Raw genomic sequence first — 47,607 nt, 5'->3', positions numbered from 1 at the left:
TCGCCCTTCCTTTGGCATCAGCAGGGATAAATGTGCCGCGTGATCGTCATGGGGGCATGCCCCCATGACGATCACGCACAGTTCTCAAACTGGGGAATTTTCAACCAGCACATTTGGGGAGATTACAACCAGCACTCACAGATGCATGTCATCCGCCTTCACGCCACGCATCCGGCATGTGTGCTTGTGCGTTGCCCCCGGTGGGGAGTAAATCCGTGTGGCCTGCCCCGTTGCCCGGCGGCCCCAGAACAGGAAACGAAATGACCGCGAACATGACAGCCACCACCATGCCCGAAGCCCTTGGGGTTGATGTCTGCATCGTGGGGGCGGGTCCGGTTGGCGCCACGCTGGCCTGCCGCCTGGCCACCGCAGGCATGCAGGTCGCGATCATTGATCGCGCGGCCCTGCCGCCCATGGAGCACCCCGCCTTTGATGGCCGCGCCTATGCCATTGCCGCAGGCTCGCGCCGCCTGCTTGAGGAGGCGGGCGTGTGGGCCCGCCTGCCCATGGAGTCGTGCGACATCAACGAGATCCGCGTGACCGATGGCAGGCCCGGCCAGCCGCCTTCGCCCCTGTTCCTTGAATTTGGCAGGGCCGATGCCGACCAGCCCTTCGGCGCCATGATCGAGGCCCGCGCCCTGCGCGTGGCGCTCAATGCAGCCCTTCACGCCACGCCGGGCCTGCATGTTTTCGCCCCCGATGAAGGCCGCGTGACCCGCACGGCTGATGGTGCCGTGATCCACACCACCAGCGGCCGCACCATCAACGCCCGCCTCGTGGTGGCGGCCGAGGGGCGGCGCAGCCCGCTGCGCGACCAGGCCCGCATCACGGTCACCCGCATGCCCTACAACCAGTGCGGCATCGTGTGCGCGGTTGCCCACGAATTCCCGCATGAAGGCCGTGCGCTGGAGCATTTCCTGCCCGCAGGCCCCTTTGCCCAGCTGCCCATGGCGGGCAACGCGCAGCACCCGAACCTTTCCGCGCTGGTGTGGACCGAGAGCGAGAAGGTGGCCCACCGCCTGGCCGACCTGCCGCATGACGCCTTTACCCACGAGATCCGCCGCCGCATGGGCGATGAATGGCTGGGTGCCGTGACCCCCGTGGGGCGGCGCTGGGTCTATCCGCTTTCCGCGCAGTATGCGCAGCGTTACATTGATACCCGTCTGGCGCTGGTGGGTGATGCCGCCCACGGCATCCACCCCATTGCGGGCCAGGGGCTCAACCTTGGCTTCCGTGACGTGATCGCCATGGCCGACATCCTGGCGCAGGTACATGCGGCGGGCGGCGATGTGGGGGCGCCTGACGTGCTGCGCCGCTACCAGGCGCGCTGCAGGCCTGCCAACATGCTCATGCTGGCAGCCACCGATGCGCTCGAGCGCCTGTTTGGCAACGACAACCCCGTGCTGCGCCTGGCGCGTGACGTGGGGCTGGCCACCGTCAACCGCATAACCCCCCTGCGCCGCAGCTTTGCCCGGCACGCCATGGGGCTGTAAACGCCTGCCTGCCAGACATATGAACACCGCCCACCGGACGGAACGGACCGATCATGCCTGAAACCCCGCCTGCCGCCCTTTCGCTGAAGGACCGCGCCAGCCCCGTGCTGCCCCCCACGCTGGGGCCGGTCGACCCCGCCATGCTGTGGCGCGAGATCGTAAGTGGCGCGTGTGGCTGCAATGACCCGCTGGTCAAGGGCTTGCTGGCCACGGGCATCCGCAATCATGGTTCCTTTCGCGGCGCGCTCGCCGCCCTGCTCGGGCGCAAGCTGGGCGACCGCTCGGTGGCCGATGACGCGCTGGCCGAACTGGTGACCGAAGTGTTCGAGGCTGACCCCGATATCGTCAACGCCGCGGCGGCCGACCTCGTGGCCATCCGCGAGCGCGACCCGGCCACGGCGGAATACGTAACGCCCTTCCTGTTCTTCAAGGGCTACCACGCCGTGCAGAGCCACCGCGTGGCGCACTGGCTGTGGCATAACGGGCGCAGCTATCTGGCGCTGCACCTGCAGAGCCGCTGCTCGGAACTGTTTGGCGTCGATATCCACCCCGCCGCCCGGCTGGGGCGGCGGGTGCTGTTCGACCACGGCACGGGCATCGTCATTGGCGAGACCTCGGTGCTGGAGGATGACGTGTCGCTGCTGCAGGGCGTGACGCTTGGCGGCACCGGCAAGAACGTGGGCGACCGCCACCCCAAGGTGCGCCGGGGGGTGCTGATTGGCGCGGGCGCCACCATCCTGGGCAATATCGAGATTGGCGAGGGGGCCAAGGTGGGGGCGGGGTCCATCGTGCTGGAATCCGTCTCGCCCTACACCACGGTGGTGGGCAACCCGGCCCGGGTTGTGGGCACGCGCCATTCCAGCCTGCCCGCCTTCACCATGGACCAGATGCTTCCGCCGATTGATTACATCATCTGATGACCGAATTCGTTTTCAGGCCGCATGTGGCCGTTATTGGCGGAGGGCCCGCGGGCCTTGCCGCAGCCGAGATCCTGTCCGAGCGGGGCTGCGCGGTGAGCGTGGTCGAGCAGATGCCCACCATGGGCCGCAAGCTGCTCATGGCCGGGCGCGGCGGGCTGAACCTGACCCATTCCGAGGATCCGGCAGCCTTTGGCGCCCGCTATGGGGCGGCCATGCCGATGATGCGGGCGGCCCTGTCCGCCTTCGGCCCGGCCGATATGGTGAAATGGGCCGAAGGGCTGGGCCAGCCCTGTTTTACCGGCAGCAGCGGGCGGGTGTTCCCGCGCGCCATGAAGGCGTCCCCCCTGCTGCGCGCGTGGCTTGCGCGACTGGCCGCGCGTGGGGTGCGCCTGCTCACCCGCCACCGCTGGCTGGGCTGGGATGAAGCAGGCCGCCTGCGCGTGTCCGGCCCCGGCGGGGTGGCGGGCTGGCGGGTGGATGCCACCGTGCTGGCCATGGGGGGTGCAAGCTGGGCACGGCTGGGGTCTGACGGCGCATGGCGCGCGCACCTGGGGGAACTCGGCGTGGATGTCACGCCGTTCGCGCCTGCCAATTGCGGGTTCGTGACCGGATGGAGCCCGGCCTTTCGCGCGCGGTTTGCGGGCACACCGCTGCGCGGTATCGGCCTTGCGCTGGAAAATGGACCGAGCGTGCGCGGCGAGGCGGTGGTGACCGATACGGGCATCGAGGGGGGTGCGGTCTATGCGCTCTCGGCCGCCATTCGCGAGCGGATTGCCAAAGCAGGCCACGCCCGCCTGCTCATTGACCTGCGCCCGGCCCTTGACGTGGCCGAGATCACGACGCGCATCGCCCGCGTGCGTGCGCGTGAGAGCCTGTCCAACACGCTACGCAAGGCGCTGAAGCTTTCCCCCGTTGCGGTGGCGCTGATGCGTGAAGGCGGCGACGGACCGCCCCCGCGCGCGCCACAGGCCCTTGCCTCACGGGTCAAGGCCGTGCCGGTTGAAGTCAACGCCCCTGCCGCGCTGGACCGGGCCATATCGGTGGCCGGTGGCATTGCGTGGCCCGCACTCGATGCGCATTTCATGATCCGCGCGCTGCCCGGCGTGTTTGCTGCAGGTGAAATGCTGGACTGGGAGGCCCCCACCGGCGGCTACCTGCTGCAGGGCTGCATGGCCACGGGCCGCATGGCGGGCGAGGGCGCATGGGCGTGGTTGCAGGACTCGCGCCGTGAGCGGTATCCGTCAGCGCCATGAGTGTTGCAATCACGATTGGCGAGCGGCGCGGGGCTGTTGCGGGCGATGGCCCCGTGACCATGGACCTGGCCGAACTGCTGTCCACCCGCCTGCTGGTGCAGGGCAATTCCGGCTCGGGCAAGTCGCACCTGCTGCGCCGCCTGCTCGAGCAGTCGGCGCGCATGGTGCAGCAGGCCATCATCGACCCCGAGGGCGACTTCGTCAGCCTGGCCGAGCGCTTCGGCCATCTGGTCATTGATGCCGCCGAGCATACCGAGGCCGCCCTGCAGGCGGCGGGCGAGCGCATGCGCATGCACCGCGCCTCGGTCATCCTGAACCTTGAGGGCGTGGATGCGGATGTGCAGATGCGCCGCGCCGCTGCTTTCCTTGGCGGCATGTTCGAGGTGCCGCGCGATTACTGGTACCCTGTGCTGGTGGTGGTGGATGAAGCCCAGCTTTTTGCGCCAGCAGCCGCGGGCGAGGTATCGGATGAGGCACGCCGCGCCTCGCTGGGAGCCATGACCAACCTTATGTGCCGTGGGCGCAAGCGCGGGCTGGCGGGCGTGATCGCCACCCAGCGCCTGGCGAAGCTTGCCAAGAATGTCGCGGCCGAGGCCTCAAACTTCCTTATGGGCCGCACTTTCCTCGATATCGACATGATGCGTGCCGCCGACCTGCTGGGCATGGAAAGGCGGCAGGCCGAGAGCTTCCGTGACCTTGAGCGCGGTTATTTCGTGGCCCTCGGCCCCGCCGTGTGCCGCAGGCCGCTTGCGGTTAAAATCGGCCCGGTCGAGACTGAAAGCCGCTCGGCTGGCCCCACGCTGATGCCCTTCGAGCCAGTGCCCGCGGGCGACGAAATACGCGAACTGATCCTGACCCCGGTGCCCGAGCGCGAACTGCCCGCACGCGCGCCGCGCCATGTCAGCCCGCCGCCCGATATCCTCTCGCAGCTTGCCGCCCATGCCGAGACCGCGATGCTGGAGGCCGAAACGGCTGCGCCCGAAGCCCCGCCGGTGGATGCGGCGGCCCTCAGGCTGCGCTTTATCGAGATCCTGACCGACATACTGCGTGATGAGGATGCGGGCTTCCGCCCGGTGCATGTGCTGTATCAGGATTTTCTGGTGCGCTGCCGGATCGAGGGCATGGGCCGTGACGCGCTCGACATGCCGCGCTTCCGCCGCCTGCTGGCGGTTGCCCGCGCGGGCGTGGATGCCACGACGGTGGAAAGCGAGGACTGGCGGCAGGCCGAGCAGATGGCCGCCGTGCTGCCAGATGACATGCAGGGCATCTTCCTGCTCATTGCGCGGGCGGCGCTGCATGGGGAGCCGTGCCCGTCCGACAGCGTGATTGCGCGGACCTATGGCACCCACTCGCTGGGCCGCGCCCGGCGGCAGCTTGCCTACCTTGAGGAGCAGAACATGATCGTGCTGCGCCATGACGGGCTGGGCCGCCGCAGCGCCGCCATTATCGGCCCCGGCTGGGAAACCGCGCCCGCATTGCCTGAAGGTGATTGATCATAAAGAAGTTTTTGGTGAAGCTTTTTTCAAAAAGCTTCGAAGAACACCGCTTTTTTGAAAAAAGGCGGCACCCAAGAATGTTTACTCCCGCGCGTGCCTGTCAGTAAAACTCGCACGCCCAGCGCCACGCCCCATCGGGCGTGCGGAAGAAATAGGCGATCCCGGCATCAACCCAGATCAGGTGGACCTTTTCTTCCGAGCCGATCTGGAACACGAAATCCTCCACCCCTACGTCAGACTGCACCTCGGTCGGGTAGCCGCCCACCTTGGTCTGGTCATAGCGCTGGAAGTCATCGTAGAACGCCTTTTCTGCCGCTTCATCGTCATCAAGGGCGCCCATGTCGATCGGCAGGGCACAGGCCCCTTCCCGGTAGGGGGCGTCATCCTCAACGCGCGTCCAGCGAATGGGGAATGGCTTGAAGTCGTGGGTAGCCTCGGGCAGCGGCACCAGGCCATCGGTTGACGTATATTCACGGATCACCCAGCCTTCGCCATGTGGCTTGTCGAAGGGCAGATCCTCCATGTCGAAAAACACGACAATAAGGGCCAGATGGGCCAGTTGCTCCGGCACGTAAGGCAGTTCATCAATCCGGATCTGCAGGATGGGGATCATGGGCCTGCCGTTCCATTGAGGCAGGTTTTCCCCCGGCTGGCCCACGCCCCGGCAGAACCATGACGTGACCGGGTCGGATGGCGGGCGAAAGCCGCCTGCGGTCGCAATCGAAGCCGGGCGGAGCAGGGTGCGAAGCTGGTCAAGGCATTTGCGAGCGGCTGGGGTCATGGTTGTACCAGTCCTTTAACTTGTACAATTTCTGCATGAACATGGTTATGCATATTAATAGAGAAATAATAAAATTTTTTAGGCCTACTTTTTTAAACACAGCAGCTTTCAAAGCTTTTTGAAAAAATCTTTACCAAAAACTTTTGATTGAAATAGAAAAACAGGATTTACCCGCGCAAGAAAAAACCTGCCTTCTTGCGAAGGCAGGTTTTTTACTTGGTCAGTCAGCTACGCTGCACTCAGCGCTTCCACCAGCCCGTGCGGCGGCGGGGCGTCGCTTCCGCTTCGGTCGATGCGGCAGGTTCAGCCGCGTCATCCGTTGCCGGTTCCGCTGCATCCTCCGCCTTCTTGCGGCGGCGCGTGCGGGTGGCCGTTGCCGCCGTTGTAGTGGCGGCCTTGCGGGTGGTGGCACGCTTGCGCGGCGCGGGCTTTGCCGGTGCGGCTTCCGCCGTCTCGGCTACGGCTTCCGCCGGGGCTTGCGTGGCCTCGGTGGCGGCAGGCTCGGCCTTCTTGCGGCGTGCCGGGGCACGGCGGCGCTTGGGGGCCTCTTCTGCTGCCGGGGCTTCGGCTTCCGCCTTCACGGGTGCTTCAGCCGCAGCCTCGGTGGCCTCATCCGCCTTGGCAGCCGTCTTGCGGGTGGTGCGGCGGCGCGTGGTGGCCGCCGTCGTGCCCGTGCTCCGGCTGGTCGCCCGCTTGCGTGCGGGTTTGGCGGGTGCGGCTTCCTCGGCAGGGGCCACTTCCTCGGCAGCCTCGGGCGTTGCCTCGGCCGGGGTTTCTTCCGGCGTCTTGGCGGCGGCCCTGCTGCGGCGGCTGCGCGTGGTGGTGGCCGTGCTGCTGGCGCGGCGGCGGCGCGGCTTGGGCGCTTCCTCCACGGGTTCGGCTGCGGCTTCCACAACCACCGGCTCGGCAGGAACCGCTTCGGCTTCCACCACCGGTGCTTCGGCCTCTGGTGCGCTCACTTCGGCTTCCGCCCCGGCCTGCGGGGCCTCGGTGGTGGCTTCCGTTTCCACCGGGGTGCGGCGGCGCGTGCGGCGGCGGCGGCGCGGCTTGGGCGCTTCCTCTTCTGTAGCTACCGCGACCACTGCGGGTTCGGCTTCCACAACCTCTTTCACAATCTCGGCCGGTGCCGTGGTCTGCTCGATCACATCAAAGATGTCGATGATCGGGTCGCCATACGGGTCAGCCGGGGTGGGGCCGCGATAGGTTTCACGCGGCGCGGGAGCGGGCACGGGGGCCGGTTCCTCGGCTGCGGGAGCCTGCGGCGTCTCGGCCGTCTGCTCGGGCGTGGTGGCAGCGGAACCACGGCGACGGCGGCGGCGACGGCGGCGGCGATGGTCGGTGCCCGATGCGATATCCTCGTCCTCTTCCGTGCTGGCCGGGGCTTCCGGGGCGGCGTCCGCTACCGGCGGCTCGGCCTGGATCTGGATCTCGCGCACGGTGCTGTTTTCAGCCGGGGCATGCGTGATGGCGGCAGGGGCCTCGAAGCGGGCCGTCTGCTGGCGCACGCGCTCGATCTTGCACTCGGGCGGCTGCAGCGTGGCATCGGGTGCAAACACGACCTGCATCTTGTGCCGTGTCTCGATTTCCGAAAGCCAGGCGCGCTTGTTGTTGAGGATGTAGAAGGCAACCTCGGGCGCCACCTGCACGGTGATTTCCGCAGCCTTGCGCTGCATGCCCTCGTCCTCGATCGCGCGCAGCACGTGCAGCGAGGAGCTTTCGATCCCGCGCACGATACCGGTGCCCTGGCAGTGCGGGCAGGGCATGAAGGCGGATTCGGCAATGGAGGGGCGCAGGCGCTGGCGCGACATTTCCAGCAGGCCGAAATGCGAGATCTGGCCCACCTGGATGCGCGCGCGGTCGGTGCGCAGGGCATCCTTGAGCTTGCGCTCGACCATGCCGTTATGCTTGCGGCTTTCCATGTCGATGAAGTCGATCACGATCAGCCCGGCAAGGTCGCGCAGGCGCAGCTGGCGGGCGACTTCCTCGGCGGCCTCGAGGTTGGTGCGCAGCGCCGTTTCCTCGATGTTGCGCTCACGCGTGGCGCGGCCCGAGTTCACGTCGATCGCAACCAGCGCCTCGGTCTGGTTGATGACCAGGTAGCCACCCGACTTGAGCTGCACGGAAGGCGAGAGCATGGAATCAAGCAGCCCCTCCACCTTGTAGTGCGAGAACAGGGTCTGCTCGTGGTCCTGCCACAGGCGCACCTTCTGGGCGTTCTGGGGCATGAGCATGCGCATGAACTCGCGCGCCGACTTCCAGCCCGGCTCGCCATCGATCAGGATCTCGCTCACCTCGCGCGTGTAGATATCGCGGATGGCGCGCTTGATCAGGCTCGCTTCCTCATAGATCAGGGCGGGGGCGACCGATTCCAGCGTGTGCTGGCGGATGTCATCCCACAGGCGCAGCAGGTATTCGCAATCGCGCATGATCTCGGCGCGCGGGCGCTGGGCGCCGGCGGTGCGCACGATCATGGCCATGCCGCGCGGAATCGACAGCTCGGTAATGATGTCGCGCAGGCGGCGGCGATCGGCCACCGAGGTGATCTTGCGCGAAACCCCGCCACCACGCAGCGAGTTGGGCATGAGCACGCAGTAGCGGCCCGCCAGCGAGACATAGGTGGTCAGCGCAGCACCCTTGTTGCCGCGCTCTTCCTTGACCACCTGCACGAGCAGGATCTGGCGGCGGCGGATGACTTCCTGAATCTTGTAGTTGCGCAGGAAGCGGGCGATGCGGCGCTGGGCCTGGGCCTCGTCGCCGGTATCGTTCTCGCCACCTACGGTTTCGGGCTCGTCGCCTTCGTCGTCCGCGGGGGTTTCGGTTTCGTCCTCGGCGCGGGGGGCGTCGTCTTCCTCGTCATCACGCGCGCGGCGTTCTTCCTCCGCGCGGCGTTCCTCCTCCTGCAGCGCGAGCAGCTTTTCGCGGTCCGCTACGGGGATCTGGTAATAATCGGGGTGGATTTCGCTGAAGGCGAGAAAGCCATGGCGGTTGCCGCCATAATCCACGAACGCAGCCTGGAGGCTGGGTTCTACACGGATAACCTTGGCAAGGTAGATGTTGCCCTTGAGCTGCTTCTTGGAAGCAGCCTCGACATCATAATCCTCAAGGTGGTTACCATCCATCACGACCACGCGGGTTTCTTCCGCGTGGGTCGTGTCGATCAGCATGCGTTTGCTCATAAATAGGCGCACTCCGGTGTGTCACGCTCCGGCATCCGGGCTGCGCGCGAGTCGTGGCGGCAGGAGGGGCGGGGGAGCGGACAAAAGCATGATTGAAAAAGCCGTGACCGGACCCGGACGGGAGACCACCGCGCCCTGCGCGGGCGGACAGGCCATGCGCCACGACCGGATGCGGCATGATCGTGCCGCCCGTATTCGCGCATGGTGTCATCGCATATGCGGAAAAGGTCCGCGTGGTGTCCAATCCATCCTCGGTCTTGGCTGGGGGAGGCGCGGCCCGGCCTGATTGCCGGGGCGGAACCTTCCGTATCGACTGGTATGCCATCCGGTCTCCTGTCGATGGGGAACACCGGTGCGGCTGCCTCAGGTCGTGCGTGGCATGTGCCCCCACGCCGTGGCGTGGCCGGTAAGCATACCGGTAAGCGCATGTCGCGCATGCATGATGCATGCCGGATGGAGTTTTTAAGTCATGCCTGCTGGCATTTCGCCCTACCAGGCATGCCAGCGCGGCAGCCAGACCGGGCGCGGTCCATCACGGCTGGGCAGCATGGCGCAATGTGGCCCTTCCTGCAAGGGGCTTGCGTTTATCCCGCTGACGGGGGGCGTGGATGGTGATAAGGAAAAAAGACACATGAACTCGCAACTGCCCTGACCGGAAACCGATGCATGACCACTGGCTGGCCTGATGGAAACAAGGCGGGCCTGACAGCACGCAGGCCCGACCCCGTGCTGCCCCGCCGCGCTGTTGTGGCGGGGCTGGGCGTGCTGCTGCCCGGCAGCGCGCTGGCGTGGGTGGCGCCCCATGTGCCGGCCCATGTGCATGCGGCCGCCGCGGCCCATCACGCCGCCCACCCGCTGCACGCGCCCGCCATCGTGGGCCGGGCGGCTGCGCCAAAGCCGCTGGTCATGCTCGACCCCGGCCATGGCGGCAAGGACCCCGGTGCCATCGGCATTTCCGGCACGTATGAAAAGCATGTGGCGGAAGCGGCGGCCAGCGAGCTGCAGCGCCAGCTTGAGGCCAGTGGCCGCTACCGCGTGGCCATGACGCGCGCCGATGACCGCTTCATCCCGCTCGAGGGCAGGGTGGATATCGCGCACAGCCACAAGGCCTCGCTGTTCATTTCCATGCATGCCGATGCGCTGACCAACCGCGCCGTGCGCGGGGCCAGCGTCTATACGCTCTCATCAAAGGCATCGGACCGGCAGACGGCCATGCTGGCGCGCACCGAGAACAGCGCCGACCGCTATGGCGGCCCGCACGTGCATGCGGATTCGCCCGAGGTGCAGGAAATCCTCGCCAGCCTCGTGACCGAGGAAACCCGGCACGGCGCGGCCCACATGGCCAGCAGCATCGTCACCGCCTTCCGCCCGCGCATCGGGCTGTTGCAGCATCCCTCGCGCCATGCCTCCTTCGTGGTGCTGAAATCGGCCGATATTCCTTCCGTGCTGGTCGAGATGGGCTTCATGTCCAACCACATGGATGAGGCCGCCCTGCGGCAGGCCGCTCACCGCATGGTGGTGGCGGGGGCCATGGTGCAGGCCATCGACCGTTATTTCGCCACCGACAGCATGGTCACCCATGCCACGGGCTAGGGCGCTTTTCGGGTTGCAATCACGTTGCGGGGCTGTATTGTGCCCGGCATGGTAACGACAGCGCACATCGTGGGGATCGGATCGGGCGCACATGCGCGCCTTTCCGCGCGCGCATGTGCCGCGACGGGACTCCTTCGTCTTCGACTTATCCGCCCCTGAGCGATCAGGGCCGGCCTGCGTGCCGGCGCGCCCAGGGGATTGATCGGAGCGGCCATGCAGCCGCGCGAACACGAACAGACAGGCCGCATGCGCGTGCCGTCGCCCGTCCCATGTCAGGACCAAGTCCGAGGTTATTACCATGAGCATCGACCATCCTTCCTTTGGCCGCATCGACCCCAACCGCGTCATCATCTTTGACACGACGCTGCGTGATGGCGAGCAGTCGCCCGGCTTTTCCATGAACCTCGCCGAGAAGCTGCGCATGGCCGAAGCGCTGGAGGAACTGGGCGTGGACGTGATGGAGGCGGGCTTTCCCGTGGCCTCCAAGGGCGATTTCGACAGCGTTCACCAGATTGCCCAGAAGATGAAGAGCACCGTGGTGTGCGCGCTCGCCCGTAGCGGCGGCAAGAACGACATCGCCAGCGCGGGCGAGGCGATCAAACCCGCGAAGCGCGGGCGCATCCACAACTTCATCTCCACCTCGCCGCTGCACATGAAGTACAAGCTGCGCATGGAGCCCGAGACGGTGCTCGAAGTGATCGAGGCCGGCAACCGCGCCGCCCGCCAGTTCACCGATGACGTGGAATGGTCCGCCGAGGATGGCTCGCGCACCGAGCCCGACTTCCTGTGCCGCTGTGTCGAGACCGCCATCCGCGCGGGGGCGACCACCATCAACATTCCCGACACGGTGGGCTATTCCACGCCCGAGGACATGGCCCGTATCTTCGCTGACCTGCGCGCCCGCGTGCCGGGGGCCGATGGCGTCATCTTCTCCACCCACAACCATAATGACCTGGGCCTGGGGGTTGCCAACACCATCGCGGCGCTGAAGGCGGGCGCGCGCCAGGTGGAATGCACCATCAACGGCATTGGCGAGCGCGCGGGTAACGCGGCGCTGGAGGAAATCATCATGGTGCTGCGCACGCGCCATGACGTGCTGCCCTTTACGACCGGCATCCATACCGAGCGCCTGCTGCGCACCTCGCGCATGCTGGCCACCATCACCGGCTTTGACGTGCAGCCCAACAAGGCCATCGTGGGCCGCAACGCCTTCGCGCATGAAAGTGGCATCCATCAGGATGGCATCCTGAAAAACGCCGCCACCTACGAGATCATGACGCCCGAAAGCGTGGGCTGGACCCGCTCCTCCCTGGTGCTGGGCAAGCATTCGGGGCGCGCGGCCTTCCGCGACAAGCTCAAGGCCATGGGCTACGACAAGCTGGAGGAAGAGCAGTTCAACGAGGCGTTCGCCCGCTTCAAGGACCTGGCCGACCGCAAGAAGGTCATCTACGACGATGACCTGGTGGCGCTGGTTGACGATGAAGTGCGCGACCATGCCCGCATCCGCTTCATCTCGCTGGATGTAACCGCAGGCTCGCGCCGCCCCGCCACCGCCGATCTGGTGCTGGAAGTCGATGGCGCGCGGCGTGAAGGCCATGCGGAAGGGCAGGGGCCGGTCGATGCCGCGTTCAACGCCATCCGCGCCATCGTGCCGCATGATGCGACGCTGCAGCTCTATTCCGTCGGTGCCGTGACCGAGGGCAGCGACGCGCAGGCCCGCACCTCCGTGCGGCTGGGGGAAGATGGCAAGCTGGTCGATGGGCAGGGCGCTGATGCCGATACACTGGTCTCGGCCGTGCGCGCCTATGTGCATGCGCTCAACAAGCTGCTGGTCAAGCGCGACCGGGCCGAGCCTGCCGCACTCGAAGCCTGAGTGGCAGAACGCTTCGTAAAACGCTGCCTTCGTTAAATAAAGGCAGCGTGCCAGATGTCGTCACACCGCCCCGCCGTGTCCTGTCACGGCGGGGCGGTGTCGTACCCGGGGTTCAGTAGCCGCCTTCGCCTTCATAGCCCTGCTGGTAGCCGCTTTCCTGCCCGTAGCCATAGGGCTGGGCATAGCCACCCTGCTGCTGGCCGTAATAGCCGCTCTGGTCATAGCCGCCCTGGTTGTATCCGCCCTGACCATATTCACTCTGGCCATACGCCCCTTGGCCATACCCGCCCTGCTGGGGGTAGCTGGGGGTGGCGTAGCCGCGCTGGTTTGCGTAGCCCGCGCGCTGGCCCGCGGCCTCGGGGCAGCTCTGCGGCCCGTAGCCCGGCGGCAGGACCCGCCCGCCCGCGCACACGGTGGAAGGGGCCTCGCCACGGGGGCGGTTGCGCGGCGTGGTGGCGGCACCGATGGCAGCGCCCCCCGCCGCCCCGGCCAGCGCGCCAATGGCGGCGCCCTGGCCGCCGCCCGCCAGCCCCCCGATCAGCGCGCCGCCGCCTGCGCCAAGCAGCCCGCCGCCAATGGCGCGCTGGCCGGGGTCGCGCGTGTCCTCGCATGCGCCAAGGCCAAGGCACAGTGTCGCCGCAAGCAGCAGGGCCGGGCGAATGGTCATGCGGGGCGATGAAGTCTTCATGTAGTTTTTTTCCGCTTTTATGGCGGGCGATGCCACGATGGACCGCTTTCCGCCTGGTACAGGATCATAGATGGAGCGGTGATGGTGGTTTGGCCATGACCAAAGAGGGGCAATTTGTAACAATCCCCCCGGCTGTGAAGATTTTAATAAATTAAAACCCTATCGCCTCTTGCCCCTGCCTGCGCGCGCCGGTAATCCCTCGACCTTACCCAGACGGTTTTCGACGTGACGCAGGTATGCCATGAGGGCATGCGGTGCCGCCGGTCGGGAGATGGAACAGTCCTGTCTGGTGGTTGTTGTCGGGAGTTCTGGATGTTTGCTCGTGTACTGGGTCTGCTTTCCGCTGACATGGCGATCGACCTCGGCACGGCGAATACGCTGGTTTACGTGAAGGGGCGCGGCATCGTCCTGAACGAACCTTCGGTCGTCGCGCTGGCAGAGGTACGGGGCAAGAAACAGGTGCTCGCGGTTGGCGAGGAAGCCAAGCAGATGGTTGGCCGCACGCCCGGCAACATCACGGCCATCCGCCCGCTGCGCGATGGCGTGATTGCGGATTTCGAGGTGGCGGAGGAAATGATCAAGCATTTCATCCGCAAGGTCCATAACCGGCGCATGTTCGCAAGCCCGCTGATTATCGTGTGCGTACCCTCGGGCTCCACTGCCGTCGAGCGCCGCGCCATCCAGGAAAGTGCCGAGAGCGCCGGCGCCCGCAAGGTGTTCCTGATCGAGGAACCCATGGCAGCCGCCATTGGCGCGGGCCTGCCGGTGACCGAGCCTTCGGGTAGCATGATCGTCGATATCGGCGGTGGCACGACGGAAGTGGCGGTCATCTCGCTCGGTGGCATCGTGTACGCGCGCTCCGTGCGGGTGGGTGGCGACAAGATGGATGAGGCGATCATCTCCTACATCCGCCGCAACCATAATCTCCTGATTGGTGAAAGCTCGGCCGAGCAGATCAAGATCCATCTCGGCTCGGCCATGCCGCCTGATGACCCGCAGGATCCCGGCCCGTGGCGCGAGGTCAAGGGGCGCGACCTGATCAATGGCGTGCCGCGCGAGGTTGTCGTCTCGCAGGCGCAGATTGCCGAGAGCCTTGCCGAGCCCGTCAGCCAGATTCTTGACGCGGTGACCACGGCGCTCGAAAATACCCCGCCCGAGCTTGCCGCCGATATCGTGGACAAGGGCATTGTCCTGACCGGTGGCGGCGCGCTGCTGTACCGGCTGGATGAAGTGCTGCGGCGTGAAACCGGCCTGCCGGTGACGGTGGGCGAGGATGCGCTGTCCTGCGTGGCCATGGGCACGGGCCGTGCGCTTGAGGAAATGAAGCGCCTGCGCAATGTACTGACAAGCATGTACTAACGACGGCCGCCGCCCACGGCGCAAGGCAGGGCGGCGTGCCGAGGGGGGAGACGCAGGACGATGCAGGTCCGGCGACCAGGCAGGAATGAACGATCCGACCGGCATGGCGCGGGCGCCGCGCGTGGGGAGCGTGCGTGATGCCTGTCTCCATCCAGTTCCGCCAGGCATTGGGCAAGCTCGTGCTGCCCGCCCTCATTCTCGTGGCCTGTGGCGTGATCCTGCTTGGCAAGGCCGATCGCGGGCTTATCGAGAAACTGCGCATGAATACGGCCGACCTGCTCGCCCCTGCCTACGGGCTGGTGGCCTGGCCGCAGGAGAAGCTGCGCTGGGTATCGGGCAACCTGCAGGATATCCGCAACCTCGAGGCCGAGAACATCCGCCTGCGCGCCGAGAACGTGTCGCTGCGCCACTGGTATGACGTGGCGGCTGCGCTGGCCGATGAAAACGCGACGCTGAAGGCCAACCTGCACTGGATTCCCGATAACGCGCCCACCTTCGTCAGCGGGCGGGTGGTGCGCGACACCAGCGGGCTGTACGCCCGCGCGGTGCTGCTGGCGCTGAACCCCGATACGGCGGTGCGCAAGGGCGGCATCGCCCTTGATGGCGCGGGGCTTGTGGGGCGCGTGACCGAGGTGGGGCGGCGCTCGGCGCGGGTGCTGCTGATTACCGATTCGTCAAGCCGCCTGCCGGTTACGCTGGAATCGAGCCATGCGGCGGCCATCATGGCGGGCGACAATTCGGCCCTGCCGCGCATCATCTTCTACCCGCAGGACAATGTGCCGATCGAGGGCGAGCGTGTCGTGACCAACGGCGAGATCGAGAGCCTGCCCGCCGGCCTGCCGGTGGGGCATGTGCATTACCTGCGCCCCGGCCAGCCGGTGGTGGTGCCCGCTGCCGACCTCGATCATGTCGATATGCTGCGCGTGTTCGATTATGAAGATAGCGTGGTGCCACCCGATGCGCCGGGTCGCGTGCCCCTGCCCGCAGGTGGCGGCGCCATGCCCCTGCCCGCGCACCCCGATCAGGGCCTGCACGGATGAAAACCTTCACGCCCCCCCCGATCCGCCCCGGCATCCACCCCCGTTCGGGGCTGGGCTACCGTATCGACCATGGCGTGCGCAGCAGCGTGCCGTTCCTGTTCGTGTTCTTTGTCACGCTGGTGCTCTCGGCACCGCTCAACCTGCCCGGCCAGGTCGAGCTCATGCCCGCCATCATCATGGCCACCATTTTCCTGTGGTCGGTGTTCGTGCCGGCGCTCATGCCCTCGCTGGCGGTGTTCGTGCTGGGCATATGGGCCGATATCCTGAGTTTTGGCCCGGCGGGGGTGATGCTGCTCATGATGCTGATCGTGCATGGCGTGGCCCTGTCCGGGCGTTATACACTGGCACGGGTTAATTTTTTTATTCTGTGGCTTGTGTTTGGCGTGGTGATGGTGGGCGTTACGGCGCTACAATGGGTGCTGTGCTGCGCGCTGGCGCTGCATATCGTGGAGTTCCTGCCCTTTGTGTTCGAGACAGTCCTGGCCTTTGGCAGTTTTCCTGTTCTCTATACGGGATTTGTCTGGACCTACCGTTTTGTCGTCAATAACGCGGACCGCGCCTGAAGCCGGTGCCACGGCCTGCGTGCCGGATGAGTGAATGAAGTTACGCAAGAAGAAATCCGGCAACCGGCTCATGTCGCGCCCGGAGGAGGGCAAGAATCCCTCCCGTGGCGTCTTTACCCGTCGCGCCCTGCTGCTCATGGCAGCCCAGGGCGCGGTGCTCGGGGCATTGGGTGAACGTCTGTACGGGCTTCAGGTTCTCAACGGCAGTCATTATGCGAAGCTTGCGGAAAACAACCGCCTGAGCAAACGCTTCTTCGCCCCGCCGCGCGGGCGCATTACCGACCGGTTCGGCATCTCGGTCGCGGCCAACCGCATCAACTGGCGCGCCCTGCTGCTGGCCGAGGAAACCAGCGACATCAACGGCACGCTCGAGCGTTTTGCCCAGCTCGTGCCGCTCGAGCCGCGCGACAGCGTGCGCATCGAGCATGAACTGCGCCACAAGCGGCGGTTCATCCCCATCATGCTGCGTGATTTCCTGTCATGGGATGACATGGCGCGGCTGGAACTCAACATGCCCTCGCTGCCGGGCGTGCTGATCGATGTGGGCACAACGCGCGTCTATCCCTTCGGCCCGCTCATGGCGCATGTGGTGGGCTATGTGGCACCCCCGGCGGAAAAGGACGTGGTGCACAATGCCGAACTCGCCCTGCCGGGCATGCGCGTGGGGCGCTCGGGCATCGAGCAGACACAGGATTTGAGCCTGCGCGGGCAGGTGGGCTCGGTGGAGATGGAGGTCAACGCGGTGGGCCGCGTCATGGCCGAGCTGGACCGCGACCCCGGCCTTGCGGGCGACGAGATCGCGCTCACCATCGACAGTGGCCTCCAGCAGCAGGTGCTTGGCCGCATTGGCGACCAGTCGGCCAGCGCGGTGGTGATGGACTGCCGCAATGGCGAGGTGCTGGCCATGGTCAGCAACCCCTCTTTCGACCCCTCGCTGTTCGATAGCGGCGTGAGCCAGACGCAGTGGATCGAGTGGACCAACAACAGCCAGACCCCGCTCATCAACAAGGCGGTGTCGGGGCTGTACCCGCCCGGTTCCACCTTCAAGCCCGCCGTGGCCATGGCAGCACTCCGCGCAGGCACGCTTTCCCCCTCCGACCGGATTACCTGCCCTGGCTATATCGATGTGGGCGGCACGCGCTTCCATTGCTGGTCGCGCTACGGCCATGGCACGATCAACCTGCGCCAAGGGCTGAAATATTCGTGCGACGTATTCTTCTATGAAGTCGCGCGCCGCACCGGCATGGACCCGATTGCCGCCACATCCGAACTGTTTGGCCTTGGCGCCAAACTCCCCGAGATCGAACTGCCGCATGTGCGCCAGGGGCTGATCCCCACGCCCACGTGGCGGCGCGCGCATGGGCATCACTGGAATGGTGGCGACACCATTGTCAGCGGCATCGGGCAGGGTTTCGTGCAGGTGACGCCGCTGCAGCTTGCCACCTATGTCTCGCGCATCGCCACGGGGCGCAACGTGCAGCCGCACCTGATCCGCTCGGTGGCGGGGCGCATGGCGGACCTGACCGATCTTGGCCGCGCACCGGGCATGGATATGCCCGAGCACTTCTTTGAAGACATACGGGCCGGCATGTTCGCCGTGGTGAATGAGGAGGGCGGCACCGCCCCCAAGGCGCGGCTGGACATTCCGGGCGTGCAGATGGCGGGCAAGACCGGCTCGGCGCAGGTGCGGCGTGTTTCGCGCGCCATGCGCGAGAGCGGGCACTTCAACTCCGCCAACCTGCCGTGGGAATACCGCCCCCACGCGCTGTTCATCTGTTTCGCGCCCTATGACGCGCCGCGTTACGCCACGGCCGTGGTGATCGAGCACGGCAATGCGGGTGCCGATGTCGCGGCCCCCCTTGCGCGTGATATCATGACCGATACCCTGCGCCGCGACCCGGTCAACCACCGCGAACCGCCGGGCCAGGAAGTGGCGCAGGCCGAGGTGGACTGATACGGGCCAGATGCCCCCGCCATGCCCGCGCCTGTTGTGGAGAATGGAATGAAATTCCAGAAGCGCCTGCTGCGCGCCGAACCCAATTTCCAGATCCTGACCAAGCTGTGGCAGGTCAACTGGCTGTATGTGCTGCTGATCTGCGCGCTGGCAGTGATTGGCTACGGGGCGTTGTATTCGGCCGGCGGGGGCACGTCGCGGCCGTTTGCCGGGCCGCAATCCATCCGCTTCTGCTTTGGCCTGGTCATGATGCTGGGCATAGCGCTGATGAGCCCGGCCATTCTGGTGCGCATGGCGTGGCCGCTTTACATCTTCTCGCTCATCCTGCTCGTTGCGGTGCTGCGCATGGGGCATGTGGGCAAGGGGGCGGAGCGGTGGCTGATGCTGGGCGGCATGCAGGTCCAGCCCTCGGAACTGGCCAAGATCGCGCTGGTGCTCATGCTGGCCTCGTGGTTTCACAAGATCAGTTACCGCAGCATGGGCAACCCGCTCATGCTGGTGCCGCCCGCGCTCATGGTGCTGCTGCCGGTCGCCCTTGTGCTCAAGGAGCCGAACCTGGGCACCGCCGTCATTATCGGCACTGTGGGGGCGAGCATGTTCTTTGGCGCGGGCATGCGGCTGTGGCAGATCGCGCTGCTGGTGCTGCCCATGCCCTTCCTGGCCAAGATCGCCTACAGCCACCTGCATGACTACCAGAAGGCGCGGGTGACCACCTTCCTGCACCCTGAAAGTGATCCGCTGGGTGCGGGCTACAACATCATCCAGTCCAAGATCGCGCTGGGGTCGGGCGGCATGTGGGGGCAGGGCTACCTGCGGGGCACGCAGGGGCAGCTCAACTTCCTGCCCGAAAAGCAGACCGACTTCATCTTCACCATGATCGCGGAGGAATGGGGGTATGTGGGCGGCATTACCGTCATCGGCATGCTGCTGCTGCTGGTCTTTGGCGGCATGCTGATCGCCATGCGCAGCCGCAACCAGTTCGGGCGGCTGCTCGGGCTTGGCATTTCCATGAACTTCTTCCTTTACTGCGCGGTCAACCTGTCCATGGTGATGGGGGCGATCCCGGTGGGTGGCGTGCCGCTGCCGCTCATCTCCTATGGTGGGTCAGCCATGCTCATGGTCATGTTCGGCTTCGGGCTGCTCATGTCGGCATGGGTGCATCGCAACTCCACCTTTGGCGAGACCACGCCGGGGGAAAAGGACTGATGGCGGGCATCGTGCCGCCCACGCCCGCCATTCATCGCTCCTACCGGCTCAGCACCTATCATGTGGCTGGCCTGCCGGTCATTCGCATTGGCCACAGGCCGCGCTGGCTAGGGCGTGCGCCCGCGGGCGATATCGTGCTGCTCAGCGCGTGCAACCCCGGTGGCCGGTTGCGGCCCGATGGCTGGAACCGGCGCATGATGGCGCATCTGGCCTGCGCCCTGTCCGGGCTGCCCCATGCCTTGGGGAAGGGGCGGCTGGGCAGGTGGTCCGAGCCACTTTATGGCGTGCGGGTGCCACTGGCGCGTGGGTTGGGGCTGGCGCGGCGGTTCCGGCAGAATGCCGTGGTGGTGGTGCACGGCAACCGGCCCACGCGGCTGGTGTACCTGGCCTGAACCCGGAAGCAGACAGAAGTTTTTGGTGAAGCTTTTTTCAAAAAGCTAAAAAAAATGCCGCCTTTCTGAAAAAAGGCGGCACCCAAAAACGTCTGTTTTTTTAAGTCTTCCTAGCCTTCGATCTGGCTGAAATCGGCAATCAGCACCGTCATGCGGCATAGCTCCGACAGCAGGCGCAGGCGGTTGGCGCGGATGGCGGGGTCGTTGTCATTGACCGTCACCTTGTCAAAGAACTGGTCCAGCGCCGGGCGCAGGGCCGCGACATCACGCATGGCATCGGCGTAGCGTTCCTGAGCGGTCGCCTGCTCGACGGCAGGGATGGTGCTGCCAAGCTGGTCGGCCAGCGCCTTTTCCTCTGGCTGGGCATACAGTGCGGGGTTGGGCGTGCCTTCATGCGGGCCGTCCTTGCGGTCCTCGATGCGCAGGATGTTGGCGGCACGCTTGGTGGCGGCGAGCATGTTGCGCCCGTCATCAGTCTCCAGCATGTCGGCAATGGCCCGGGCGCGGGCCAGCAGGCGCACGATGTCGGTATCGGTATTGCCCACCGATACGGCGGCCAGAATGTCATGCCGCGCGCCTTCGCCACGCAGCTGCACGCGTAGGCGGTCGGCCACGAATTCGGGCAGCACGTCCAGATCGGGCGCAAGGCGCAGGGCCTCGGGCAGGCCCTGTGCTGCCTCCCAGAACACTTTTGCCAGATCCAGCCGCAGCCCGTTTTCACGGATGATGCGGATCACGCCAAGGGCCGCCCGGCGCAGGGCATACGGGTCGCCCGAGCCGCCCGGTTTTTCACCCACCGCGAAGAAGGCCACCAGCATGTCGATCTTGTCGGCCAGCGCCACCGCCACCGAGACCGGGGCGGCGGGCACTGCGTCCAGCGGCCCGCGTGGCATGTAATGCGCGCCAATGGCATCGGCCACCGCAGCGGGTTCGCCATCGTGGCGGGCGTAATAGGCCCCCATGATGCCCTGAAGCTCGGGGAACTCGCCGACCATGCCGGTGGTGAGGTCCGCCTTGCACAAAAGGGCCGCGCGTTCGGCCTGTGCCTGATCGGCCCCGGTCATGCCCGCAAGGATGCCCGCCAGCCGCACGATGCGCTGCACGCGCTCGCCCTGGCTGCCAAGGCTTGCATGGAACACGATGCGGTCGAGTGCGGGCACGCGGCTTGCCAGCGTGGTGGCGCGGTCGAGATCCCAGAAATGGCGGGCATCGGCAAAGCGGGCGCGCAGCACGCGCTCGTTGCCTGCAATGGTCAGCGCCCCGCCATCGCCGGGCAGCAGGTTGGCCACGAAGGCGAAGCGCGGCGCAGCCGACCCATCGGAATTGCGCAGCGCGAAGTAGCGCTGGTTCACCCGCATGGAAACCTGCATCACCTCGGGCGGCAGGGTCATGAATTCATCATCGATCTGGCCAAGGAAGGGCACCGGCCATTCGGTCAGCCCCGCCACTTCATCGATCAGGCCGGGATCGGCCACCACGTTCAGTCCTTCCTCGCCTGCAAGGCGGGCAACCCCTTCGGCAATGGTGGTGCGGCGGCGGGCGGCATCAGGCTCGACCTGACGGGCGCGCAGGCCGTCGAGCCAGTCCTTGGTGCTGCTGACGGCAAACGCACCGGGGGCGGTAAAGCGGTGGCCCTCGGTCAGGTTGCCAGATTTCAGGCCGTGGCCGTTATCCTCGCCTTCCGCCAGGGTAAAATCGACCACCCTGCCATCAAGCAGGCACACGATGCGGCGCAGCGGGCGCACCCATGTAAAGGCGCTGCCCACGCCCCAGCGCATGGATTTGGGCCACGGGAAGCGGCGCAGCAGGCCGGGCAGCACATCGGCAATGCGGGTTGCGGCATCAACGGGCGCAATCTCGCGGTGCAGCACCCAGAAGCCGTTCTCGGCCACCAGCGCATCCTGTGTCACGCCATGCTTGCGCGTAAAGCCTGCCAGCGCCTTTTCGGGCGCGCCTTCACGCGGGCCACGCTCATTGACCGTGCTGCCGGGCACGGTGGCGTCGACAGTGAGCGACAGCGCAATGCGGCGCGGGCTGGCATAGGCCACAGCCGCGCGTGGCTTGAGGGGGCTCAGCGCCTCGGTCATGAGGCGTTCGAGGTCGGCAGCCGCGCGTGCCTGCATGCGGGCCGGGATTTCCTCGGAAAAAAGTTCGATAAGCAGTTCGGGCATGATCTCTTATTCCTCGCCCGCCAGCCACGTTTCACAGCAGCGCCTGGCCAGGTTGCGCACGCGGCCGATATAGGCGGCGCGCTCGCTTACGCTGATCACGCCGCGCGCGTCGAGCAGGTTGAACAGATGGCTGGCCTTGAGGCACTGGTCATAGGCGGGCTGGGCCAGCCCGGCCTCGGCAAGGGCGGTGGATTCGCGCTCGGCATCAATGAAGTGCCGGTGCAGCATCTCCACATCCGCCACCTCGAAGTTGTGGCGCGAATAATCCTGCTCGGCGCGCAGGAACACATCGCCATATTTCAGGCCCTGGCCGTTGAAATCGAGGTCATAGACATTCTCGATTCCCTGCACGTACATCGCGAGCCGTTCCAGCCCGTAGGTCAGCTCGGTGGAGGGCATGACGGTGGCAATGCCGCCAACCTGCTGGAAATAGGTGAACTGCGTCACCTCCATGCCATCGCACCACACTTCCCACCCCAGGCCCCAGGCGCCGATGGTGGGGTTCTCCCAGTCATCTTCCACAAAGCGGATGTCGTGCTCGAGCGGGTCGATGCCGATGGCGCGGTAGCTGTCGAGCAGCAGCTTCTGGCTCTCCTCCGGCGTTGGCTTGAGCAGCACCTGGTACTGGTAATAGTGCTGGAGGCGATTCGGGTTCTCGCCATAGCGGCCATCCGACGGGCGGCGGCATGGCTGCACGTAGGCGGCCTTCCATGGCTTGGGGCCAAGGGCGCGCAGCGTGGTGTGCGGCGAGAGCGTGCCTGCGCCCACCTCCGTGTCATAGGGCTGGAGGATGGCGCAGCCCTGATCGGACCAGAACTGGTGCAGCTTCAGGATAAGCCCCTGAAAGGACAGCGGGCGCGGTGAGGTGGGTGATCGGGGCACGGGGGCCGGGTCCATGAACGAGATGCTCCGGTAAACGGGGAGAGGTTTGCACCATCTGGCGCAAAATCGCCGGACAGCATACCGTTATGCGGCCCCGACCGGAAGGTCGGGCGTGCCATACGCCAAAAGCGGCCCCGCATGGCGGCTTGGGGCCTTGCTTATTGCGCCCGCACGGACCACATCGGCAGGGATACGGTATTCCCAGCCCAAGGCAGGACAGACAGGATGAATGACCAGGAACGCGAACTGATCACACAGTTTTTTGCCCGCGTGGGGGGCAATGCCCCCGGCAGCGTGCCGCAGACGACAACCGCCCTCCCGCCGATCGACCCGCAGGCCGATCAGTATATCGGGCAGATGTTCCAGAAATATCCTGAAGCCCGTTACCGCATCACCCAGACCGCCGTGGTGCAGGAAGCGGCCCTGGCCGAGGCGCAGAACCGGATTCGCCAGTTGCAGTGGCAGCTCCAGCAGGCGCAGCAGCAGATCCAGCAGATGCAGCAGCAGGTGCCCCCGCAGCCATCATCGGGTGGCAGCGGGGGCGGGGGGTTCCTCAGCGGTATCTTTGGTGGCGGCCAGCGCGCGCAGCAGGCAGCGCCCCCGCCGGGCTGGGGTGGGGCTGCGCCTTCATCACCGCCGCCGCAGCCGGTTTACCCGCAGGGTATGCAGCCGGGTATGTTCCGCTCGGGCGGCTCGGGCTTTCTGGGCTCGGCGCTGACCACGGCGGCCGGTGTGGCCGGTGGCATGATGATGGGCAACGCGCTGACCGGCCTGTTCAGCGGGCACCATGATGATGGCGGCTTTGCCAGCGGCATGCCCCAGGGCGGCACGGGCGAGACCATCATCAACAACAACTACGGTGACAGCACGGCCGGTACCGGCGGCGCCGACCCGTTTGCTGGTGGTGGCACCACGGCGGATTCCGGTTTTGATGCCGGTGGTGGTGATGACGGCGGTGGCTTCGACGGTGGCGGCTTTGACGCGGGCGATGACAACAGCTTCTGATTAAGTGCTGTCTTGTTAAGGGAAGGGGCATCCGGTGCGGGTGCCCCTTTTTTTTATGCGGATGCCTGCAAAAGGAGGCTGCGGGCCAGGTCGGGAGACGGCCTTTGCCACTTCATGCCGTTCTTGAAGTAACAGTCCATGGGGTCCGTTTTCTCAGGCGCAGGCAGTGTCATCACGTCCTTGCTGAAATCCGGTTCTCCCCACAGGTGGCGGACTTCTGCGCGAGTCATGCCGATATTGATGCCAGACGACAGGTCGCTCCGATAGGTCTGGTAATCATACCGATCTGTTTTGCCATAACAGGAAATGACGCTGATAAAATTTGCTTCCGGTTCCTTGCGTATGGAAAATGTAATCAATTATGCCTTCTATGTCCTGAATTTCATCGCATCCATTTTCCAAAATATCTTTTATGCCGTCAGTATTTTTTCTAAAAAATTAAATGCATCTTTCATTTATATTTTTGTTAATATTAATCAATGCCTGCAATTATGTATAATATTGAATATTCATCAAAATTATAAATTATATTAAATGTAATAGTATTTCTGACGTATTTATCCTTGGGTGGCACTGTGCCAAGAACTGGCAGTGTTACTGTGCCCCGACTGGAATCAGGCTTTCCACACAATTGATGGACTTCTGCGCGGCTCATGTCAAAGTGGAGGCCGAAAGGCAGTTCACCATGATAAGATTGGTAGCCATCCCCATAATTTTTGCTATAGAAAAAGATATTATCAATGATCTTTTTTCCGGATTCCTTGCATAGGCAAAATCCATCATTGAAGAATTCATAATCGACACGATCATCGATTTCTTCAATATTATCATATCGCTTTTCAGAGATTATTTTTATTTTGTCAGGTGCAATTCCCAACAGACCAATTATATCTTTCATTCCAGATGCCTATGGAAGATTTCATGCAGTTCCCAAGAAAACAATCCTGCCCGGTTGAGGCGGGGAGGGGGAGCATTTTTGTCATGATGGTATGTGGGCAACCGGAATGATGATGGCACGATGCGGCTTTTGAGGTGCGTGCCCATATCTTTTCTGCAGGGTGGCTGAAGGTCTGATCCAGCATCCAAATGCCCTTTGTTAAAGAAGGCAGTACATGATAGCGCTTTAAAATCAAAAGAAGTTTTTGGTGAAGCTTCTTTCAGAAAGCTTTGAAGAGCGCTGCCTTTCTGAAACAGGACGCCACCCGGAAACTTTTATCATTTTTCCTCAATGAGTTGTTTTCAAACAGTCTTTTAACGCTCCGTAGCACGGAACAAGGGGGAAAAGACCGGGTATGGCGCAGCAGGAATTCATGCTCGACCCACCGCCAGCCTCCGCACCGAAGCACGAAGTGCTCGATGCCGGGGCCATGGTGTTGCGCGGCCATGCCGCGCCACAGGCACGCGAGATGCTGGCGGGCATAAAGCAGATTGCCCGCCTCTCGCCCTTCCGGCGCATGACAGTGGCGGGCGGCGGCACCATGTCGGTCGCCATGACCTGCTGCGGGGCGGCAGGCTGGTGCAGCGATGGGCAGGGCCACCGTTATGAGACCCGCGACCCCATGACCGGCGAGCCCTGGCCTGCGCTGCCCCTTGCGTGGCGGGACTGGGCCATTGAGGCCGCGCGGCTTGCGGGGCATGAGGGTTTTGCGCCCGATACGTGCCTGATCAACGGCTACCGCCCGGGCGCGCGCATGGGGCTGCATCAGGATGATGATGAGCGGGCGGATGCGCCGGTTGTGTCCGTCTCCTTCGGCCTGCCTGCCATCTTTCAATGGGGCGGGTTGCAGCGTGCCGACCCGGTCCGGCGTATTGCGTTGCTGCATGGTGACGTGGTGGTGTGGGGTGGCCCGTCGCGGCATGTCTTTCACGGCATCGCCCCCTTGCGGACAGGCCAGCACCCGGTTACGGGGCCGTGCCGCTACAACCTGACCTTCCGGCGGGTGTGGTAGGGCAGGGGCTGCGTCAGGCCGGGCGGAACTGCCAGCTGCCCAGAAAATGGTCGAACACCATCTGCACTTCTTCGCGCCGTGCCACGAACAGGTCGATATCCATGTTGGCGATCCTGTACAGATCATCGGGGTTGCAATGGCTGAGCAAGGCAACGGACATCAGGTAGCTGAAGATATCAAAGGCCTGCGCGCGTATTGTGGCATCCTGGCATTTATGATGGGTCAGGCAGGTGATGGCCTGCTTCAACCGCGTGAATTCGCCTTCATCCCAGACCCATTCCTCATGCAGCCTGCCAAGGAAGGAATCATCGCGGAAATGGGAACTGAAGGGTGCATTATGCGCAACAATCTCTTCCGCCCTGGTCTGATCCATAACGGGTCTGCTCCCTTGTGTAACAGTCATGACCCTATGACGTCATGGCCCGAAAGGCGAGGATAGAAGTGAATTGTTGGCGGTTATTTAAGTTACGGACAGTTCTGGTAAATATTTTCTCAAAAAACTTCCAAAAAGAATGCCGCCTTTTTTGAAAAAAGGCGGCACCTGAGAAGTTTTATTTTGATCGGCGCGGTATGAGGCGATCAGACCTTGAGGGCCGCCGCCTGCCTTGCGCGCGCGGTAATGGCCGCCACATCCGGCGCACCTGCGGGCACCAGCCACGAGCCGCCCACGCACAGCACGGAGGGCAGGCCCAGCCAGTCTGCCGCGGTCTCGGCCTTGATGCCACCGGTGGGGCAGAACCGCGCCTGCCCGAACGGAGCCGAAAGCGCCTTGAGCGCCGGGATGCCGCCCGCCGCCACGGCGGGGAAGAACTTGAAGTGCGAAAGCCCAAGGTCCAGCCCGCGCATGATGTCGCTGGCATTGGCCGTGCCGGGCAGCAGCGGCACGTCGCTCGTCCGTGCCGCCTGCGCCACATCCGTGGTCAGGCCAGGGCTGACGATGAAGCGCGCCCCCGCATCGACCGAGCGCTTGAGGTCATCACCATTGAGCACGGTGCCAGCGCCCACGACGGCGCCTTCCACCTTCGCCATCTCGGCAATCACGTCCAGCGCGCAGTCGGTGCGCAGGGTTACTTCCAGCGCGCGCAGGCCACCGGCCACAAGGGCCTCGGCCACCGGGCGGGCATGGGCGGGGTCGTGAATGACCAGCACCGGAATAACCGGGGCAAGGGTCATGATCTCTTCAATGCGGGCCATGTCGGCTCCCTTGTGCAAGGCGTTGGGGTTCACGCGCTCTGTTGTGCAGCCATGTGGTCCATGGAGGCAAGAATGGCCGAGGCCCCCTGCTCGGGCAGGTCCACATTATTGCGCATCAGCGCAAACAGCTCGCGCCCGGTGCCGAACTGCGGCGCAGGCGGCCGGGCGGGCGTGCGGTCGGCCAGCACGCTGGCTTCAACCAGTGCCTCGATGCGGCCCGTCTGGGCGCACACGCGCACCATGTCGCCATCGCGCAGCAGCGAGAGCGGGCCGCCCACATAGGCTTCCGGCCCGATATGGATGGCGGCGGGCACCTTGCCGCTGGCACCTGACATGCGGCCATCGGTTACGAGTGCCACCTTGTGCCCGCGGTCCTGCAACACCGCCAGGGTGGGGGTGAGCTTGTGCAGTTCCGGCATGCCGTTGGCGGCAGGGCCCTGAAAGCGCACCACGACCACCACGTCACGGTCGAGTTTGCCATCGCGGAAGGCGGTCAGCACGTCTTCCTGGTGGTCGAACACGGCGGCCGGGGCCTCGATGGTCCAGCGCTCGGGGGCGACGGAGCTGGTCTTGTAGATGCCGCGCCCCAGATTGCCTTCCATCACCCTTATGCCGCCATCGGCGCGGAAGGGGTTGGCGGGCGGCCGCAGGATGCTCTCGTTGGTGGAAGGGCCAGCCTCTTCCCACACCAGTTTATCCTCACGCAGTTCGGGCTTCTTGCGGTATTCATCAAAGCCGCCGCGCGCCACGGTCAGGATATCGGGGTGCAGCAGGCCCGCATCAAGCAGCGAGCCGATCAGGCTGGGCATGCCGCCCACCGCGTGGAAGGCATTCACATCCTCCGACCCGTTGGGATAGACGCGGGTGAGCTGTGGCACGATGGCCGAAAGCTGGTCGAGGTCGGTCCAGTCGATGATGATGCCCGCCGCCCGCGCCATGGCGGGGATGTGGATGGCAAGGTTGGTCGACCCGCCCGTGGCCAGCAGCCCCACGGCGGCGTTGACGATGGCGCGCTCATCAACACACAGACCCAGCGGGCGATAGTCCTCGCCGCGCGTGCCGATCTCGCTCAGGCGGTGGATGGCCGCGCGCGTCAGTTCCTGGCGCAGCCTGGTGTTGGGCGGCACGAAGGAGGAGCCGGGCAGGTGCAGGCCCATCACCTCCATCAGCATCTGGTTGGTGTTGGCCGTGCCATAGAAGGTGCAGGTGCCTGCCGCGTGATAGGATTCGGATTCCGCATCCATCAGCCGGTCCTTGCCCACCTTGCCCTCGGCATAAAGCTGGCGGATGCGCTGTTTTTCACTATTGGGCAGGCCCGATGGCATGGGGCCGGACGGGATCAGGATGGTGGGCAGGTGGCCAAAGCGCAGCGCGCCCATGAGCAGGCCGGGCACGATCTTGTCGCATATGCCCAGCATGGCAACGCCTTCATACATGCCATGGCTCAGCCCGACAGCGGTCGAGAGCGCAATGACATCACGGCTGAACAGCGAGATTTCCATGCCCGGCTGGCCCTGGGTCACGCCATCGCACATGGCGGGCGTGCCGCCTGCCACCTGCGCCGTGCCGCCTACCTCACGCGCGAACAGCTTGATCTGGTCGGGGTAGCGGCCATAGGGCTGGTGGGCGGAGAGCATGTCGTTATAGGCGGTGATGATGCCCACATTCATGCCGCCTGCCGCACGCAGGCCCGCCTTGTCGTTGCCCGAGGCCGCGATGGCATGGGCCAGGTTGCCGCAGGCCAGGCGCGGGCGGCTGATGCCGTTTTCACGCTCGCGGGCGATCAGGTCCAGATAGGCCCTGCGGGTGCGGGCCGAACGGGCGATGACCCGCTCGGTCACGGCGGTCAGGACGGGGTGCAGGCTCATGGCATCTCACAGACTTTGAAGCACCTGCGCCGGGCTGTGCCGGGGCAGGCTCGCCATCCATTGCACCGGCAACGATAGCGGGAGAGAAAGCGGCCGGAATGTGCGAATATCCTGTGACCGCATGGCGGAAGGCCATTTATTGGAAAAAATGGACCCAGATCAAGACATAAAATTATAAAAAAATTACCCATAAGATAACTTAATTATTAAAACGAATATGAAGCTGCCTGAAAACGCACTTTTCCGTAGCCCGTCTGGCCCATGAAAGCTGGCATCCGGCCATGCATTATCGCCACGGGCCGGTTGGTCCATGGTGGGCCATATCAAGATTTTACGGGAATAAGGGTACAGCGCCACGTGTTCGCGCAAGCAGGCACGAACAACCATCACCCACGCGCGCAACAGGTGGCGACAGGGGCGCAGGAGCCACAAAAAGCAGGGAAGAAAAGAAAGGGGTCCTGGTGAGCCGGGTGGGATTCGAACCCACGACCATTCGATTAAAAGTCGAATGCTCTACCGACTGAGCTACCGGCTCACATGACCTGTTTCATCAGGGGCCAGCGTGCCGGTCAGGCCGGGGCGTGGCGCCTTGGGCAGGTCTCTAAACATCCACGGCGGGAGTGTCAACCTGCGCGTGCCGTTTATGCAGGCCCGCAGGGGTGCCGGGCGGCGGCAGGGTGCGCCGCCCGGCATGGGCCGGATCAGGCCTCGGCGTCGGCCGGGCGCATCTTGATGATGCGGTCGGGGTCCTGCACCATGCCGCTCTGGCCCGCGCCGCGCTTGATCTGGTCGATGTGGTCCATGCCTTCAATCACCTGGCCCACGATGGTGTACTGGCCATCAAGGTGCGGCGAGGGCTCGAACATGATGAAGAACTGGCTGTTCGCGCTATCGGGGTTCATGGTGCGGGCCATGCCCACCGTGCCGCGCTCGAACTTGGCCTTGTTGGTGAACTCGGCCTTCAGGTCCGGCAGCTTGCTGCCCGAGGTGCCGGTGCCCGTGGGGTCGCCGCCCTGCGCCATGAAGCCATGGATCACGCGGTGGAAAGGCGTGTTGTCATAAAAGCCTTCCGCCGCCAGCGTGCGGATGCGCTCTGCGGCAAGCGGCGCAATGTCGGGACGCAGGCGGATCACCACCCGTCCTGTCTTGAGATCGACGTTGATCAGGTCGGACTTGTTTTCAGTAGCAGACATCGTGATCCGTTTCGTAAAAAGGGGTGTGGGAGGGCAGGCCCGCGTCAAGGCGCGGCCCCGGCCCGTCAGCCGCGCAGGCGGCTCAGGATGTGCCTGCGCGTAAAGGGAGGGACAAAACCGGAAATGTCCCCATCCAGCTTCGCTATTTCCTTCACCAGCCGCGAGGAGACATACTGGTGCCCCTCGCGCGCCATGAGGAACAGCGTGTCAATGTCCGGGGCCATGTGCTGGTTCATACCGAACATCTGGTTCTCGTATTCGAAATCCGCAACCGCCCGCAGCCCGCGAATGATTGCATGCGCCCCATGCGTACGCGCCGCATGCACCACCAGCCCCGTAAAACCGACAACGGTGATGGGCATGGCCCGCCCCGCATTGAGCGGCGCGATATCGGTGCGCAGGCACAGGATCCGCTCCTCAAGCGGCAGGAGCGGGTGCTTGTCGGGGTTTTCGGCCACCCCGATCACCAGTCGGTCCATCAGCCCCGCAGCCCGTTCGATAATGTCCATGTGCCCGCAGGTCACGGGATCGAACGTGCCCGGATAGAACCCGGTGCGGGCGGCGGGGGCGGCCTCAGTCATCGCCGCCAGCATCAGGGGCGTCAGGGGTGGCGGCCTCGGCGGCATCACCGTCCTCGCCCTCTTCGCCATCATCCATCACGGGGAAGACGCTGGTCACCTCTTCCGTGTCGTTCAGGCGGAACAGGGTCACGCCGCTGGCCTGGCGCGACATGATGCGCACCTGTGCGATCGGCAGGCGGATCAGGCGGCCCGCATCGGTCACCAGCATCACATCCGTGCCTTCGAGCACCGGCAGGGTGGCCACCACCGCGTTGCCACGCTTGTTGGCCGAGAAGGTCATGTTGTTGATGCCCTGCCCGCCGCGCCCGCTCACGCGGTAGTCATAGGCGGAGGAGCGGCGGCCAAAGCCCGCATTGCTCACGATCAGCAGCACTTCTTCCGCCGCTTCAAGCTCGGCGAAGCGCTCGGGGGTCAGGGGCAGGTCGCCTGCGTTTTCGTCATCATCTGGGGTGATGATGTCCTCGGCGTCTTCCTCGGTGGCGGCGGCCTCGGCACGGCGGCGGGCATTGGCCATGCGCAGGTAGGCGGCGCGTTCCTCCACCGTGGCCTCGACATGGTTGAGCACGCACAGGCTGTTCACGCTGTCGCCCTCGGCCAGCTTTATGCCGCGCACGCCCGAGCTGCCACGCCCGGCAAATACGCGCAGCGTGTCATCGGTGATCTGGAAGCGGATGCAGCGCGCATTGCGCGTGCCGAGGAACACGTCCTGCCCCTCGCGGCAGGTGGCGACGCCGATCAGGCGGTCATCTTCATCGAGCTTCATCGCGATCAGGCCCGAAGAGCGGATGTTGCGGAAATCGCTCAGCCGGTTGCGCCGCACGCTGCCCGATGCGGTGGCGAAGACGAGGTGCAGGTTCTCCCACAGCTCCTCATCCTGCGGCAGGGGGAGGACCGCGGTAATCGTGTCGCTGCCCAGGTCGGGCAGCAGGTTGACCAGCGCGCGGCCCTTGGCGGTGGGGCTGGCCTCGGGCAGGCGCCACACCTTCTCGCGGTAGGCCTTGCCGCCCGAGGAGAAGAACAGCACCCACTGGTGCGTATGCGCGTTGAACGAGCGGACGATGATGTCATCACCCCGCCGTCCCGCCGCCGTGCGGCCACGCCCGCCCCGGTTCTGTGCACGGAACACATCAAGCGGCGTGCGCTTGATGAAGCCCTCGCGCGTGATGGTGACCACCATCTGGCCGGGTTCGATCAGGCTTTCATCGGTCTGGTCGCCGGCGTAATCGGCAATGTCGGTGGCGCGCGGGGTGGCGAGTTCGGCGCGGATGGTGGCGAGTTCCGTGCACATCACCTCCATGCGGCGCGGGCGGCTGGCGATGATTTCCAGCAGCTCGTTGATCTTCACCGCCACTTCCGAGAGTTCGCTCTGGATCTTGTCGCGCTCCAGCCCGGTCAGGCGCTGCAAGCGCAGTTCAAGGATGCCGCGGGCCTGCGCTTCGGTCAGGTGGACCCTGCCGTCCACGATGACATTGCCTTCATCGTGGATGAGTTCGAGCAGCGGCGCCACGTCGGCGGCATCCCATGCGCGCGCCATCAGCGCCGCGCGGGCGGCGGCGGTGTCGGGGGCGGAGCGGATCAGCGCGATCACGGCATCGATGTTGGCCACGGCGATGACGAGGCCAACCAGCAGGTGGGCGCGGTCGCGGGCCTTGTTGAGGTCGAAGCGCGCGCGGCGCAGGATCACGTCCTCGCGGAAGCGGATGAACGCTTCCAGCACGTCCTTCAGGCCCATCAGGCGCGGCTGGCCGCCATCAAGGGCGAGCATGTTCACGCCGAATGAGGTCTGGAGCTGCGTGAAGCGGTAGAGCTGGTTGAGCACCACCTCCGGCGTCGCCTCGCGCTTGATCTCGATGACGATGCGCATGCCCGAGCGGTCGCTCTCGTCGCGGATGTCGGAAATGCCTTCCACCTGCTTGGTGCGCACGAGGTCGGCAATGCGCTCCTGCAAGGTGGCCTTGTTCACCTGATACGGGATCTCGGTGACGATGATGGCCTTGCGGTCCTTGCGGATATCCTCGATCTCGGCCTTCGCGCGGATGATGACCGAGCCGCGCCCGGTCTCGAACGCGCTGCGGATGCCAGCACGGCCCAGAATGGTGCCCCCGGTGGGGAAGTCGGGGCCGGGCACGTATTCCAGCAGGTCATCGAGCGTCATGTCAGGCCGCGCGATCAGCGCCAGCGTCGCATCGATGATCTCGGTGGGGTTGTGCGGCGGGATGTTGGTGGCCATGCCCACCGCGATGCCCGAGGCGCCATTGACCAGAAGGTTGGGGAAGGCTGCGGGCAGGATCTTGGATTCCTGCTCGCTTTCATCATAGTTGGGCTGGAAATCGACGGTGTCGCGGTCGATGTCATCGAGCAGGAAGGCGGCAGCCTTGGCCAGGCGCGCCTCGGTATAACGCATGGCAGCCGGCGAATCGCCATCCACCGAGCCGAAATTGCCCTGCCCGTCGATCAGCTTCACCCGCATCGACCACGACTGCGCCATGCGCACCATGGCGTCATAGATCGAGGAGTCGCCATGCGGGTGGTATTTACCCATCACGTCACCCACCGCGCGGGCCGACTTGCGGTAGGGCTTGTCATGCGTGAAGCCGCTCTCGCGCATGGAATACAGGATGCGGCGATGGACCGGCTTCAGCCCGTCGCGCACATCAGGCAGGGCGCGGCTGACAATGACGGACATGGCGTAGGCCAGGTAGGAGGAGCGCATTTCCTCCTCGATCGTGACCGGCAGCATGTCGGACGGGGGCAGGGGATCGTCGGGTATCTCGGTCAAGGCAGTTCCGTCATGTCAGGGTTATCCATCCCCACGGCCAGAAGGCCACGGGGGTGGAGCGGAAGGCAGGCATGGCGCGGTTGGCAGCCATCATATCCCTGCGTCTCTCATAGCATGGCTTGCCCCCCGGCGCGAAGCGCCGCGCAGGGGGCAGGGGCGGCTCAGAACGGAATTTCGTCGTCCAGGTCGCTGCCACCGGCGGGGGCGTCCCATCCGCCACCACCGCCGCCACCTGCCGGGCGCTCGTTGCGCTGGGGCTGGGGCTGGCTGCGCGCGGGCGCGCTGTAGCCGCCGCCACCACCGCCGCCATAGCCGCCGCCCATGTCATCGCCGCCACCGGCGTCACCGCCGCGGTTGCTGTCCAGCAGCACCAGCTCGCCACGGAAGCGGTCGATCACCACCTCGGTGGTGTAGCGGTCCTGGCCGCTCTGGTCGGTCCATTTGCGGGTCTGGAGCGTGCCCTCGAGGTAGACCTTGCGGCCCTTGCGCAAGAAGCGCTCGGCCACGTCGCCCAGGCGTTCGTTGAAGATCACGACCCGGTGCCATTCGGTGCGCTCGCGCCGCTCGCCCGAGGCGCGGTCATTCCATGTGTCGCTCGTGGCCAGGGTGAGCGAGACGATCTTCGCCCCGCTCTGGCTGTTCCGCACTTCGGGGTCCTTGCCCAGGTTGCCGACCAGAATGACCTTGTTGACGCTGCCCGCCATATGCTGTCCTTCGAATATGGGTCCGGCGGATCGCGGCCTGCTGGCCCCGCCGGTTGCCACGCTGGCTGCCTCATCAGGCAGCCATGGTGAATAGAGGTGCGGCGATCTTAAAGGATCATCGTATAAATTGCGAGTGGGCGCGCATGCCCGGGCACGCGCATCATGAGGAGCGCGACCCTTGTCCGAATGGACTGGCGGGACCAGATATGACAGGGCCGGATATCGCGGCCAGCATCCGCACCCTCCACGGGATCGGAACAGGGAGAGTTCATGAGCGTTTCTTCGCGTCCGGGGCAGGTTCCGGCGGGTCGGCATGTCAGCCAGCAGTCCATTCGCGTGCGGGGAGCCCGCGCGCACAACCTCAAGAATGTCGATGTCGACATTCCGCGTGATGCGCTCACGGTCATGACCGGCCTGTCCGGTTCGGGCAAGTCCTCGCTCGCGTTCGATACGGTCTATGCCGAGGGCCAGCGCCGCTATGTCGAGAGCCTCTCGGCCTATGCGCGCCAGTTCCTTGAGCTGATGGGCAAGCCCGATGTCGATTCGATCGAGGGGCTGTCGCCTGCCATCTCCATCGAGCAGAAGACCACATCAAAGAACCCCCGCTCCACCGTCGGCACCGTGACCGAGGTGCATGACTACATGCGCCTGCTGTGGGCGCGCGCAGGCGTGCCGTATTCGCCCGCCACCGGCCTGCCGATCGAGGCGCAGACCATCAGCCAGATGGTTGACCGCGTCATGGCCATGCCCGAGGGCACGCGGCTCATGCTGCTCGCCCCGGTGCTGCGCGACCGCAAGGGCGAGTGCAGGAAGGAGCTGGCCGAACTCCAGCGCAAGGGCTTCACCCGCGCCAAGGTGGATGGTACGCTCTACACCATTGACGAGGTGCCCGAACTCAACCGCCGCCTGCGCCATACGGTCGAGGCGGTGGTGGACCGCATCGTGGTCAAGGAAGGCATCGAGAGCCGCCTGGCCGACAGTTTCGAGACCGCCCTCGGCCTGTCCGACGGGCTGGTCTATGCGGAAGAGGTGGTGAAAGGTGCCAGGGAGGGCGAGGAAGCCCCGCGCACGGTCTTCTCATCGCGCTTCGCCTGCCCGGTCAGCGGCTTTACGCTTGAGGAGGTCGAGCCGCGCCTGTTCTCCTTCAACGCCCCGCAGGGGGCGTGCCCGGCCTGTGATGGCATCGGGCAGGAGACCTTTTTCGACCCGCGCCTGATCGTGCCCGACGAATCGCTTTCACTCGCCGCAGGCGCCATCGCCCCGTGGCGCAACAGCCAGAGCCCGTACTACACCCAGACGCTGGCCTCCATCGCCAAACATTACGGCGTGTCGATGGACACCCCGTGGGAAGACCTGCCCGAGGGCGTGCGCGACGTGATCCTTGAGGGCGGGAAAGACCCCATCGAGTTCACATACCGCGACGACCGCCGCGCCTACAGCCTGACCAAGCCGTTCGAGGGCGTGGTGACCAACCTGCGCCGCCGCATGGCCGAGAGCGACAGCGTATGGGTGCGCGAGGAACTCTCGCGCTACCAGTCCGAAAAACCCTGCCATGTGTGCGATGGCGCAAGGCTGCGGCCCGAGGCGCTCTCGGTAAAGGTGGCGGGGCTGAACATTGCCCAGGCATCCGACATGCCCATCAGCCGGGCGCTGGAATGGTTCGGCACGGTGGAGGCAACACTTACGCCCCAGCGCGCCGAGATTGCGCGGCGCATCTTGCGCGAGATCCTCGACCGGCTGCGCTTCCTCGATGACGTGGGGCTGGATTATCTCACGCTGTCACGCGGTTCGGCCACGCTTTCAGGCGGGGAGAGCCAGCGCATCCGCTTGGCCAGCCAGATCGGCTCGGGGCTGACCGGCGTGCTGTATGTGCTCGATGAACCTTCCATCGGCCTGCACCAGCGCGATAACGAGCGCCTGCTCGGCACGCTCGACCGACTGAAAAAGCTGGGCAATACGCTGATCGTCGTCGAGCATGACGAGGACGCCATCCGCGCCGCCGACTGGCTGATCGACATGGGGCCGGGCGCGGGTGTCAATGGCGGCAACATCGTCGCCGCCGGCACCCCGCAGGAAGTGGCCGCAAACCCGGACAGCCTGACCGGGGCGTATCTGTCAGGCCGCAAGTGCATTCCCGTGCCCGCCAAGCGTCGCAAGATCGACCCCAGGCGCGAACTCGTGCTGCGCGGGGCCACGGGCAACAACCTCAAGGACGTGACGGCAAAGTTTCCGCTGGGCACGTTTACCTGTGTTACCGGGGTTTCGGGTGGCGGCAAGTCCACGCTGGTGATCGACACGCTGTACAAGGCGCTCTCGCGCAAGCTGATGGGCTCGGGGCAGAACCCGGCGCCCTATACGGGCATCGACGGGCTGGACCAGCTCGACAAGATCATCGACATCGACCAGTCGCCCATCGGGCGCACGCCGCGCTCCAACCCCGCCACCTATACCGACCTGTTCGGCCCCATCCGCGACTGGTTTGCCGAACTGCCCGAGAGCAAGGCGCGCGGCTACAAGCCGGGCCGCTTCTCGTTCAACGTAAAGGGCGGGCGGTGCGAGGCGTGCCAGGGCGATGGCGTGCTCAAGATCGAGATGCACTTCCTGCCCGATGTGTTCGTCACCTGCGATACCTGCAAGGGCGCGCGCTACAACCGCGAGACACTGGACGTAAAGTTCCGTGGCAAGTCGATTGCCGATGTGCTGGCCATGTCGGTGGACGAGGCGCTGCCCTATTTCTCTGCCGTGCCGCGCATCCGCGACCGGCTGGCCATCCTCCAGAAGGTGGGGCTGGGCTACGTGGCGCTGGGCCAGCAGGCCACCACGCTTTCGGGTGGCGAGGCGCAGCGCGTCAAGCTGTCAAAGGAGCTGGCGCGCCGGGCTACGGGCCGCACGCTCTACATCCTTGATGAACCCACCACCGGCCTGCACACCGAGGACGTGCGCAAGCTGCTCGAGGTGCTGCACGCGCTGGTGGACCAGGGTAACACGGTGGTGGTGATCGAGCACAACCTCGAGGTGATCAAGACCGCTGACTGGGTGATCGACATGGGGCCGGAGGGCGGCGATGGCGGTGGCCGCATCGTGGCCTGCGGCACGCCCGAACAGGTGGCCGCCACGCCTGAAAGCCATACCGGGCGATTCCTGCGCCCGCTGCTCGAACACAAACCGCTCGTGCCGGTGGAAGATGAGCCTGTGGCGCCACGCAGGCCGCGCGGCAAAAAAGCCACAGTGGCCGCAGGCGCCAAAACGGCCGAAAGCCCGAAAAAGAAAGAAAAACCGGCAAAAGTGAAGCGTAAACCGGCAAAATAGACACCGCTTTGCGCGCAGGGGTGCGGGGTGGGGGCAAAAAACTTTTCGCAGGCTGCGAAAAACACTTGCACCCCAAGCCCCGCAGGCCCTATCAGCGCCTCTCTTGGCCCAAGGGGGCAATTCTGCCCAACAGGCTGTCTACTGGTTTGGGGGTACGTGATGAACGCACTTGCTCAACTGGGGATGGTCTCGGAACACCCGAGCGATAACCAGATCTCTTCAGCGCCGTTTTCGTCCGAGGACGACCGGAAGGATTATTTCGTCGAGAAAGACGGAATGAAGTTTGCGGGAACGCACCTTCTTGTCGATCTGTGGGATGCCCGGAATCTCGATAATCCGGAACAGATCGACCGTACCCTGTGCGAGGCCGCCGTCACGGCGGGGGCGACGATCCTGCACAGCCACTTCCATCACTTCACGCCCAATGGCGGCGTGTCGGGCGTGGTCGTGCTGGCGGAAAGTCATATCTCGATCCACACATGGCCCGAGCGCAATTTTGCCGCCGTGGATATTTTCATGTGTGGGGCGTGCGATCCGCACCTTGCCATTCCGGTCATGCAGCGCCTGTTCCAGGCGGGCCGGATCGAGGTGGACGAGCAGCGCCGTGGGCGCGTGCAGCTTTAAGCGGCTGTGGCCGGGGTGGCGTTTATGCGCCCTGGCGTGCTTTCACTAAATTAAAGTCGAAGTGGCGGGCCGGATGTATTTCCGGCCCGTGCTTTTTCATGTGCATCGATTAAAGACGTAAAGGGGGTTGGTCATGTCCCGTGAGTGGATCAGCGAAGGCCTGTACCAGGGCTGGCGGCAGGAACTGAGCGTGGATAAGCTGCTGGCACGCACCAAAAGCCAGTTTCAGGACATTGCGGTGTTCGAGAATGTCGATCTTGGCCGGGTGCTGATGCTCGATGGCGTGGTCCAGATCACGGAACGCGACGAATTCGTCTATCAGGAAATGCTGACCCATGTGCCGCTGCTCGAGCATGGCGATGCGAAGCGCGTGCTGATCATCGGCGCGGGCGATGGCGGCGTGCTGCGCCGCGTGCTCGAGCACCGCACGGTGGAAAAGGCCGTGATGGTCGAGATCGATGGCGAGGTCATCGAACTTTCAAAGAAATTCCTGCCCGCCATTGCAGGCGATGCCTGGAACGACCCGCGCGCCGAGGTCATCGTGGGCGACGGCATCGAATACGTGACGAACGCGCCCGACGGCTCGTTTGATGTCATCATCGTCGACAGTACCGACCCGATCGGTGTGGGCGAGGTGCTGTTTACCGATTCGTTCTACAAGCACTGCGCGCGCATCCTCACGGCCAACGGCATTATCGTGAACCAGTGCGGCGTGCCGTTCATGCAGGCGGATGAACTGCGCGACACCAGCGCGCGGCGTGCGCAGTTCTTCGATCATGTCTCGGCCTATGTCGCTGCCGTGCCGACCTATGTGGGCGGGTTCATGACGCTGGGGGTTGCCGCCAAGGGCACGGTGCCAGGCCGCCACGGGGCCGACGTGATCCGCGCGCGTGCCGAGAAGGCGGGCATTGCGAACACGCGCTACTGGACGCCGGAGATGCATGTCGCCTCCTTCGTCCTGCCGCCCTACATCGCGCAGAACCTGCCGCGCTGAGCGGAAGGCACAAACCAAAAAAAGGCCGGAGGGGAACACGCCCCTCCGGCCTTTTTTGTTGCGCCCTGAGGCAGGGCTCAGCCGCGGGGCGCGATGCGGGCGGTCTTGCGCAGGCTGACCAGATCCACGCCGAGTTCTTTCACGGCCACTTCGAACACCTTGAAATGCGGGGTGGCGAGATGGGTCTCGAAGGCGGCTTCATCATCATAGACTTCCACCAGGATGATGGTCTGCGGGTCATCGAGCGGGCAGACGGCCTCAAAGCGCTGGCAGCCGCTTTCATCGGCCACGGAATGGGCGCTGTCATAGGCGCAGAGTTCGAGGAAGTGGTCACGGTGCTCGGCGGGAACGCGGAATTCGGCCACGATGGTCAGCGGGCTGGTCATGAAGGGATCATCCTTTTTACGTTACAGGCCCAGAACGTAATGCCTGCGGTGGGCGGTGTCATGGTGTGCACAACCATGGCGCATTTTCATGGATTGACTTGGCGCATCCGGTCATGTCAAGTCAGCTTTGTCGACACGGGAGAGACTGGCCCCGCGCCAGCGCCGAAGGAGCAACCGCCCCGGAAACTCTCAGGCCAAAGGACCGGTCGGCCAAGACTTCTGGAAAGAGGTATCCGTAACCCGGATGCCCGCCGACGGGATAGCGATCTCAGGCACATGCGACAGAAGGGGCACTTGGAATCCACACAGGATTCGACAGGAGTCCCGCATGCCTGCACCGTTCGTTACCGTGTTCCCCGCATTTTCCCCGACCTGTTCCGCTGGCGCGTTTCGTGCCTGCCCGCCCGCATGCCTGCCATGCAGGGCCGCGCGCGTGCCTGTGGACCCGCACAAGGCCCTGCCCGCATGACCCAGCCCCTGCTGCGCACCCCGCTTTACGACCTTCATATCGAACTCGGCGCCCGCATGGTGCCGTTTGCAGGCTATGACATGCCGGTGCAGTACCCCGCCGGCGTCATGGCCGAGCACCTGCACACGCGCGGTCAGGCGGGGCTGTTCGATGTCTCGCATATGGGGCAGGTGCGCATCCGCCCGCGCTCGGGCAACATTGCCGATGCCGCTGCAGCACTCGAGGCGCTGGTGCCTGCCGATATTGCGAGCCTCAAGCCCGGCCGCCAGCGCTATGCCGTGTTCACCACCGATGATGGCGGCATCAGCGATGACCTGATGGTCACCAACATGGGCGAGTGGCTGCTGCTCGTGGTCAATGCTGCCTGCAAGGCGGCCGATTTCGCCCATGTGCACAAGGCCCTGAATGAAACCTGCATGGTCGAGATGCTGGATGGGCGCGCGCTGATCGCACTCCAGGGGCCTGCAGCCGAGGCAGCCCTTGCTGCCCTGAACCCCGCAGCTGCCGCCATGCGCTTCATGGATGTGGCGGAAATGGACCTTGCGGGCGTGAACTGCATCGTCTCGCGCTCGGGCTATACCGGTGAGGACGGGTATGAAATCGGCATGGCCAATGAGGGGGCCGAAACCGTGGCCCGCGCCCTGCTGGCCCAGCCCGGTGTGGCCCCTGCGGGCCTTGGCGCGCGTGACAGCCTGCGGCTTGAGGCGGGGCTATGCCTGTACGGCGCGGATATCGACCTGACCACCACCCCGGTGGAAGGTGCGCTGGAATGGTCCATCCAGAAAAGCCGCAGGCCCGGTGGCGCGCGTGCGGGTGGCTACCCCGGCGCGCGGATCGTGGCCGACCAGCTGGGCGATGGCACGACGCGCCGCCGTGTGGGCCTGCGCGCCGAAGGCCGCGCCCCGGTGCGTGGTGGCGCGGAACTGTTTGCCGATGAGGCGGGGCAGGTGCCCGCCGGTCGTGTGACGTCAGGCGCGTTTGGTCCCAGCGTGGGTGGCCCCGTGGCCATGGGCTATGTGGCTGCCGACCATATGGCGGTGGGCACGCGGCTGTTCGCCAGCGTGCGCGGGCGGCTGCTGCCTGTGGCGGTCGTGGCGCTGCCCTTCGTGCCCGCTACGTTCAAGCGCTAGTTTTTGCTGTTTTTTCAAACCCATATTCACATCAAGGAAGCACGGACATGACCGTCTATTACACCAAGGAACACGAGTGGCTGCGCGTTGAAGGCAATGTGGCCGTGGTCGGCATTACGGCGCATGCGGCCAATGAACTGGGCGAAATCGTGTTCTCCGAAGCCCGCGACCCCGGCACCACCGTGGAGCAGGGCGATAGCGTGGCGGTGGTCGAATCCGTCAAGGCGGCATCCGACATCTATGCCCCCGTCACGGGCGACGTGCTGGCCTTCAATGATGCGCTGACCGATGACGCGGCCCTCATCAACCGCGACCCCGAGGGCGAAGGCTGGATCGTGCGCATGACCATTGCGGACGCCACCCAGCTTGAAGGGCTGATGGATCACGCCACCTACACCGCGCTGGTTGGCTGATTTCTCTTTCCCCCGTTCCCATCTCTGACGGAGTATGCTGGCCGTGACGTCTTCTTCCTGCGGTTCTTCTTCCCTGTGGCAAGATACGGGCGCTGACGCCGGGGCGTTCTGCGCCCGGCATGTCGGCCCCGATGCACATGACGTGGCGGCCATGCTGCGCGTGGTGGGGGCGGATACGCTCGACACCCTGATGGCCCAGACCGTGCCCGGTTCCATCCGCCTTGATGGCGCCATGGGCCTTGGCGCGGGCGTGCCCGAGCATGTGGCGCTGGCCCGGCTGCGCGGCATGGCAAGCGAAAACCGGGTGCTGACCTCGCTGATCGGCCAGGGCTATTACGACACCATCCTGCCCGGCGTCATCCAGCGCAACGTGCTGGAGAACCCGGCGTGGTACACCGCCTATACGCCCTACCAGCCCGAGATCAGCCAGGGGCGGCTCGAGGCGCTGCTCAATTTCCAGACGCTGGTGATCGAACTGACCGGGTTCGACGTGGCCAATGCCTCGCTGCTCGATGAAGGCACCGCCGCCGCCGAGGCCATGGCCATGGCCCGCCGCGTGGCCAAAAGCAAGGCGCAGGCTTTCTTTGTCGATGCCAACTGCCATCCGCAGACCATCGCCGTCATCCGTACCCGCGCCGAGCCGCTGGGCTGGCAGGTCGTGGTGGGTGACCCCGCCACCGACCTCGATGCGCAGGCCGTGTTTGGCGCGGTGTTCCAGTATCCCGGCTCGACAGGTGAACTGCGCGACCCGCGCCCGTGGATTGAAAAGCTGCACGAAGCCGGTGCCATTGCCGCCCTGTGCGCCGACCCGCTGGCGCTGATGCTGCTGCAAAGCCCCGGCGCATTGGGGGCCGATATTGCGGTGGGTTCCATGCAGCGCTACGGCATGCCCATGGGGGCCGGTGGCCCGCATGCGGCCTATATGGCGGTGCGCGATGCCTTCCGCCGCAACATTCCCGGCCGCATCGTGGGCGTGTCGATCGATTCGCGCGGCAAGCCCGCCTACCGCCTGGCGCTCCAGACACGCGAGCAGCACATCCGCCGCGAGAAGGCGACATCGAACATCTGCACGGCGCAGGCGCTGCCCGCCATCGTGTCGTCCATGTATGCGCTGTATCATGGACCGGTGGGGCTTAGGGCCATTGCCACGCGCATCCACAAACTCACCACCATCCTTGCCGCTGGCCTGCGCGCGCTCGGCACCGAGGTGGTGACGCAGGCGTTCTTTGATACCGTGACGGTCAGCACCGGCGCACAGACCGATGCGGTCATGGGGCGTGCGCTTGATGCGGGCATGAACCTGCGCCGGGTCGATGGCGCGCATGTGGGCATCAGCCTTGATGAGACCACCACTCCGGACACGGTGCGCGCCATATGGGCGGCGGTCAGTGGCGATGCGGCCCGCGTGGCACAGGTCGAGGCCGGGCTTTCCACCGCAGGCAGCACCATCCCCGAAAGCCTCGTGCGCACGGGCGAACTTCTGGCCCAGCCGATCTTCTCGGCCTGCCAGTCGGAAACCGACATGCTGCGCTACATGCGCCGCCTGGCTGATCGGGATCTGGCGCTCGACCGCTCCATGATCCCGCTGGGCTCGTGCACCATGAAGCTCAACGCCACGGCGGAGATGCTGCCGATCACGTGGCCCGAATTCTGCAACATCCACCCCTTCGCGCCAGCCGAGCAGATGCGCGGCTATGCCCGCCTGTTCATTGATCTGGAGCGCATGCTGTGCCAGATCAGCGGCTATGCGGCGGTCTCGCTCCAGCCCAATTCCGGCGCGCAGGGCGAGTTCGCGGGGCTGATGGCCATTCGCGGCTACCATCGCGCACGTGGCGATGTGGGGCGTGATGTATGCCTCATCCCGGCTTCGGCCCATGGCACCAACCCGGCCTCGGCCCAGATGGCGGGCATGAAGGTGGTGGTCGTGGCATGCGACAGCAACGGCAATGTCGATATTGAAGACCTGAAGGCCAGGATTGCAAAGCACGCCGATGCGCTGGCCGCGATCATGATCACCTATCCCTCGACCCATGGCGTGTTCGAGGAGAACGTGCGCGAGATCTGCGAACTGGTGCACGCGGCAGGCGGGCAGGTTTACGTTGATGGCGCGAACCTCAACGCGCAGGTGGGCCTTGCCCAGCCGGGCGTGTATGGCGGCGATGTCAGCCACTTCAACCTGCACAAGACCTTCTGCATTCCCCATGGCGGCGGTGGCCCCGGCATGGGGCCGATCGGGGTGGGGGCGCATCTGGCTCCCTACCTGCCGGGTGCGCCGCAGGATGGCGGGGCCAACGCCATTTCGGCCGCGCCCTTCGGCTCGGCGGATGTGCTGCCCATTTCGTGGATGTACATGGTCATGATGGGGGATGCCGGGCTGAAACGCGCCACCGAGGTCGCGATCCTGAACTCCAATTACATCGCCACCCGCCTCGCGGCCCATTACCCGGTGCTGTACCAGGGGGCCAATGGCCGTGTTGCGCATGAATGCATCATCGACCTGCGCCCGCTCAAGGACGAGACGGGGGTGACGGTCGATGACATTGCCAAGCGGCTGGTTGACCATGGCTTTCATGCGCCCACGGTCAGCTTTCCGGTTGCGGGCACGTTCATGATCGAGCCGACCGAGTCCGAAAGCCGGGCCGAACTGGACCGCTTCTGTGATGCGATGATTGCCATCCGCAAGGAAATCAGCGCGGTTGCGGCTGGCGAACTCACCATTGAGGAAAGCCCCCTGCGCCATGCGCCACACACCGTGCGCGACCTGACCGACCCCGACTGGACGCGGGCCTATGACCGCGCGAGCGCCTGCCTGCCCGGTGCGGTGCATCCGGCGAGCAAATACTGGTCGCCCGTCAACCGGCTGGACAATGCCTATGGCGATCGCAACCTGATCTGCTCCTGCCCCGATATGAGCACTTACGAGGCCTGACAGGCTGATTTAAAAAACAGTAAAAGTTTTTGGGTGCCACCTTTTTTTTAAAGGCGGCATTTTTTTAAGCTTTTTGAAAAAAGCTTCACCAAAAACTTCCTTATGTTTCCAAGATGTTTTCTGGATTGCCGTTTCAGGAAACCTCTGTGGGGCTGATTGCGCCGGGCCGGTTAGTCTATATATCTGCAAGGATATAATAACCGCTCAGGGGACAGGATTGTGAACTGGGGCAGATGCACTGTAGCCACGGGGGCGCTGGCATGCGTCATGGCAGCGGGCCTCGCGGCCCATCCCGCCACGGCGCGCGAAATTACCGACATGGCAGGCCACGTGCAGGCCGTGCCCGACCATCCTGCCCGCATTGCCGATCTGTGGTTTGCCCATAACGAACTGCTGCTGATGCTTGGTGGCGTGCAGCAGATTGTCATGACGGTGGACAGCCCGCAGGCACGGCCGTGGATGTACCGGGTGTTTCCGGCACTTGCGCAGGCGCGGGTGGTCAACGGGCCGCAGGTCAATGCGGAATCCCTGCTGCGCGATCAGGTGGATCTTGTATTCGTGCCGCAGGCCTCGGCGGCCATTACGGCGTTTGGCGCGGTGGACATTCCGGTGCTGGTCTCCTCGTTTCAGGATGTCGATGGCCTGCTGCGCGTGGTGGACATGACGGCGGCGGCCCTCGGCACCGAGCATGCGCACGCCACCGCCACCCATTACCGCACCATGATGAAGCAGACGGTCAATGACGTGCGCGAGCGTCTTGCCAACGTGCCCGGGGCGGCGCGCCCGCGCGTGCTGCACATCCAGTCGCTGCACCCGCTGCGGGTGGATGGGGCGGGCAGCATCGTGGATGAATGGATCACGCTGGCCGGGGGCCGCAATGCCGCAACCGGGGTGAGCGGCAACATGAAGCCGGTCACGCCCGAGCAGGTGGCAGCGTGGAACCCTGATGTCATCATCCTCGGCCCTGATTGCGGCACCATCGATCCCGCTGCCGATGGCGGGCTGTGGCAACGGTTGGACGCCGTGCGCAACGGGCTGGTCCATGCCAACCCATCTGGCGTGTTCCCGTGGGATCGCTACGGTAGCGAACTGCCGCTGCAGATCAGCTGGGCGGCGAAAACGCTGCACCCCGACCTGTTTGACGACATCGACCCCGTGGCGCTGACGCGCGACTTCTACCGTACCTATTTCCACTACAACCTGACCGAGGACGACGCGCGGCGCATCCTTGCAGGCCAGCCGCCGCAGCCCGTGCCGGGCAGCGCCCCTTGAGGCTGCGCGGACTGACGGCTGCGGCACTGGCGATTATCGTGCTGGTGGGGCTTGCGGTTTTCTCGGCCTGTATCGGGCGCTTTGCGGTGCAGCCCGCGCAGGTGCTGCACGCGCTGGCCGCAAGCCTGGGGCTGGTGGCACAGGCCGATACACCACAGGCGCATATGGTGCATAGCGTGGTGTTTGGCGCCCGCCTGCCGCGCATTGGCGGGGCGATCTGCGTGGGGGCTGCCCTTTCGGTAGCGGGGGCCGCGTATCAGGCGGTGTTTCGCAACCCGCTGGTCTCGCCGGGCCTGCTGGGCGTGCTGGCGGGGGCGGGCACCGGGGCGGCGCTGGGCATTGTGTGGGGGCTTGGGCCTGCCGGTGTGGGCGGGCTGTCCTTTCTGGGTGGCCTGCTGGCGGTGGCCTGTGGCGTGGGGGTGGCGCATCTGTTCGATGCGGCGTCGATGCTGATGCTGGTCTTTGGCGGGCTGATCAGCTCGGCGCTGTTCACGGCGCTGCTGTCGCTGCTCAAATACATTGCCGACCCGCAGAACCAGTTGCCGGACATCGTGTTCTGGCTGCTGGGCAGCCTCACGCAGGTTACGCCGCATGCGCTGGGCGTCATGGTGGGGCCGGTTGTGGTGGGCATCGTGCTGCTCAGCGCCTGCGGGCGCATGCTCGATGGCCTGGCCATGGGCGATGAGGAGGCCCGCACGCTGGGCATTCCGGTCATGGCGCTGCGCTATGGCGTGATTGGGGCGGCCACCGTGCTGGCGGCGCTCACGGTCTCGGTTGCGGGCATGATTGGCTGGGTGGGGCTGGTGGTGCCGCATGTGGCACGCCTGCTGGTGGGGCCATGCAACATGCGCGTACTGCCCACGAGTGCCTGCCTTGGCGGCATGTTCCTGCTGGTGTGCGATGATCTGGCGCGCACGCTTTCAGTTGAGGAAATTCCCGTGGGCCTGATTGCCGACCTGCTCGGTGTTGCGCTGTTCGTGGCCGTGCTGCCGCTGCTGCGACGGGGGTGGCGGGCATGAGTGTCGTGCTGTGCATGGATCATGTCAGTTTCAGCCATGCCGGGCGCATTGTGCTGCATGACCTGTCATTTGGCATCAGGGCAGGGGAGATGGCCGCGCTGCTCGGCCATAACGGCGCGGGCAAGACCACGCTCTTGCGCCTGCTGCTGGGGCTGGCGCGACCGGGGGCAGGGCAGGTGCTGCTGGAGGGCCGGCCCATGCAGGCCTGGTCACGGCGCGAGGTGGCGCGGCGCATCGCCTATGTGCCGCAGGGGCATGTGCCGCTCTTTCCCTATAGCGTGCGCGATATTGTGGGCATGGGCCGCCTGGCGGAAACGCCCTTTGCACCGGGCCTGCCCCGCCATGACCGCGATGAGGTGACGCAGGCCCTGCATGCGCTGGGCATCATCCATCTGGCGGACAGGCCCTATACCCAACTTTCAGGCGGGGAGCGGCAGGCGGCCCTGCTGGCCCGCGCGCTGGCGCAAGGTGCGCGCACGCTCATTCTTGATGAACCGGAAACCGGGCTGGATTACGGGCAGAAGCAGCGGCTTTACGCCCTGCTGCAAAAGCTTGCCGCGCAGGGGCATGCCATCGTGGCCACCACGCATGACCCGCTTGCCGCTGCCTGCGTGTTCGGCCGTGCCATTGCGCTGCGACAGGGGCGGATCATGGCCGACGGGCCTGCGGCCGAGGTGCTGGGGCCTTCCATGCTGGAACGGCTTTACGCCCCACGCGAAACCAGACCCCTGGAGTAAAAGTTTTTGGTGAAGCTTTTTTCAAAAAACTTCAAAGAACGCCGCCTTTTTGAAGAAAGAGGGCACCCAAGAACTTCTGTTTTTCATCACGATTATTCCGCGACCGGAGCGCTTTTCTGGAGCTGGTCAGCAAACCATACCGCCCCCCATGCGTCTGCCTGATATCCCCTTCAAGCAGGACGTTTTCCCATGAAAGCACTGACCTGGCAGAA

General features: G+C 65.0%; 41 protein-coding genes, 1 tRNA gene and 1 riboswitch (1 of these 43 only partly in view). Of the genes, 26 read left to right on the top strand and 16 right to left on the bottom strand.

The window, feature by feature from the left end:
• The first annotated feature begins 260 nt into the window (after positions 1-260).
• The 4 genes from DV027_RS01685 to DV027_RS01670 all read left to right on the top strand — a co-directional run bounded on the left by DV027_RS01685 (position 261) and on the right by DV027_RS01670 (position 5,159).
• On the top strand, positions 261-1,493 hold the full coding sequence (locus tag DV027_RS01685) for a UbiH/UbiF/VisC/COQ6 family ubiquinone biosynthesis hydroxylase (protein ID WP_130730218.1): 1,233 nt from the start codon (positions 261-263) through the stop codon (positions 1,491-1,493).
• A 140-nt stretch (positions 1,494-1,633) separates the two neighbouring features.
• Entirely contained in the window at positions 1,634-2,410 is a 777-nt protein-coding gene (cysE, locus tag DV027_RS01680) for a serine O-acetyltransferase (RefSeq protein WP_240906544.1), read from the top strand.
• Positions 2,410-3,666 (top strand): TIGR03862 family flavoprotein, encoded by a 1,257-nt coding sequence (locus tag DV027_RS01675; protein ID WP_130730216.1) that lies wholly within the window; start codon positions 2,410-2,412, stop codon positions 3,664-3,666. The genes cysE and DV027_RS01675 overlap by 1 nt, the downstream gene beginning before the upstream one ends.
• On the top strand, positions 3,663-5,159 hold the full coding sequence (locus tag DV027_RS01670) for a helicase HerA domain-containing protein (RefSeq protein ID WP_130730215.1): 1,497 nt from the start codon (positions 3,663-3,665) through the stop codon (positions 5,157-5,159). The genes DV027_RS01675 and DV027_RS01670 overlap by 4 nt, the downstream gene beginning before the upstream one ends.
• A 103-nt stretch (positions 5,160-5,262) precedes the next feature.
• On the opposite strand, the gene DV027_RS01665 is transcribed toward DV027_RS01670, so the two are convergent.
• The gene (locus DV027_RS01665; RefSeq protein ID WP_130730214.1) at positions 5,263-5,943 is read right to left on the bottom strand and encodes a DUF1963 domain-containing protein; all 681 of its coding nucleotides are present in this window, start codon (positions 5,941-5,943) and stop codon (positions 5,263-5,265) included.
• A gap of 239 nt (positions 5,944-6,182) precedes the next feature.
• Positions 6,183-9,119 (bottom strand): Rne/Rng family ribonuclease, encoded by a 2,937-nt coding sequence (locus DV027_RS01660; protein WP_130730213.1) that lies wholly within the window; start codon positions 9,117-9,119, stop codon positions 6,183-6,185.
• A gap of 469 nt (positions 9,120-9,588) precedes the next feature.
• Between DV027_RS01660 and DV027_RS01650 the strand changes: the two genes are divergently transcribed.
• The 3 genes from DV027_RS01650 (at position 9,589) to DV027_RS01640 (ending at position 12,585) form a co-directional block, all read left to right on the top strand.
• The gene (locus tag DV027_RS01650) at positions 9,589-9,771 is read left to right on the top strand and encodes a hypothetical protein (protein ID WP_242621682.1); all 183 of its coding nucleotides are present in this window, start codon (positions 9,589-9,591) and stop codon (positions 9,769-9,771) included.
• A 14-nt stretch (positions 9,772-9,785) separates the two neighbouring features.
• Positions 9,786-10,712, top strand: coding sequence for an N-acetylmuramoyl-L-alanine amidase family protein (locus tag DV027_RS01645; protein ID WP_130730212.1), 927 nt, complete (start codon positions 9,786-9,788; stop codon positions 10,710-10,712).
• Positions 10,713-11,010: 298 nt separating this feature from the next.
• On the top strand, positions 11,011-12,585 hold the full coding sequence (locus DV027_RS01640; protein WP_130730211.1) for a 2-isopropylmalate synthase: 1,575 nt from the start codon (positions 11,011-11,013) through the stop codon (positions 12,583-12,585).
• Positions 12,586-12,697: 112 nt separating this feature from the next.
• On the opposite strand, the gene DV027_RS01635 is transcribed toward DV027_RS01640, so the two are convergent.
• On the bottom strand, positions 12,698-13,273 hold the full coding sequence (locus tag DV027_RS01635) for a YMGG-like glycine zipper-containing protein (RefSeq protein WP_130730210.1): 576 nt from the start codon (positions 13,271-13,273) through the stop codon (positions 12,698-12,700).
• Between the two features lie 312 nt (positions 13,274-13,585).
• On the opposite strand from DV027_RS01635, the gene DV027_RS01630 reads away from it, so the two are divergent.
• The 6 genes from DV027_RS01630 (at position 13,586) to DV027_RS01605 (ending at position 19,787) form a co-directional block, all read left to right on the top strand.
• Complete coding sequence (locus DV027_RS01630) at positions 13,586-14,632, top strand: rod shape-determining protein (protein WP_130730209.1); 1,047 nt, start codon at positions 13,586-13,588, stop codon at positions 14,630-14,632.
• 137 nt (positions 14,633-14,769) lie between these two features.
• Positions 14,770-15,672, top strand: coding sequence for a rod shape-determining protein MreC (gene mreC, locus DV027_RS01625; protein ID WP_130730208.1), 903 nt, complete (start codon positions 14,770-14,772; stop codon positions 15,670-15,672).
• Positions 15,669-16,235, top strand: a complete 567-nt coding sequence (locus DV027_RS01620) for a rod shape-determining protein (protein WP_130730207.1) — start codon at positions 15,669-15,671, stop codon at positions 16,233-16,235. The genes mreC and DV027_RS01620 overlap by 4 nt, the downstream gene beginning before the upstream one ends.
• A 34-nt stretch (positions 16,236-16,269) precedes the next feature.
• The gene (mrdA, locus tag DV027_RS01615; RefSeq protein ID WP_130730206.1) at positions 16,270-18,189 is read left to right on the top strand and encodes a penicillin-binding protein 2; all 1,920 of its coding nucleotides are present in this window, start codon (positions 16,270-16,272) and stop codon (positions 18,187-18,189) included.
• A gap of 48 nt (positions 18,190-18,237) precedes the next feature.
• Positions 18,238-19,395, top strand: coding sequence for a rod shape-determining protein RodA (gene rodA / locus DV027_RS01610; RefSeq protein ID WP_130730205.1), 1,158 nt, complete (start codon positions 18,238-18,240; stop codon positions 19,393-19,395).
• Positions 19,395-19,787: a DUF3293 domain-containing protein gene (locus tag DV027_RS01605; protein WP_130730204.1), complete on the top strand. Its 393-nt coding sequence runs from the start codon at positions 19,395-19,397 to the stop codon at positions 19,785-19,787. Before rodA ends, DV027_RS01605 begins: the two co-directional genes overlap by 1 nt.
• 110 nt (positions 19,788-19,897) lie before the next feature.
• Here the strand turns inward: DV027_RS01605 and glyS are convergent, their stop codons facing one another.
• Positions 19,898-21,958 carry a glycine--tRNA ligase subunit beta gene (gene glyS / locus DV027_RS01600; protein ID WP_130730203.1) on the bottom strand — a complete coding sequence of 687 codons (2,061 nt, stop codon included), beginning with the start codon at positions 21,956-21,958 and terminating at the stop codon, positions 19,898-19,900.
• A gap of 6 nt (positions 21,959-21,964) precedes the next feature.
• A complete protein-coding gene (locus tag DV027_RS01595; protein ID WP_130730202.1) occupies positions 21,965-22,855 on the bottom strand; it encodes a glycine--tRNA ligase subunit alpha in 891 nt (296 codons plus the stop codon).
• Between the two features lie 210 nt (positions 22,856-23,065).
• On the opposite strand from DV027_RS01595, the gene DV027_RS01590 reads away from it, so the two are divergent.
• The gene (locus DV027_RS01590) at positions 23,066-23,845 is read left to right on the top strand and encodes a DUF2076 domain-containing protein (RefSeq protein WP_130730201.1); all 780 of its coding nucleotides are present in this window, start codon (positions 23,066-23,068) and stop codon (positions 23,843-23,845) included.
• A gap of 53 nt (positions 23,846-23,898) precedes the next feature.
• Here the strand turns inward: DV027_RS01590 and DV027_RS01585 are convergent, their stop codons facing one another.
• Both DV027_RS01585 and DV027_RS01580 read right to left on the bottom strand, forming a co-directional pair.
• Complete coding sequence (locus tag DV027_RS01585) at positions 23,899-24,204, bottom strand: hypothetical protein (RefSeq protein ID WP_130730200.1); 306 nt, start codon at positions 24,202-24,204, stop codon at positions 23,899-23,901.
• Positions 24,205-24,317: 113 nt separating this feature from the next.
• The gene (locus DV027_RS01580) at positions 24,318-24,743 is read right to left on the bottom strand and encodes a hypothetical protein (RefSeq protein WP_130730199.1); all 426 of its coding nucleotides are present in this window, start codon (positions 24,741-24,743) and stop codon (positions 24,318-24,320) included.
• A 394-nt stretch (positions 24,744-25,137) separates the two neighbouring features.
• Between DV027_RS01580 and alkB the strand changes: the two genes are divergently transcribed.
• A complete protein-coding gene (gene alkB / locus DV027_RS01575; RefSeq protein ID WP_130730198.1) occupies positions 25,138-25,794 on the top strand; it encodes a DNA oxidative demethylase AlkB in 657 nt (218 codons plus the stop codon).
• A 13-nt stretch (positions 25,795-25,807) separates the two neighbouring features.
• On the opposite strand, the gene DV027_RS01570 is transcribed toward alkB, so the two are convergent.
• The 8 genes from DV027_RS01570 to ssb all read right to left on the bottom strand — a co-directional run bounded on the left by DV027_RS01570 (position 25,808) and on the right by ssb (position 34,113).
• Complete coding sequence (locus DV027_RS01570) at positions 25,808-26,167, bottom strand: Imm41 family immunity protein (RefSeq protein ID WP_165399086.1); 360 nt, start codon at positions 26,165-26,167, stop codon at positions 25,808-25,810.
• A gap of 206 nt (positions 26,168-26,373) precedes the next feature.
• Positions 26,374-26,988 carry a bifunctional 4-hydroxy-2-oxoglutarate aldolase/2-dehydro-3-deoxy-phosphogluconate aldolase gene (eda, locus tag DV027_RS01565; RefSeq protein WP_130730196.1) on the bottom strand — a complete coding sequence of 205 codons (615 nt, stop codon included), beginning with the start codon at positions 26,986-26,988 and terminating at the stop codon, positions 26,374-26,376.
• A gap of 29 nt (positions 26,989-27,017) precedes the next feature.
• Positions 27,018-28,856, bottom strand: a complete 1,839-nt coding sequence (edd, locus tag DV027_RS01560) for a phosphogluconate dehydratase (RefSeq protein WP_130730195.1) — start codon at positions 28,854-28,856, stop codon at positions 27,018-27,020.
• 459 nt (positions 28,857-29,315) lie between these two features.
• Positions 29,316-29,391: transfer RNA gene (locus DV027_RS01555), tRNA-Lys, on the bottom strand.
• A 166-nt stretch (positions 29,392-29,557) separates the two neighbouring features.
• Positions 29,558-30,049 (bottom strand): peptidylprolyl isomerase, encoded by a 492-nt coding sequence (locus DV027_RS01550; RefSeq protein WP_061274494.1) that lies wholly within the window; start codon positions 30,047-30,049, stop codon positions 29,558-29,560.
• 65 nt (positions 30,050-30,114) lie between these two features.
• Positions 30,115-30,630, bottom strand: coding sequence for a pantetheine-phosphate adenylyltransferase (coaD, locus tag DV027_RS01545; RefSeq protein WP_130730194.1), 516 nt, complete (start codon positions 30,628-30,630; stop codon positions 30,115-30,117).
• Positions 30,623-33,409, bottom strand: a complete 2,787-nt coding sequence (gyrA, locus tag DV027_RS01540; RefSeq protein WP_130730193.1) for a DNA gyrase subunit A — start codon at positions 33,407-33,409, stop codon at positions 30,623-30,625. Before gyrA ends, coaD begins: the two co-directional genes overlap by 8 nt.
• A gap of 161 nt (positions 33,410-33,570) precedes the next feature.
• Positions 33,571-34,113 carry a single-stranded DNA-binding protein gene (gene ssb, locus DV027_RS01535; protein WP_130730192.1) on the bottom strand — a complete coding sequence of 181 codons (543 nt, stop codon included), beginning with the start codon at positions 34,111-34,113 and terminating at the stop codon, positions 33,571-33,573.
• Positions 34,114-34,383: 270 nt separating this feature from the next.
• Here ssb and uvrA point away from each other — a divergent pair, with 270 nt between their 5' ends.
• The 3 genes from uvrA to speE all read left to right on the top strand — a co-directional run bounded on the left by uvrA (position 34,384) and on the right by speE (position 39,040).
• Positions 34,384-37,422 carry an excinuclease ABC subunit UvrA gene (uvrA, locus tag DV027_RS01530; protein ID WP_130730191.1) on the top strand — a complete coding sequence of 1,013 codons (3,039 nt, stop codon included), beginning with the start codon at positions 34,384-34,386 and terminating at the stop codon, positions 37,420-37,422.
• Between the two features lie 159 nt (positions 37,423-37,581).
• Positions 37,582-38,046, top strand: coding sequence for an adenosylmethionine decarboxylase (gene speD / locus DV027_RS01525; protein ID WP_130730190.1), 465 nt, complete (start codon positions 37,582-37,584; stop codon positions 38,044-38,046).
• A gap of 133 nt (positions 38,047-38,179) precedes the next feature.
• Positions 38,180-39,040 (top strand): polyamine aminopropyltransferase, encoded by an 861-nt coding sequence (gene speE, locus DV027_RS01520; RefSeq protein WP_130730189.1) that lies wholly within the window; start codon positions 38,180-38,182, stop codon positions 39,038-39,040.
• 77 nt (positions 39,041-39,117) lie between these two features.
• Here speE and DV027_RS01515 read toward each other — a convergent pair whose 3' ends face one another.
• On the bottom strand, positions 39,118-39,426 hold the full coding sequence (locus tag DV027_RS01515; protein WP_130730188.1) for an antibiotic biosynthesis monooxygenase family protein: 309 nt from the start codon (positions 39,424-39,426) through the stop codon (positions 39,118-39,120).
• Positions 39,427-39,552: 126 nt separating this feature from the next.
• Positions 39,553-39,640, top strand: a riboswitch (glycine riboswitch).
• 114 nt (positions 39,641-39,754) lie between these two features.
• Here DV027_RS01515 and DV027_RS17350 point away from each other — a divergent pair.
• The 8 genes from DV027_RS17350 to DV027_RS01480 form a co-directional block, all read left to right on the top strand.
• Positions 39,755-39,895, top strand: a complete 141-nt coding sequence (locus DV027_RS17350; RefSeq protein ID WP_165399085.1) for a hypothetical protein — start codon at positions 39,755-39,757, stop codon at positions 39,893-39,895.
• The gene (gene gcvT, locus DV027_RS01510; protein WP_130730187.1) at positions 39,892-41,025 is read left to right on the top strand and encodes a glycine cleavage system aminomethyltransferase GcvT; all 1,134 of its coding nucleotides are present in this window, start codon (positions 39,892-39,894) and stop codon (positions 41,023-41,025) included. Before DV027_RS17350 ends, gcvT begins: the two co-directional genes overlap by 4 nt.
• A gap of 47 nt (positions 41,026-41,072) precedes the next feature.
• A complete protein-coding gene (gcvH, locus tag DV027_RS01505) occupies positions 41,073-41,438 on the top strand; it encodes a glycine cleavage system protein GcvH (RefSeq protein ID WP_110569413.1) in 366 nt (121 codons plus the stop codon).
• A 34-nt stretch (positions 41,439-41,472) separates the two neighbouring features.
• A complete protein-coding gene (gcvP, locus tag DV027_RS01500; protein ID WP_130730186.1) occupies positions 41,473-44,367 on the top strand; it encodes an aminomethyl-transferring glycine dehydrogenase in 2,895 nt (964 codons plus the stop codon).
• 267 nt (positions 44,368-44,634) lie between these two features.
• Positions 44,635-45,639, top strand: coding sequence for an ABC transporter substrate-binding protein (locus DV027_RS01495; RefSeq protein ID WP_207303392.1), 1,005 nt, complete (start codon positions 44,635-44,637; stop codon positions 45,637-45,639).
• A 2-nt stretch (positions 45,640-45,641) separates the two neighbouring features.
• Entirely contained in the window at positions 45,642-46,658 is a 1,017-nt protein-coding gene (locus DV027_RS01490) for a FecCD family ABC transporter permease (RefSeq protein ID WP_408884441.1), read from the top strand.
• A complete protein-coding gene (locus DV027_RS01485; RefSeq protein ID WP_408884440.1) occupies positions 46,655-47,395 on the top strand; it encodes an ABC transporter ATP-binding protein in 741 nt (246 codons plus the stop codon). The genes DV027_RS01490 and DV027_RS01485 overlap by 4 nt, the downstream gene beginning before the upstream one ends.
• A gap of 189 nt (positions 47,396-47,584) precedes the next feature.
• A protein-coding gene (locus tag DV027_RS01480) for a zinc-dependent alcohol dehydrogenase (RefSeq protein ID WP_130730183.1) crosses the window boundary here: on the top strand, positions 47,585-47,607 show its 5' portion. 1,168 nt of this gene lie beyond the right edge of the window; the window shows 23 of its 1,191 coding nt (coding positions 1-23); the start codon lies at positions 47,585-47,587; the stop codon falls past the right edge of the window.

The sequence above is a fragment of the Komagataeibacter xylinus genome, from assembly GCF_004302915.1.
GTDB classification, from domain to species: domain Bacteria; phylum Pseudomonadota; class Alphaproteobacteria; order Acetobacterales; family Acetobacteraceae; genus Komagataeibacter; species Komagataeibacter xylinus_C.
This window is presented reverse-complemented; position numbering and strand designations above follow the sequence as displayed.

What these genes read in the sequence shown, in the direction of transcription:
- gcvT (WP_130730187.1), top strand. Translation starts at nt 39,892, where the DNA reads ATGACCCAGCCCCTGCTGCGCACCCCGCTTTACGACCTTCATATCGAA.
- DV027_RS01495 (WP_207303392.1), top strand. Translation starts at nt 44,635, where the DNA reads ATGGCAGCGGGCCTCGCGGCCCATCCCGCCACGGCGCGCGAAATTACC.
- edd (WP_130730195.1), bottom strand. Translation starts at nt 28,856, where the DNA reads ATGAGCCTGCACCCCGTCCTGACCGCCGTGACCGAGCGGGTCATCGCC.
- DV027_RS01635 (WP_130730210.1), bottom strand. Translation starts at nt 13,273, where the DNA reads ATGAAGACTTCATCGCCCCGCATGACCATTCGCCCGGCCCTGCTGCTT.
- uvrA (WP_130730191.1), top strand. Translation starts at nt 34,384, where the DNA reads ATGAGCGTTTCTTCGCGTCCGGGGCAGGTTCCGGCGGGTCGGCATGTC.
- glyS (WP_130730203.1), bottom strand. Translation starts at nt 21,958, where the DNA reads ATGCCCGAACTGCTTATCGAACTTTTTTCCGAGGAAATCCCGGCCCGC.
- DV027_RS01570 (WP_165399086.1), bottom strand. Translation starts at nt 26,167, where the DNA reads ATGGATCAGACCAGGGCGGAAGAGATTGTTGCGCATAATGCACCCTTC.
- DV027_RS01640 (WP_130730211.1), top strand. Translation starts at nt 11,011, where the DNA reads ATGAGCATCGACCATCCTTCCTTTGGCCGCATCGACCCCAACCGCGTC.
- speE (WP_130730189.1), top strand. Translation starts at nt 38,180, where the DNA reads ATGTCCCGTGAGTGGATCAGCGAAGGCCTGTACCAGGGCTGGCGGCAG.
- mrdA (WP_130730206.1), top strand. Translation starts at nt 16,270, where the DNA reads ATGAAGTTACGCAAGAAGAAATCCGGCAACCGGCTCATGTCGCGCCCG.
- DV027_RS01620 (WP_130730207.1), top strand. Translation starts at nt 15,669, where the DNA reads ATGAAAACCTTCACGCCCCCCCCGATCCGCCCCGGCATCCACCCCCGT.
- DV027_RS01485 (WP_408884440.1), top strand. Translation starts at nt 46,655, where the DNA reads ATGAGTGTCGTGCTGTGCATGGATCATGTCAGTTTCAGCCATGCCGGG.
- alkB (WP_130730198.1), top strand. Translation starts at nt 25,138, where the DNA reads ATGGCGCAGCAGGAATTCATGCTCGACCCACCGCCAGCCTCCGCACCG.
- eda (WP_130730196.1), bottom strand. Translation starts at nt 26,988, where the DNA reads ATGGCCCGCATTGAAGAGATCATGACCCTTGCCCCGGTTATTCCGGTG.
- ssb (WP_130730192.1), bottom strand. Translation starts at nt 34,113, where the DNA reads ATGGCGGGCAGCGTCAACAAGGTCATTCTGGTCGGCAACCTGGGCAAG.
- DV027_RS01605 (WP_130730204.1), top strand. Translation starts at nt 19,395, where the DNA reads ATGGCGGGCATCGTGCCGCCCACGCCCGCCATTCATCGCTCCTACCGG.
- speD (WP_130730190.1), top strand. Translation starts at nt 37,582, where the DNA reads ATGAACGCACTTGCTCAACTGGGGATGGTCTCGGAACACCCGAGCGAT.
- DV027_RS01515 (WP_130730188.1), bottom strand. Translation starts at nt 39,426, where the DNA reads ATGACCAGCCCGCTGACCATCGTGGCCGAATTCCGCGTTCCCGCCGAG.
- DV027_RS01595 (WP_130730202.1), bottom strand. Translation starts at nt 22,855, where the DNA reads ATGGACCCGGCCCCCGTGCCCCGATCACCCACCTCACCGCGCCCGCTG.
- DV027_RS01630 (WP_130730209.1), top strand. Translation starts at nt 13,586, where the DNA reads ATGTTTGCTCGTGTACTGGGTCTGCTTTCCGCTGACATGGCGATCGAC.
- DV027_RS01685 (WP_130730218.1), top strand. Translation starts at nt 261, where the DNA reads ATGACCGCGAACATGACAGCCACCACCATGCCCGAAGCCCTTGGGGTT.
- mreC (WP_130730208.1), top strand. Translation starts at nt 14,770, where the DNA reads ATGCCTGTCTCCATCCAGTTCCGCCAGGCATTGGGCAAGCTCGTGCTG.
- DV027_RS01660 (WP_130730213.1), bottom strand. Translation starts at nt 9,119, where the DNA reads ATGAGCAAACGCATGCTGATCGACACGACCCACGCGGAAGAAACCCGC.
- gcvH (WP_110569413.1), top strand. Translation starts at nt 41,073, where the DNA reads ATGACCGTCTATTACACCAAGGAACACGAGTGGCTGCGCGTTGAAGGC.
- DV027_RS01645 (WP_130730212.1), top strand. Translation starts at nt 9,786, where the DNA reads ATGACCACTGGCTGGCCTGATGGAAACAAGGCGGGCCTGACAGCACGC.
- cysE (WP_240906544.1), top strand. Translation starts at nt 1,634, where the DNA reads ATGCTGTGGCGCGAGATCGTAAGTGGCGCGTGTGGCTGCAATGACCCG.
- DV027_RS01665 (WP_130730214.1), bottom strand. Translation starts at nt 5,943, where the DNA reads ATGACCCCAGCCGCTCGCAAATGCCTTGACCAGCTTCGCACCCTGCTC.
- DV027_RS01590 (WP_130730201.1), top strand. Translation starts at nt 23,066, where the DNA reads ATGAATGACCAGGAACGCGAACTGATCACACAGTTTTTTGCCCGCGTG.
- rodA (WP_130730205.1), top strand. Translation starts at nt 18,238, where the DNA reads ATGAAATTCCAGAAGCGCCTGCTGCGCGCCGAACCCAATTTCCAGATC.
- DV027_RS17350 (WP_165399085.1), top strand. Translation starts at nt 39,755, where the DNA reads ATGCCTGCACCGTTCGTTACCGTGTTCCCCGCATTTTCCCCGACCTGT.
- DV027_RS01580 (WP_130730199.1), bottom strand. Translation starts at nt 24,743, where the DNA reads ATGAAAGATATAATTGGTCTGTTGGGAATTGCACCTGACAAAATAAAA.
- DV027_RS01550 (WP_061274494.1), bottom strand. Translation starts at nt 30,049, where the DNA reads ATGTCTGCTACTGAAAACAAGTCCGACCTGATCAACGTCGATCTCAAG.
- DV027_RS01670 (WP_130730215.1), top strand. Translation starts at nt 3,663, where the DNA reads ATGAGTGTTGCAATCACGATTGGCGAGCGGCGCGGGGCTGTTGCGGGC.
- DV027_RS01650 (WP_242621682.1), top strand. Translation starts at nt 9,589, where the DNA reads ATGCCTGCTGGCATTTCGCCCTACCAGGCATGCCAGCGCGGCAGCCAG.
- coaD (WP_130730194.1), bottom strand. Translation starts at nt 30,630, where the DNA reads ATGACTGAGGCCGCCCCCGCCGCCCGCACCGGGTTCTATCCGGGCACG.
- gcvP (WP_130730186.1), top strand. Translation starts at nt 41,473, where the DNA reads ATGCTGGCCGTGACGTCTTCTTCCTGCGGTTCTTCTTCCCTGTGGCAA.
- DV027_RS01675 (WP_130730216.1), top strand. Translation starts at nt 2,410, where the DNA reads ATGACCGAATTCGTTTTCAGGCCGCATGTGGCCGTTATTGGCGGAGGG.